The organism is Mycolicibacterium chubuense (genome assembly GCF_001044255.1).
In the GTDB taxonomy this organism is placed as follows: Bacteria; Actinomycetota; Actinomycetes; order Mycobacteriales; family Mycobacteriaceae; genus Mycobacterium; species Mycobacterium chubuense.
In genome coordinates this window covers 1-42,177 of the sequence record NZ_JYNX01000090.1, presented here as the reverse complement: position 1 = coordinate 42,177, position 42,177 = coordinate 1, and the positions used below count along the sequence as shown (strand labels likewise).

Annotated in this window: 31 protein-coding genes, 1 tRNA gene and 2 pseudogenes; 18 read left to right on the top strand and 16 right to left on the bottom strand. The window is 67.7% G+C overall.

The window, feature by feature from the left end; genetic code table 11:
* Nucleotides 1-297, bottom strand: a pseudogene (locus tag MCHUDSM44219_RS29285) (hypothetical protein); the annotation flags it as partial.
* A 146-nt stretch (nt 298-443) separates the two neighbouring features.
* On the opposite strand from MCHUDSM44219_RS29285, the gene adhE reads away from it, so the two are divergent.
* The gene (adhE, locus tag MCHUDSM44219_RS27245; RefSeq protein WP_048421399.1) at nt 444-3,044 is read left to right on the top strand and encodes a bifunctional acetaldehyde-CoA/alcohol dehydrogenase; all 2,601 of its coding nucleotides are present in this window, start codon (nt 444-446) and stop codon (nt 3,042-3,044) included.
* Between the two features lie 5 nt (nt 3,045-3,049).
* Here the strand turns inward: adhE and MCHUDSM44219_RS27240 are convergent, their stop codons facing one another.
* Both MCHUDSM44219_RS27240 and MCHUDSM44219_RS27235 read right to left on the bottom strand, forming a co-directional pair.
* Nucleotides 3,050-3,574, bottom strand: a complete 525-nt coding sequence (locus tag MCHUDSM44219_RS27240; RefSeq protein WP_048421398.1) for a hemerythrin domain-containing protein — start codon at nt 3,572-3,574, stop codon at nt 3,050-3,052.
* Between the two features lie 37 nt (nt 3,575-3,611).
* Nucleotides 3,612-5,204 carry a phospholipase D family protein gene (locus MCHUDSM44219_RS27235; RefSeq protein ID WP_048421406.1) on the bottom strand — a complete coding sequence of 531 codons (1,593 nt, stop codon included), beginning with the start codon at nt 5,202-5,204 and terminating at the stop codon, nt 3,612-3,614.
* Nucleotides 5,205-5,255: 51 nt separating this feature from the next.
* Here MCHUDSM44219_RS27235 and MCHUDSM44219_RS27230 point away from each other — a divergent pair, with 51 nt between their 5' ends.
* The gene (locus MCHUDSM44219_RS27230) at nt 5,256-6,446 is read left to right on the top strand and encodes an NAD(P)/FAD-dependent oxidoreductase (protein ID WP_048421397.1); all 1,191 of its coding nucleotides are present in this window, start codon (nt 5,256-5,258) and stop codon (nt 6,444-6,446) included.
* Nucleotides 6,447-6,461: 15 nt separating this feature from the next.
* On the opposite strand, the gene MCHUDSM44219_RS27225 is transcribed toward MCHUDSM44219_RS27230, so the two are convergent.
* The gene (locus tag MCHUDSM44219_RS27225) at nt 6,462-7,676 is read right to left on the bottom strand and encodes an alpha/beta hydrolase family protein (protein WP_048421396.1); all 1,215 of its coding nucleotides are present in this window, start codon (nt 7,674-7,676) and stop codon (nt 6,462-6,464) included.
* A gap of 142 nt (nt 7,677-7,818) precedes the next feature.
* Here MCHUDSM44219_RS27225 and MCHUDSM44219_RS27220 point away from each other — a divergent pair, with 142 nt between their 5' ends.
* A complete protein-coding gene (locus MCHUDSM44219_RS27220; RefSeq protein ID WP_048421395.1) occupies nt 7,819-9,243 on the top strand; it encodes a wax ester/triacylglycerol synthase family O-acyltransferase in 1,425 nt (474 codons plus the stop codon).
* A complete protein-coding gene (locus MCHUDSM44219_RS27215) occupies nt 9,244-10,116 on the top strand; it encodes an SDR family oxidoreductase (RefSeq protein ID WP_048421394.1) in 873 nt (290 codons plus the stop codon). It begins immediately after the preceding gene.
* On the opposite strand, the gene MCHUDSM44219_RS27210 is transcribed toward MCHUDSM44219_RS27215, so the two are convergent.
* On the bottom strand, nt 10,073-11,923 hold the full coding sequence (locus tag MCHUDSM44219_RS27210) for a lipocalin family protein (RefSeq protein ID WP_048421393.1): 1,851 nt from the start codon (nt 11,921-11,923) through the stop codon (nt 10,073-10,075). The genes MCHUDSM44219_RS27215 and MCHUDSM44219_RS27210 overlap by 44 nt on opposite strands.
* 79 nt (nt 11,924-12,002) lie before the next feature.
* On the opposite strand from MCHUDSM44219_RS27210, the gene MCHUDSM44219_RS29280 reads away from it, so the two are divergent.
* Nucleotides 12,003-12,137 carry a DUF2256 domain-containing protein gene (locus MCHUDSM44219_RS29280; protein WP_082162423.1) on the top strand — a complete coding sequence of 45 codons (135 nt, stop codon included), beginning with the start codon at nt 12,003-12,005 and terminating at the stop codon, nt 12,135-12,137.
* 97 nt (nt 12,138-12,234) lie between these two features.
* Here the strand turns inward: MCHUDSM44219_RS29280 and MCHUDSM44219_RS27205 are convergent, their stop codons facing one another.
* Nucleotides 12,235-13,107: a glycoside hydrolase family 16 protein gene (locus MCHUDSM44219_RS27205; protein WP_048421392.1), complete on the bottom strand. Its 873-nt coding sequence runs from the start codon at nt 13,105-13,107 to the stop codon at nt 12,235-12,237.
* Nucleotides 13,108-13,255: 148 nt separating this feature from the next.
* Between MCHUDSM44219_RS27205 and MCHUDSM44219_RS27200 the strand changes: the two genes are divergently transcribed.
* Nucleotides 13,256-14,164 (top strand): short-chain dehydrogenase/reductase, encoded by a 909-nt coding sequence (locus MCHUDSM44219_RS27200; RefSeq protein WP_236695603.1) that lies wholly within the window; start codon nt 13,256-13,258, stop codon nt 14,162-14,164.
* Between the two features lie 12 nt (nt 14,165-14,176).
* Here MCHUDSM44219_RS27200 and MCHUDSM44219_RS28590 read toward each other — a convergent pair whose 3' ends face one another.
* The 4 genes from MCHUDSM44219_RS28590 to MCHUDSM44219_RS27180 form a co-directional block, all read right to left on the bottom strand.
* On the bottom strand, nt 14,177-15,142 hold the full coding sequence (locus tag MCHUDSM44219_RS28590) for a lipocalin family protein (RefSeq protein ID WP_053081406.1): 966 nt from the start codon (nt 15,140-15,142) through the stop codon (nt 14,177-14,179).
* A 52-nt stretch (nt 15,143-15,194) separates the two neighbouring features.
* Complete coding sequence (locus MCHUDSM44219_RS27190; RefSeq protein WP_048421391.1) at nt 15,195-16,745, bottom strand: GMC family oxidoreductase; 1,551 nt, start codon at nt 16,743-16,745, stop codon at nt 15,195-15,197.
* A 93-nt stretch (nt 16,746-16,838) separates the two neighbouring features.
* The gene (locus tag MCHUDSM44219_RS27185; RefSeq protein WP_048421390.1) at nt 16,839-17,189 is read right to left on the bottom strand and encodes a nuclear transport factor 2 family protein; all 351 of its coding nucleotides are present in this window, start codon (nt 17,187-17,189) and stop codon (nt 16,839-16,841) included.
* 49 nt (nt 17,190-17,238) lie between these two features.
* Nucleotides 17,239-18,990, bottom strand: a complete 1,752-nt coding sequence (locus MCHUDSM44219_RS27180; protein WP_048421389.1) for an alpha/beta hydrolase family protein — start codon at nt 18,988-18,990, stop codon at nt 17,239-17,241.
* A gap of 97 nt (nt 18,991-19,087) precedes the next feature.
* On the opposite strand from MCHUDSM44219_RS27180, the gene MCHUDSM44219_RS27175 reads away from it, so the two are divergent.
* Entirely contained in the window at nt 19,088-19,579 is a 492-nt protein-coding gene (locus tag MCHUDSM44219_RS27175; RefSeq protein WP_048421388.1) for a peroxynitrite isomerase, read from the top strand.
* Between the two features lie 710 nt (nt 19,580-20,289).
* On the top strand, nt 20,290-21,900 hold the full coding sequence (locus MCHUDSM44219_RS28585) for a Calx-beta domain-containing protein (protein ID WP_162232110.1): 1,611 nt from the start codon (nt 20,290-20,292) through the stop codon (nt 21,898-21,900).
* Between the two features lie 35 nt (nt 21,901-21,935).
* Here the strand turns inward: MCHUDSM44219_RS28585 and MCHUDSM44219_RS28580 are convergent, their stop codons facing one another.
* Nucleotides 21,936-24,344, bottom strand: a complete 2,409-nt coding sequence (locus MCHUDSM44219_RS28580) for a cadherin-like domain-containing protein (protein ID WP_131722361.1) — start codon at nt 24,342-24,344, stop codon at nt 21,936-21,938.
* Between the two features lie 471 nt (nt 24,345-24,815).
* Here MCHUDSM44219_RS28580 and MCHUDSM44219_RS27160 point away from each other — a divergent pair, with 471 nt between their 5' ends.
* Nucleotides 24,816-25,250 carry a VOC family protein gene (locus MCHUDSM44219_RS27160; protein WP_048421387.1) on the top strand — a complete coding sequence of 145 codons (435 nt, stop codon included), beginning with the start codon at nt 24,816-24,818 and terminating at the stop codon, nt 25,248-25,250.
* Nucleotides 25,251-25,256: 6 nt separating this feature from the next.
* On the opposite strand, the pseudogene MCHUDSM44219_RS31480 reads toward MCHUDSM44219_RS27160, so the two are convergent.
* A pseudogene (locus tag MCHUDSM44219_RS31480) lies at nt 25,257-25,457 on the bottom strand (metallophosphoesterase); the annotation flags it as partial.
* 147 nt (nt 25,458-25,604) lie between these two features.
* On the opposite strand from MCHUDSM44219_RS31480, the gene MCHUDSM44219_RS27155 reads away from it, so the two are divergent.
* Together MCHUDSM44219_RS27155 and MCHUDSM44219_RS27150 are read left to right on the top strand one after the other, a co-directional pair.
* On the top strand, nt 25,605-26,021 hold the full coding sequence (locus MCHUDSM44219_RS27155) for a hypothetical protein (protein ID WP_048421386.1): 417 nt from the start codon (nt 25,605-25,607) through the stop codon (nt 26,019-26,021).
* 456 nt (nt 26,022-26,477) lie between these two features.
* Nucleotides 26,478-28,433: a fibronectin type III domain-containing protein gene (locus MCHUDSM44219_RS27150; RefSeq protein WP_131722360.1), complete on the top strand. Its 1,956-nt coding sequence runs from the start codon at nt 26,478-26,480 to the stop codon at nt 28,431-28,433.
* A gap of 52 nt (nt 28,434-28,485) precedes the next feature.
* Here MCHUDSM44219_RS27150 and MCHUDSM44219_RS27145 read toward each other — a convergent pair whose 3' ends face one another.
* A complete protein-coding gene (locus tag MCHUDSM44219_RS27145; protein ID WP_330218639.1) occupies nt 28,486-29,940 on the bottom strand; it encodes a PTS transporter subunit EIIC in 1,455 nt (484 codons plus the stop codon).
* A gap of 200 nt (nt 29,941-30,140) precedes the next feature.
* Here MCHUDSM44219_RS27145 and MCHUDSM44219_RS27140 point away from each other — a divergent pair, with 200 nt between their 5' ends.
* From MCHUDSM44219_RS27140 to nagA, 3 genes are read left to right on the top strand one after another with little or no spacing between them, the layout of a single operon-like run.
* Nucleotides 30,141-30,611, top strand: coding sequence for a PTS sugar transporter subunit IIA (locus tag MCHUDSM44219_RS27140; protein WP_048421383.1), 471 nt, complete (start codon nt 30,141-30,143; stop codon nt 30,609-30,611).
* The gene (gene nagB, locus MCHUDSM44219_RS27135; RefSeq protein WP_048421382.1) at nt 30,611-31,396 is read left to right on the top strand and encodes a glucosamine-6-phosphate deaminase; all 786 of its coding nucleotides are present in this window, start codon (nt 30,611-30,613) and stop codon (nt 31,394-31,396) included. The genes MCHUDSM44219_RS27140 and nagB overlap by 1 nt, the downstream gene beginning before the upstream one ends.
* Before the next feature lies 1 nt (nt 31,397).
* The gene (nagA, locus tag MCHUDSM44219_RS27130) at nt 31,398-32,540 is read left to right on the top strand and encodes an N-acetylglucosamine-6-phosphate deacetylase (protein ID WP_048421381.1); all 1,143 of its coding nucleotides are present in this window, start codon (nt 31,398-31,400) and stop codon (nt 32,538-32,540) included.
* Nucleotides 32,541-32,915: 375 nt separating this feature from the next.
* Here the strand turns inward: nagA and MCHUDSM44219_RS31470 are convergent.
* Nucleotides 32,916-33,170, bottom strand: a 255-nt coding sequence (locus tag MCHUDSM44219_RS31470) for a TetR/AcrR family transcriptional regulator (RefSeq protein WP_236695602.1), incomplete at its 3' end; no start/stop codon positions are given.
* Between the two features lie 270 nt (nt 33,171-33,440).
* Here MCHUDSM44219_RS31470 and MCHUDSM44219_RS27120 point away from each other — a divergent pair.
* Genes MCHUDSM44219_RS27120 through glgC form a run of 4 tightly spaced genes read left to right on the top strand, consistent with a single transcriptional unit; the run spans nt 33,441 to nt 38,537 of the window.
* Nucleotides 33,441-33,866: an MmpS family transport accessory protein gene (locus tag MCHUDSM44219_RS27120; protein WP_048421401.1), complete on the top strand. Its 426-nt coding sequence runs from the start codon at nt 33,441-33,443 to the stop codon at nt 33,864-33,866.
* Nucleotides 33,863-36,778, top strand: coding sequence for an MMPL/RND family transporter (locus MCHUDSM44219_RS27115; RefSeq protein WP_048421380.1), 2,916 nt, complete (start codon nt 33,863-33,865; stop codon nt 36,776-36,778). The genes MCHUDSM44219_RS27120 and MCHUDSM44219_RS27115 overlap by 4 nt, the downstream gene beginning before the upstream one ends.
* Complete coding sequence (locus MCHUDSM44219_RS27110) at nt 36,775-37,224, top strand: DUF5078 domain-containing protein (protein WP_109778005.1); 450 nt, start codon at nt 36,775-36,777, stop codon at nt 37,222-37,224. The genes MCHUDSM44219_RS27115 and MCHUDSM44219_RS27110 overlap by 4 nt, the downstream gene beginning before the upstream one ends.
* Before the next feature lie 59 nt (nt 37,225-37,283).
* Nucleotides 37,284-38,537 (top strand): glucose-1-phosphate adenylyltransferase, encoded by a 1,254-nt coding sequence (glgC, locus tag MCHUDSM44219_RS27105; RefSeq protein ID WP_048421379.1) that lies wholly within the window; start codon nt 37,284-37,286, stop codon nt 38,535-38,537.
* Between the two features lie 10 nt (nt 38,538-38,547).
* On the opposite strand, the gene MCHUDSM44219_RS27100 is transcribed toward glgC, so the two are convergent.
* Both MCHUDSM44219_RS27100 and MCHUDSM44219_RS27095 read right to left on the bottom strand, forming a co-directional pair.
* Complete coding sequence (locus MCHUDSM44219_RS27100) at nt 38,548-41,730, bottom strand: adenylate/guanylate cyclase domain-containing protein (RefSeq protein WP_048421378.1); 3,183 nt, start codon at nt 41,728-41,730, stop codon at nt 38,548-38,550.
* Nucleotides 41,731-41,947: 217 nt separating this feature from the next.
* Nucleotides 41,948-42,018 (bottom strand) — tRNA-Gly (locus MCHUDSM44219_RS27095).
* Between the last annotated feature and the right edge of the window lie 159 nt (nt 42,019-42,177).

The window sequence follows — 42,177 nt, the reverse complement described above, 5'->3', positions numbered from 1 at the left end:
CACGCCGCCGGGTCCGCCCGGGATGGCGCCCGCGGCACCGCCCGGTCCGGCCACGCCATAGCCCGGCGCGGGTGGCGGCACGTATCCCGGCGCGTAGCCGGCCGGCGGTGGCGGCGGAGGCGGCGCCCAGTAGCCGGGTGCCGGAGGCGGCGGGGGCGGAGGTGCGGCACAGCCGGTGCCGTAGGGATCGACGCAGCCGGCCGGACCACCTGCGGCGGCGAGCGGAGCCAGAGCGAGTGCCGCCGCCGCGGTGGCGGCGGCGACGACGGGAGGAAGCGTCCAGTGTTTCTGCAGCATGACCGGACCTCTACCCCGCTTCGCGTGACCCAAACCACACCGGGCCCTTGGGCACGGACTTAAGCCTCTAGTCACCTGCGGGCGCGGGGCCGACGATGACACCGGCGTACGAAGCTGCGCGCGCCCTGCACCGAGGAGGTCAGCCGATGCCCCCGAGCACCGCTGTTCATGAGCCGGACATCGACGCCCGCCGCACCGCCGAGATCGACGCGGTGGTGGCCACCGCGGCGGCCGCCGCCACCGAGTTCCGCGCCCTCGACCAGGAGCAGGTCGACCGGATCGTCGAGGCGATGGTCCGCGCGGGGGTGCGGGCGGCGGCCGAACTCGCCGGCGTGGCGATCGAGGAGACCGGCTTCGGCGTCTTCGAAGACAAGGTGGTCAAGAACTACGTCGCCACCGAGTTCCTCCACGACTACCTGCGCGACAAGAAGTCGGTCGGGGTCATCGACACCGACGTCGAGCACAACATCGTCCACGTCGCCGAACCGATCGGGGTGGTGCTGGCCATCACGCCGGTCACCAACCCCACGTCGACGGTGCTCTTCAAAGCCATTGTCGCGGCGAAAACGCGCAACGCCATCGTGTTTCGACCCTCACCGTATGCGGTCAGGTCTTGTCAACGCAGCGTGGAGATCCTGCGGGCGGCCGCCGAGGCGGCGGGTATGCCCGCCGGGGCGCTGCAGGTGATCCCCGACGAGGCCCACGAGATCACCCACTACCTGTTCCGGCACCCGGCGGTCGATTTCATCTGGGTGACGGGCGGACCGAAGATCGTGGCGCTGGCGAGCGCGTCGGGCAAGCCGGGACTGTGCGTCGGGCCGGGCAACGCGCCCATCTACATCCACAAGACCGCCGACCTCAAGGGCGCGGTGGTCGACATCCTGATCTCCAAGACGTTCGACTCGTCGGTGATCTGCCCCGCCGAGCAGACCTGCGTGATCGACGACGAGATCTACGACGCCATGATCGCCGAGTTCGAGCGGATGGGCGCCCGGCTGCTCACCGACGACGAGGCCGCGGCGATCACCCGGTTCGCGTTCGGCTGCGGTGACAAGATCTCACTCGATGCCCTGGGCCAGAAGGCACCGGAACTCGCTGCGCGAGCCGGCTTCTCGGTGCCACCGACGGTCAAGGTGTTGCTCGCCGCGCTGCCTGCGGATCTCGACGAGCTGGCCGCGCACCCGCTGGTCGCCGAGAAGCTGATGCCGGTGCTCGGGGTGGTCCGGGCCCGCGACGTCCGCCACGCGATCGACGTCGCCGTGCTGGTCACCGAGCACGGCGGGCTGGGGCACACCTCGGCGGTGTACGCCCACGACCAGGCCGTGGTCGACGCATACAGCGCGGCGGTGCGCACCGGACGCATCCTCGTCAACGCACCGACCGCCGTCGGCGCACTCGGCGGTGTCTACAACAATCTGACGCCGACGTTCTCGCTGGGCTGCGGAACCTGGGGCGGGTCGAGTACCACGGAGAACGTCAACTACCGCCAGCTGCTGAACATCAAAACCGTTGCGCAGCGGCGCCCCCCGCCGCAGTGGTTCCGCGTCCCCGCCAACACCTACTTCAACGCGGGCGCGCTGGAGAATCTGCGCGACCTCGACTGCGCGACCGTCGTGGTGATCACCGACGCGCTGACCGATGGGCGCGGAGTGGTGGATCTGGTGCGCGGCAAGCTGCGGGCCCGGCACGTGCAGGTCTTCAGCGAGGTGACGCCGGAGCCGGACGAGGAGACGATCCGCCGCGGTGTCGAGCTGCTGCAGCGCGTGCAGCCCGACGCTCTGATCGCCGTGGGCGGCGGGTCGGTGCTGGACGCGGGCAAGGCGATGCGGTTGTTCTACGAACACCCCGAGAAGTCGCTCGACGAGCTCACCATGCCGTTCCTCGATCCCCGTAAACGGGTGGCCGACTATCCGACCGATCGGCACCGGCTCCACCTGGTCGCGGTCCCGACGACGTCGGGAACCGGATCGGAGGTGTCTCCGGCGGCGGTGCTGACCGTGCGCGGCAAGAAGGAGACCCTGGTCGACTACAGCCTGGTGCCCGACCTCGCCATCGTCGACCCGGTGCTGACGTCGTCGATGCCGCCCACGCTGACCGCGGACACCGGCATCGACGCGCTCACCCACGCGCTGGAGGCGGCCGTGTCGATCTTCGCGTCGCCCTACACCGACGCGTTGTGCGCACAGGCGGCGCGACTGATCTTCGACGCGCTGCCGCGGGCCTACCGCGATCCCGACGACCTCGAGGCGCGCACTGACATGTCGAATGCGGCGACGCTGGCCGGGCTGGCCTTCTCGAACGCGTTCGTCGGGACCAATCACGCGCTGGCCCACGCCGTCGGCGCGCGGTTCGGTATCGCCCACGGCCGCGCGAACGCCGTCTTCCTGCCGCATGTACTGCGCTACAACGCCGAACTGCCGAGCAAGTTCATGCCCGCGCCCGGATACTCGGCGTACATCGCGCCCGACAAATACGCCCAGATCGGCCGGCTCATCTTCGGTGGACACGAACCCGAAGACAGCCGGGCCCGGCTGCTCGCGGGGGTCGAGGAGCTGCTGAGCCGGGTCCAGATGCCGCGCTCTCTGAAGATGGCCGGTGTCGACGAGGACGAATTTCTCGCCGCCCTGCCGACATTGGCGATGACGGCGTTCGAGGATCTGAGCAACCGGACCAACCCGCGGATGCCGCTGGTCAGTGAGATCACCGAACTGCTCCGGCGCGGGTACTACGGGTCCGATCAGCCGTAGGGGCGCTAGGAGTGCTCCTCGATGTACTCGTCGGCGTCCTTGTCGGAGGTGTCGATGCCCGTGACGGACTCACGCTCGGCGTAGAACTGCAGCCACTTCGCGCCCAGCTCGTGGCGTAAGTCGTGGGTGGCGCTCTTGATGAAGTCCGGCATCGCCTCGCGCTCCTCCTCGTCGAGGTGCGAACCGTTCTCCTTGCGGGCCGTGTTCACCGCCTCGAACCACTCCTCGCTCCCCGGATCGTGGCGCCGCGACTGCCGGACCGCGTCGCGGATCGCGTTGTGGTCGGTGATCGCGTCCTCGGTCTCGTCCTCGGGGTCACCCTCGGGGTTGCCGGGGTCGTCCCGGCCGCCGTGGGCCAGCAGCGCCGGGTAGAACACCGTCTCCTCGGCGTCGGCGTGCGCGTCGAGCCGGGTGCCGAGCGCCTTCCAGATCGCGGCGAGTTCGTCGGGGGTCCTCGCGTCGTCGAGCCGGAAGAACTGGCGGCGCAGCCAGTCGTGATCGGCGTAGATGAGATCGATGATGTCGGCCATGCCGGGACGGTACCCCCGGGTGCCCCGGCCCAAGCACTCACCACCGGCGGCGCAGGCGATCGCGGTAGGACCGGCCGTCGGGATCGTAGACGGCGCGGTACAACGGTTCGGCCCACATCCGCGTCAGTGTGCCGAGCCGTTCGGGTTCGTGCGGACGCAGCCGGCCCGGCGGTCGCGCACCGCGCCGACCGCCGTCGTGCCACTCCTGGAGCGCCTTCGCCGACGCGGTGACGGCGTCCACCACCGACGCCGGATCCAGCAGCCCGCCGTCGTCGCTGCCGTCGGCGGCGCGGTCGAGATGTTCACGGAGCAGGCGCAATCGGAGATCGCGCGCGAACACCCGCGCGCCGTCCCCCCGACCGGCCGGATCGAGGGGCTCGCGATCATCGCGGGTGCCGTCGAGCACCGCGCAGGACAGCTCGCTGTCGTGCGTCCACGACCGCCGGTTGAAGTTGTCGCTGCCCACACACGCCCAGACGTCGTCGATGACGCACACCTTGGCGTGCACGTACACCGGTGTACCCGCTCGATTCTCGAGATCGAAGATGTGCACCCGGCCGGGGTCGGCGCGCCGGCACGTCTCGATGGCCTGCTGGCGGCCGACCTGGTTGGGCGGCAGCGACAACTTGCCGTCGACGTCGGGATGCCTGGGGACCACCGCGATCAGGTGCAACTCGGGATTGGCCACCAGCGCTTCGGCGAGCAGATGCGAGACCTGTTTGGACCACAGGTACTGGTCCTCCAGATAGATCAGCCGTCGCGCCCGCCGAATCGCCTTGGTGTAGCCGCGCGCGATACTGCGCTCACCGTGCGGCGCGAACGCGTACTCGAAGTGGGCGTCGGGATAGGTGCGCAGCACCTGCACGGCGTGCGGGCCGCACGGCGGCGGATCGGGCGGCTGCGGCGGGAGTTCACCGGCGTCCAGGTCGGCCCGGCGCAGTTTGTCGACCACCCAGGCGATCGGGGAGAGCATGTCCAGAGGTGCGGGATCGGTCCACCGTTCCCGGAACGCATGATCCAGCGCGCCGACGATCGGCCCCTGGATCCGCAGCTGTACGTCGTGCCAGGGCGGTCGGTCCCCGTACTGGCGCGCCATCTGCACCGCCTGCGGATCGCCGTGGTGGTCGGCGTCGTCTCGGCGGGAGTGGCACAGGTCGATGCCGCCGGCGAACGCGACGTCCCGTTCGGGCCGACCGGGCCGCCGCAGCACCACCAGCTTCTGGTGGTGGGAGCCGCCGAAGCGGACCCGCTGATCGAGCAGCACCTCCCCGCCGGCCGCCTCGATGGCCTCCCCGAGGTGCTGGTTCTCCTCCTCGCTGTAGGCGAACGCGTCCAGGTGCGAGCGCCACACCAGACCCTTCACCACGACGCCGCGCTCGGCGGCGCGGGAGAACAGTTCGGCGAACTTGGGGCCGCCGTCGCGCACCCGCTCGTCCGGGTCGCCGCGCCAGTCGGTGAAGAACAGGTGATCGCCGGGACCCAGGCTGTCCACCTCGGTCGCGAGCCGGTCGAAGTAGGTGGCACCGTGGATCAGGGGCTCGACCCGGTTCCCGTCGCGCCAGTCGGGGATCGAGGAGGCGCCGTTGCCGCGCTCCCTCCCGGTGAGGAACCAGTCCGTGGTGACCGACACGGGGTACGCATACCCGGGTTTCCGGCCGCGGAACCGGGGTACGACGCCGGGATGAGCCATGGCGGAGACCAGCACTTCGACGTCCTGGTCATCGGCGGCGGCAACGCCGGGCTGAGCGCCGCAGCCCGCTTGCTCCGCAGGGGTTTCGGACACGTCGCGGTGATCGAGCCGCAAACCGTGCACACCTACCGCCCGCTGCTGTCCTACGTCGGGGGTGGCGAGGCGAGCCTGCGTCGCGCGGAACGGACGCAACGGTCGGTGACGCCGCCCGGTTGTACATGGATCCGCGACACGGTGGTCGCCGTCGACGCGGCCGCGGCCATGGTCGAGTGCGCCTCCGGGCGCCGGTACCGCTACGAAGACCTCGTGATCGGAACGGGTCTGGTGCCCGACGACGACGAACTGCCCGGTATCGCGGCGGCGCTGCGGACCCCGGCGGTGGCGAGCAACTATCTCGACCACGCCGAGAAGACCTGGGATCTGGTGAGCGCGATGCGGCCCGGGGGACACGCCGTGTTCACGGTGCCCCGCCCGCCGGTGAGCTGCACCGGAACCACGATCAAGCCGCTGTTCCTGGCCGCCGGCCATTGGCGGCGCAGCGGACTGCTGCCCGGGGTGAGCATCACCCTCGTCATCGACCGGCCGCACCTGCTCGGTGTCCCCGCCATCGACGCTCGTCTCTCAGAAAGCCTGCAGGAGTTGGATGTTCGCGTCCTGCACGGCACCCGGGTGACCTCTCTGGAGCCAGGGTCACGGTCGATCACCGTCGGGACCGGGGAACGGCTGACCTACGACCTGCTTCATCTGGTCCCGCCGTACCGAGGCCCGCGGTGGCTGCAGACCTCGGGGCTGACCGGCGCTCAGCCGCACGGGCTCGTCGACATCGACCCCGCCACTTTCGCCCACCGTGATCATCCGAACATCTGGGCCGCCGGCGACGGCGCCGCCGTCGACACCGATCCGTCCGGCGGGGCGTTGCGCCGCCAGATCGCGATCCTGGTCGACAATCTCGCCGCCGCGCGCCGCGGAGAGGAGATGACGGCTTACGACGGGTACACGGTCGCGCCGATCACCACGGACCGACACCGGCTGATCGCCGGCGAGTTCGACCGCACCGGCGAGATCACGTCGTCGCTGCCGTCGTTCATCGACACCACCAAGCCGCGTCGCTCAGCGTGGGCGTTCGATCGCTACGTTCTGCCTGCGGTGTACTGGCACCGCATCCTCAAGGGCCGGCTCTGAGCCGCAGCACCCGGGTCAGGACGCGACGAGACCGGCCTGCACGAGCGCGGCGTCCACGAACCGCTGCACCGGCCGGGATTGGAAGAAGCCGGTGTGGCCGCCGCGGTACCAGACGATCTCGGGTCTGCCCCAGTGTTCCCAGAGGCGGACCACCTGTTCGCGCGGGTGCACCAGCTGGTCCGCGATCCCGGCATAGATGAAGCGGCCTTGCAGCGGTATGCGGGGAGTCAGCGACAGCGGTGAGAGCATCCGGCCGAGCGGCTGCGCCAGCGCGATGGTTTCGCGGCGCGGATCGGTGCGGCTGATCCCGGCGTGTCGTCCGAGCAGCTCCGTCAGATCGGAGACCGGGACACCGAGGATCGCGCAGCGCAGACCATCCTCGAGGCTGGCCACCAACGACGCGATGTAGCCGCCCAGGGAAATGCTGTTCAGACCGAGAGGTGGGTCGGGCTGCTGCCCGCGAATCCAGGAGAGCAACCGGCGCACATCCCACACCGCTTGAGCCGTCGCATGCACGTCGTCCAGAACGTCCTCGCCGGGGAACACCGCACCGCGGGGCAGGCCGCGCGCGCGTGGTCCGTGCATGGGCAGCACGGGCAGCACCACGTTCAGCCCGAGATCCTCGTGCAGGTGCCAGGCGCGAAACAGCGTGAGGTCGAGCAGCCCGCGGCCCATCACTGCACCGTGGACGCATACCAGCCAGGGTCTGGGTTGCCGGTGCCGAAGCAGCAGCGCGTATTCGCGTCGGTTCGCCGCGTACCCGAGCCATCGGTCGCGCCCGGGCTCACCGTCGTGCGGCTGATACCCGCTGTCGAAGACCAACCGCTCATAGCGGCGTCCCCCGGCTTCGACCGGGCGGACCGTCACCTCGCTCAGCGGCGGAGGGACGGCGAAGAAGCTCTCGGGTTTGTCCAGATAGCCCTGGTCGGAATAGAACTCGACTGCTGCGCGCACCTCGGCGTTGATGCGGTCGAAGACGGAGATGTCGCTGAGGGGGCGGAACAAGCGGAAGCCGGTGAGAACGATCTCGTCGCGGAAAGCCTGGGCGGCGAGCGCGGGAGTCGGTAGCGCGACGGGGATCTCATCACCTCGACGATCCACGAAATCCCGCCATGATCGGGCGTAGAAGCGGCCGGTCCGTTGGAAGGGCCGGACGAAGTGGTCGAGAGCACGGGAACCGCGAGGAGCCTTGCCCGGTACCTGCGGTTCACCGCCTCCAGGTGCCGCCATGCCGCCGAACGCTAGTGCTGCGCGTGACCGGAACCTAGGGACCAAGGTCCTGCCCGTGCCGTCTGCTGGGCACTTGTGGGCGTCGGCGTGCCGGGGTGACGATGTTGCCAGACCGATCAGTGCAAGGAGTTGGGTCTGGCCGATGGACCCGTTGGAGCCGTTGGACGCGGCCATGATGACCGCGGAGTTGCTCTCCGACCCGCTGCACACCGCAGCGCTGCTGATCCTGTCGCCACCCCCGGACGCCGGCCCCGGGTATGTCGACGCCCTGTACCGGGACGCGTTGACCGCGACGGCGGAGTTGGATCCGCGTTTTCGGCGACACCCCCATGTCGGATTGGACACGGCGGGGCTGTGGATGTGGCGCTCGGACCACAGCGTCGACATGCGCGATCATCTGCAACGAAGAACGCTCTCCTCGCGCGCTGACCGAGAAGCGTTGTGGGAGTTGATCAGCACGCTGCACAGCGAGCGGCTCGACCGGTCACGACCGATGTGGATGGCGTACGTGATCGACGGCCTGCCCGACGGCGGGTTCGCCTTCTACATCAAGGTGCACCACACCGTGGTCGACGGTGTCGCCGGGTTGAAATTGATCGCCGACGCGTTCTCCACCGATCCTGCGAGCCGGTCGATGCAACCTCTCTACGCCGCCGCTCCGGCACCGACCGCCCGGGATGACGGCGGGTCACGCGGGCCGCTGCCCAATCCGCTGTCGCTCCTGCGCGCGACGACCAACGGCCTCGCGTCCGGAGTGGGCATCGCGGGGCGAGTGGTACTCGGCGGGCTGGCAATGGCGATCGGCCGCCTCGCGGACGGAACCACGGTGCTGCCCATCGATGCGCCCTACACCCGATTCAACGGCCGGCTCGGCCGAGAGCGTACGTTCGCGGGAGCCACTTTTCCGAAATCCCGCATCCGCGCCATCCAGAACGCGGCCGCCGTGACCGCCAACGACGTGCTGATGACCGTCGTGTCCGGGGCACTCCGAGAGTGGCTGGGCGCGCGCGACGAACTGCCCGACAGCACGCTGGTGGCGATCTGCCCGGTCACCGTCCGTGCTCGTGACCACGTGACCGAGGAAGACCGGCAAGCGAATCTGTTCGGTCTGCAGTTGTGCCCCTTGGCCACCGACGTGGCGAGCCCGGCCGAGCGGCTGGCCCGCGTCCATCGCTCGATGGCGTGGGCCAAGCACCAGGTGAGCGTTCACGGTCCGAACACCACGATGCTTCTGCTCGCACCGAGCATCGCGGCCACGGTGCTGCCGCCGATCGTGCCCTTTTCGCCGCGGGCGCGCCGCGGGTACAACGTGTCGATCTCCAACGTTCCCGGTCCACCGAGCCGGTTGTATTGGAACGGAGCGCTTCTCGAGGAGATCTATCCGGTGTCGACGGCGATCGACGGTCAGGCACTGAACGTGACGATGTGTTCCTACGCCGATCGGGTGACGTTCGGCTACGTCTCGGGTCGTCGCGTGATACCGGATGTGGGGTCGTTGATCCCGCTGACCGAGCAAGCCCTCGCCGAGTTGGAGACTGCCGTGGGCACCACTGCAGAGGAGACGTGAATGAGTGTCTACGCCGTCACCGGTTCCGCCTCGGGAATGGGCCTCGAGACGGCGGTCAGGCTGCGCCAGGCCGGCCACACCGTGATCGGAGTGGATCTCGACAGCGCCGACATCGTGGCCGATCTGTCGACGTCCGCGGGCCGCCGGACAGCCGCCGACGGTGTGCTCGCGGCGAGCGACGGCCGGCTGAACGGCGCCGTGCTGGCCGCCGGCGTCGGTCCCGGCCCCGGACCCGCCCGGCTGAGGTCGATCACACAGGTCAACGTCTTCGGCGTCATCGACCTGCTGGACGCCTGGCGTCCCGCCTTGGCCGCCACCGGAAGTGCGAAAGTCGTTGTTTTCGGCAGTAATTCGACAACCACCACACCACTGGTCCCGGCCCGAGCGGTGCGGGCGCTCCTCGCCTCGGATCCCGACAAGGCGATCCGCTCGGTCCGTTTCTTCGGCAAGAACGCCTCAGCGCTGCTGTACGCCGCGTCGAAGATCGCCGTGAGCCGTTGGGTGCGGCGCAACGCGGTCAGCACGGAGTGGGCCGGTGCGGGTGTTCGGATGAACGTGCTGGCGCCGGGAGCCATCATGACCCCACTGCTGGAGGAACAGCTGTCCTCGCCGGACCGGGCGAGGTACGTACGGTCTTTCCCCGTCCCGACCGGCGGGTTCGGCGCCGCCGGACAGCTCGCGGACTGGGCTGTCTTCATGCTGTCCGATGCAGCCGAGTTCCTGTGCGGCAGCATCGTAGTCGTCGACGGCGGAACGGACGCATACTTCCGTGCCGACGACTGGCCGAGCCCGGTGCCCCTGTCCGGCCTGGTGCGCTACTTCAGACGCTTCAGACCGTGGTCGACTCCGCGCTCGGCTGGCGGGTCGGGGTGATCCGGCCACGCACGCCGTACACCGACGCGCGGTCGAGAAGTTCCTGATAGAACGCGTCGCTGACGGTCTGCTCGCGGGTGAGCAGGAATCCGGTCAGTCCGGTGGGATCGCTGACGATGGCCCACTGGTAGTCCGGATCCAGGTCGACGATCCAGTAGTTGCCCGGCGGGTTGGCCTTCGGCTTGCCGAAGAACGTGACGTTCAGCTTGTTGTTCGACGGATCCACCGGAAGCGCGGCGCCTTCGATCGTCGACTGCGGCCCGTTGTTGAAGAAGTAGTTGCCGGAGTTCTCCACCTTGATGGACCCGTCCGGGTTGGGGCTGTAGACCGCCTTGGTGTTGACCAACCCGATCGAGAAGAACTGTTTGACGCTGCCGACCTCGAACCAGCTGCCGAGGTAGGAGTCGAGGTCCACCACCGGCGGCGGGGAGAGCACCACGGCAGCGGTGTCACCCATGACGATGTACTGGTCGGGGGCACCGTAGATGCCGTTGCCGTCGACCGGCCCCAGCCCGGCGTACAGATCGTTGATCCATCCGTTGGCCAGCGTGTAGACCGCCGCGGTGTTGCCGGGCGGGGAGAACCGTGTGACCAGTTGGGAGAAGAAGTCGACGAGCGGGTTACCGCCGATCAGTGAGTCGACATGCGAACCGTTCGCGAGGGTCACTCCGACGAACCGGTCGGGGCGCGCCGCGACGAGTTCCTGGGTCGCGGCCCCGAAGAGGTTGCCCAGCTGCGGCGGCGCCGCGATCTGGTAGACGGGGATGTACGGCTTGTCGAGGCGCTGCAGCGCGTCGGGGATGACGCCGTTGAACGCGAAACCGTCGAACATCACGACGCCCCGTAACGTGCCGCCCTTGTCCGGGTCGTCCGCGTAGTAGCCGGCGGCCGCGGCGGCCAGTCCGCCACCGGCGGAGTGCCCGGTGAGCACGAAGTCCGCCGGCAGGACTCCGGCGAACCCGGCCGCGGCGGCGCTCGCCTTCAGTTCCTCCTCGTCGCCTTGGAACAGCGCGGCGACGCCCTGCTGGGTCGGCACCCCGTTGATCCAGCAGCCCCCGCAGCGCAGGGACGGGAACGACGGCAGGTTGGGGGCGACGACGATGCTGTTGGTCTGCTGCGACAGGTTCTTGGCCAGCGCGGAGTAGAAGAACTTGCGGCCCATGAAGCCGTGCTGCAGGTAGATCACGCCCGTCGCGGCCACCGAACCGTCGGCCCGCGTGGGGAAGTACCAGTCGGCACCCGTGGTGAGCCCCTTGTCGCCGATCGGGATGTCGAGTGTGGCGCGACCGGTCTTGACGCCGGTGACGACGTCGGCGGCGGGGGCCGACAGCGTCTGTACCGGCGGGGTGTCGACGGGGTCGGGCCGTTCGGGCTTGGCCAGCGACGACATCGCATTGATCGCGAGGGTGGCCAGCGGGCCCGGGGTGCGCCGGTGGTCGGCTCCGGTGGTCTTCTTCGGTGCCGGGTCCTCGACGGTGTCAGATGCCGCGCTGTCCTCGGCGGAGTGCCGGAGCGTGAACAGTTTGTGGCGGGGCGTGCGGGGGGCCTGCGCCTCGGTGTCGTCGGGCTCGTCGTCGTGTCCGCGGGTCGAGGTGGGGGCGGTCGCGGGGTCGGTGTCCCGCGTGGTGCTCTCGTCGGCCCCGGCGTCCCGGGTCGGGCGCGCCGTGTCGGTGTCGGCCGACCGGCTCGCGGAGTCGTCACCGCCGGCGTCCGGCTCGGCGGCGGCGACACCGTGTCCGGCGCCGAGCGCGATGCACGCGCCCGCACCCGCGGCAAAGAACCAGTAACCCCACTGTCTTGACGTCACATGCGGAATCTAACCGTGCGGGGACGAACCGCGAAGCGAATTGTCGGCAACGTCAGCGGCACGTCACGTAAAAAGGGGAATGCCTGATCAGCGCGAGGTGAAGATCTGCCCGGTCTGTGGCAGGCCCTTCCACAACCGCAAGAAGTGGAAGTCGCGCGGACAGTGGGACCAGATCGTGTACTGCTCCCGGCGCTGCCGGGGCGCGGCCCGCTGATCCTGCCGTCACCCGGCCTGTCCCACGAGCCTTACCCCGCGACGTTCTGCACGCCGCTCCTCGCACTTCGTGTGCAGAACGTGCAGAGGTGGGGCGGTCAGAACACCCGGATCCAGTCGATGAGCATCTGCGCCGGATACGTCCCGCCCGCGGGCTCGCGACCGCCCGAGCCGCCGACGGCGATGTTGAACACCGGCGCCAGGGTGTAGCCCGGGTCGTTGAACGGCCAGTCGTCAATCGAGTTCGCAGGCACGGTGAAGAACGGCTCCATCCCCGGCTGGTAGTCCTTCCAGAAGTACATACCGGTCGGCAGCCACGTCATCCGCCATGTGTGCCAGGCGTTGTCGATGGGATGACGATCGGTGGCGAAGGACGTGCCGTCCAGACGGGCATGCACCGTGGTGCCGGACGGCCAGTCGTTGTTGCCGTACCACTCGATGAGGTCGACCTCACCGCCGCGCACCGGGTTGTCGTTGAGCAGCCAGAACGCGGGCCAGGCGCCGTCGGTGAGGCAGTCGAGCTTGACCCTGGCCTCCCAGGTGGTGCCGATCCCGCCGCGCCAGTTGCCGATGATCTTGGCGCTGGCGTATTTCTCCTGGATCGTGGTGCCGGGCCCGCGGGTGGCCCGGATGACGAGGTTGCCTTTGCCGTCCTGGAACACGTGCTCCTGATCGGTGACGTAGCGGCCCATGTTGTAGGGCTTGTCCCACTCGACCGGGTTCTTGATGGTCTCGCGTTCGGGGACGATGAACCACCACGCCGGGTCCGGGGGTGCGCCGGCGGGACCGTTGAACTCTTCCTGGAACAGGAACACCGGGCCGGTGTCGGCCGTCGGAGGCGCGGGCGCTCCCGGAGGTGCCGGAACCGGGGGGATGTCGCCGGGCACCGGTTGGGCATGGGCCGTCGCGGCGGGCAGCGCAGCAGCCGCTGCGCCCAAACCGAACATGAACATCAGGTGGCGACGATCCATTTCTGGCACGGCACGACGATAAATGATGCCGGCCGGGGGCGGTCGCCCTTCCTGCCATCCGGCCGGGTGCGGCGTGTCGCGCCGGGCTGTGGGTTCTCGGTCGGCGATACCGGTTTCGCGCCCGTCCCGAACGGCTACCTTCGGACCCGTGCTCCTCGACGACGCCGTGCGGTTGGCCGGCCGGACCGCTGCCCGCGTGGTGACGCGGCCACCGCGGATGGATCTCGACGGCAAGGTGCTGTTCATCACCGGTGCCGCGCGGGGACTCGGCGCCGAGACGGCGCGCCGCGCTCACGCTCGCGGCGCCCGAGTGGCGCTGGTCGGACGGACCTTGGCGACGCTGCAGGTGCTCGCTGACGAACTCGGTTCCGGCGCAGCTGCGTTCGAGGCGGACGTGACCTCGGCGGAAAAGCTTCGACGCGCCGCCGACGATGCGATCGCCACGTTCGGTGGCATCGACGTGATCGTCGCCAACGCCGGGATCGCCCCGCCGTCACACACCGTGGCCACCATCGCCCCGGATGCCTTCGAGCACACCGTCGAGGTCGACCTCCTCGGGCAGTGGCGGACCGTACGCGCCGCGCTGCCCGGCGTGCTCGAGCGCCGCGGCCACGTGCTGCTCGTCGGCTCGATCTACGCGTTCTTCAACGGCGTGCTGGCCGCGCCGTACGCGGTGAGCAAGGCCGGGGTGGAACAGTTGGCGCGGGCGCTACGGGTCGAGCTGGCGCCGCACGGCGTGACGGCCGGGATCGCCTACCTCGGCTTCATCGACACCGATCTGGCCAACGACGCGTTCGCCGACGAGGCCGCCGATGCGGTGCGTCGAGCGGTGCCCGGCATCTTCACCAAGGAGATGACGGTCGGCGCGGCAGCCGATGCCGTGCTCGACGCGATCGAGCGGCGCGCGGCACGGGTCAGTGCCCCCGCCTGGGTGCGCCCGCTGCTGGCCGTGCGGTCCCTGACGACGGCGGTGATGGACGACGTGCTGCTGCACAACCGCGGCGTGCAGGCGGCGATCACCAGGGCCGAAACGGCTGCGCGGCAAGGAGATTCCTAGCGCGGGACCCGATCAGGCCGGCGCTGCGCTCCTGGCGCCGGGCTGCCGGGTGGGCGTGATCCAGCCGCGCACGCCGCCGGCCTTCGCCTGCGCCACCAGCGCCCTGTACTGCTCGTTGGTCACGCCGGGCGTCCGGCTGAGGATGAACCCGCTCCGTCCGGTCGGATCGGTGACGATCGCGTAGTCGTAGTCGGACCCGAGGTCGACGATCCAGTAGTTGCCGGGCGGCGTCGCCGAGGGCTGCCGCCCGAAGAACGCGACGTTGAGCTTGGCGTTGGTGTCGTCGACCGGCAGCGCGGCGCCGGTGATCCGGGACGCCGGGCCCCGGTTGAAGAAATAGTTGCCGGAGTTGACCACCTTGATCGATCCGTCGGGGTTCAGGCTGTACTCGGCCTTGGTGTTGACGAGCCCGAGGGAGAAGAACTGCTTGACGCTGCCCAACTCGTACCAGGTGCCCTGATAGCGGTCCACATCGACCGACGGCACCGTGACCGGAGGTTGCGGGGCCGCTGCGGGCCGCGCTGCACCGCTGAGGGTGGACAGCGCGCTGAGCATCGCCGTCGCCACCGGGCCGGGCCGACGGTCGCGTGTCGACGCCGTCGCCCGCACCGGTGTCGCTTCGTCGGTTGCTTCGGACGTCGCTGTGGTCCTGGTCTTCCAGCGCCACAGGGGCTTCTGTGTGGTCGCGGACTTCCTTTCGGGCTTTGCGTCCGGCTTCTCCGATTCCCGCCTTTCGGCGCGCGGACGGAACAGCGGCGTGCGTTCCGCGGCGTCCGATGACTTCCTGACCGACCGTTGGGGGCGCGCCGGCGCCTCACGTGTCGTCGACGCGGGGCCGCGCTCGGCGGCCTGACTCGACGACGCACCCTCGCCGGACGCGGCGGTATCGGCCGCCGCGGTGCCGGCGCCGACACCCAACGCGAGACATGCGCCCGCAACGCAGGTGACCAGCGAGAAGTGCCAGCGCTTCATGATCATGCCCGGGGGCGTTGCCGTCGGCGCGGCGCGCCAAACACCTATGACGAGGACGTCAGAATTGTCGGCGCACCGTCTGTTCCGCGTCCGGCCGCCGCAGCAGGTCGGCGGCCTTCTCGCCGATCATGATGGCCGCCGCATTCGTGTTGACCGGCAGGATCCGGGGCATGATCGACGCATCGGCCACCCGCACACCGGTCAGCCCGTGGACCCGCAGATCCGGTCCGACCACCGCGTCCGGGCCCGTGCCCATCGCGCACGTGCCGACCGGGTGGTAGTAGGTGCCCGTGCCGCGGGCCAGGAACGCCCGCAGCGCGGCCTCGTCGGTGGCGTCGGGTCCGGGAAGCACCTCCCGCGCCCGCCAGGGCGTGAAGGGCGCGGCGGCGGCGATCTCGCGCGCGACCTCGAGCTCGTGGAGCATGCGCCGGACGTCGGACTCCACGCCGAGGTAGTTCGGATCGATCAGCGGTGGTGTCGCAGGATCCGGTCCGGCGAGCCGCAGGGATCCGCGCGCGTCCGGCACCGTCGCGACCGCCAGGGTGAAGCTGTTCGGCGGCGCGGTCAGGTGCGGCGGGTGGAACGGCACGTGGATGAACATGAGCTGCATGTCGGGGCCGGGGAGGGTGACGTCGCTGCGCCACAGCAGCGACGTTTCGGCGTGGTTGGTCTTCCCGGCCGGAATGGCCTGTGCCGCTTGGTAGACGACGCCGCAGAGCGGATGGTCGTGCAGATTGCGACCGACCCCGGGAAGGTCGTGGATGACGCCGACGCCGACGCCGAACAGTTCGGCGGCGGGCCCGACGCCCGAGAGCAACAGCAACCGCGGCGAATCGACGGCGCCGGCCGAGACCACCACTTCGGCATCGGCGTACGCGGTCATGCGACACCCGTGCTGCACGTAATCGACGCCGACACAATGGCTGCCGATGAACCGCAGGCGATGGGCGCGGGCCTCGGTCATGACCGTCAGGTTCGCTCTACTGCGCGCGGGGCGCAGATAGGCGGCCGCAGTGCTCTGCCGGGCTCCGCCGGTGATCGACAGATCATGCCAGCCGGCACCTTCGGCGTGGGCTCCGTTGAAGTCGTCGGTCAGAGGGAAACCGGCATCTCGTGCGGCCTCGAGGAACACCTGGGACAGCGGATTGGCCACCTCCTCAGCGGCGGGTGCGGGACGCAGCGGGCCGTCGACACCCCGGAATCGAGGATCCGCGCCTCGTACGGTCTCCATGCGGCGGAAACAGGGCAGCACCGATTCGTGATCCCACCCGGCGCAACCCGCTTCAGCCCATCGGTCGTAGTCGCTGGGGTGGCCGCGCAGATAGACCATGGCGTTGATGCTGCTGCTGCCGCCGAGTGTGTGCCCGCGGGGCCAGTTGTGGGTGAGCCCGGCGGTGCCCGGTTGCGGGACGGTGTCGTACGCGTAGTCGATGTCGGTGCCCCACAAAGTCGGCCAGGCGGGCGGCGCGGCGATGTCTGGCCTGGTGTCGGCCGGTCCGGACTCCAGGAGCAGCACCCGGACTGCGGGATCTTCGGACAGCCGGGCGGCGATCACGCACCCGGCTGATCCGGCGCCGACCACCACGTAGTCGTACTCACTGATTCTCATTGTTCTCCAGTCACTTTCGGCGTCAGCACGAAGTCGTACCGCGCACGCAGCCAGGGCAGGTCGCAGATGCCTCCGTCGGGGGTGGCGTTGTCCTCAGGGTTCGATGATGAGTCCGCTGATGCGCTCCCCGGCCAGCGTGAACCGGTAGTGCAGATCGGCCACTCCGCCCGGGAAATCGCCCTTCAGACGCTGTGCGACATCGACGTGACGGGGGTCGGAGACGGTGGCGCCGGTGAATGTGGTGGTGAAGGTGTATTCGCTGCCCGCGTTGTTCAGCCACGCGCCGATGGCGTCGCGCCCCCGCACGGTGTGGCCCTCGTCGGTGACGGCGGCGTCGGCGGTGAAGGTGCTGAGCGCTGCCGCGACGTCGCGGGATTTATGCGCGGTGAGGTAGGTGGTGACGACGGCGGGCAACGCGTTCCACATGGTGTCGGTGTCAGTCATACCGCCACCCTGGAGGTTCCCCCAGGGGGAAGGTCAAGCGCTCCGATCGTCAGGCGGCGGCGGCCGAGCGGTGCAGGCTGCCGGCATCCGAGGCGGCCATCAGCAACTCGGGGATCGTGAGATCGCCCCAGCCGGTGTTCACCGGCCCGCGTGCGGTACCCAGCCACGGCACCACGCCGGGATCCGGGGTGACACCGAGGTGGTAGGCCTGGATACCGGGCAGGTGGTACTGGAAGAAGTTGCCGAGGAAATCGACGAAGAAGACGAAATTTCGGATCGGGCCGGTGCGCCACAGCGTGACCGCGTTCAGCAGCGGCGTCATCGCCGCGGGGTCACCGATCATCACGATGTGTCCGTAGTGCGGCTTGATGCCGCCACCGGGCACGTAGGGCGGCATGAAGGGCTGCAGCCCCGGCAGATCGGTGGCCATGAACGGGGCTGGGTCACCGTAGGTTTCGACGTTGACGAACAGCGAGTCCGCGCCGTTGCCGGGGACCGTGCTGCTCATGCCGGGACTCTCGAAGCCGATGCCGGCGAGGCCGATCTGCTGGGCGACGTACTGGGCTTCCCACCCGCCGAGCGAATGCCCCGTGACGAAGATGTCGTCGGTGCCGTAGCCCTGCAGAGCCGCGGCGGCCTGCACCCGTTCGGCGAAGCGCAGCGCGTCGTGGAAGGCCCACGGTGTGGTCTGGGTGTAGATCACCTGGAGGTCGGTCAGGATCTGCGCGACCGCGATGAACGGGTTGAACAGGAGGTTCGTCCCGCCCGTGGTGCCCTGGTAGGAGATGACGATCTGATTGTCGGGGGTCACCCACACCCGGGCCGCCATACCCGAGATGATGTTGGCCGACGCCATCTGAAAACCGTTGACGGTGAACGGAACCAGTCCGCCGGGCGTGGTTCCGAGGCCGTACGCGGCCGCCGAGGCGTTGAGGAACTGGGCCACCGTCGGGGTTTTCGCGGTGGTGGGGCCGGTGTAGGTCAGCGTCGGGAACGGCGGCTGCGGCGGGGGAGTGCGGTCGAGTCCGATCCACTTCTCCACTTCGCGGAACGCGGCGAACAGCAGGTCGTTGATCGGCGGCGCGATCTTGATCGGCGCGGTCGGGCCCTGGGAGGACCGGGTGATATCGAAGAATTGCAGCACCGTGTTGACGAGGTGGCCGGGCAGCTGCAGGAGCTTGCCCAGCGGCGAGAGCGGTTGCGGACCCGGCGGTGCCACGGTGGTGACCGGGATGTCGACCGTGGCGACATGCGGGGCCACGGCAGCTACCGGTGGGGTGGCATCCTCGGTGCGGACGACGGTCAGGTGCCGGGTCGGCGGCGCGGCTTCGGCGCTGTCCTCGTCGTCCGGCGTCCGGTCGATTCTCGCCCGGAGCCGGTCCAGAAGCGGCGTGCGGCGCTCCGGCTTCGTGGGCTGTTCGATCTCGGTGTGCCGCGAAGGCCGTTGTGCCACAAAGTGTTCGGTGCCGTCAGATTCGTCGGTGCTGTCGGCGGTGTTGTCGGTACCGATGTCTGTGCCGCGGTCGGGGATCTCGGTTTCCGCCCCGTCCTTCGGGGCGTCGTCCTTCGACTCCGTGGGCGAGGTGTCGGCCTTCGTGTCCTGACCGCCGATGGACGGAGAGGGGGAGTCTGAGTCCGCTGCGCCGGTGGTGTGGGCGGTCGTGCTCGAGGACGAGTCCGACCCCGCGGGCTCGGCCCACGCCACGGCCGGCGCCGGCGCGCCGGCGATCCCGGCGCAGAGCGCCACGGCGACCAGGGCGTACCGAATCGTCGCGCGTCTGCGCGCCCGCTCCACGTCCATCACCGCAAACGACTCCGTCCTGACACCGGCCAACTGTGACAACCTACGTTGTCCTGTGAGCGTAGTCACATCGGGGGGTGCGACGTAGGCTGATCCCATGGCCGTTTCCGCTGCTGAGCTGCATCCTGGCATCGCCGTGCTGGCGCCTCTGCTCGGAATGTGGACCGGCGACGGAACGGGGGAGTATCCGACGATCGCGCCGTTCAGCTACGTCGAAGAGGTCACCTTCGGCCACGTCGGCAAGCCGTTCCTGACCTACGTCCAACGCACCCGCGCCACGGAAGACGGTCGGCCGCTGCACGCCGAGACGGGCTATCTGCGCGCCCCGGCGCCGGACCGGGTCGAGTGGATCCTCGCCCATCCCACGGGTATCACCGAGATCCAGGAGGGGCGCCTCACGGCGGACGGCGAGGGGTTGCGGATGGATCTGGTGTCGAGCGAGATCGGCCGCGCCGAGTCGGCCAAAGAGGTGATGGCCGTGTGCCGGTCGATCGAGGTCCGCGCGGACACCCTCACGTACAGCCTGCGGATGGCCGCCGTCGGGCAGCCGCTGCAGCACCACCTGTCGGCGGTGCTGCGGCGACCGTAGGCAAACGCGGTTGCCAACCTGGCCGCGGTGATTGCCCAGCTTTGGCCGCCTGCAGGGCGCGGGAGAGCTAAGCTCCAGAGAGCGCGTCGGCGAGCGTCCAGGCAGGTCGTCGGGACCGCGGTTGCGCACGTTCGGGGGTGATCGTGACAACGACTCGGCGACTGTCTGTCGGCGACGGACTGATCGGACGCGTGGGAGCGCTTGCTGTCGCGCTGGGTATCGGTGCGGCGATCGCGTCCCTGCCCGCGGTGGCCGTCGCTGATCCCGCGAGCTCAGATGACTCGCACCACTCCGCGGTGTCGAGGCCGTCGTCGTCGACGGATTCGGCTGACCCAGGACAGACGCACGAAGAGGCAGAGCCGCAGTCCGGTCCGAGTGGCGGGGCGTCGGTAGACGATGCGACACAAGACTCCGACAAGGCCGACGAGGACGCGCCCGCCGAGCCCGATGCGCCGGCGAGCGATGTCGCCGATCCCGGCGACGACGACACCGTCGGTCCCGCCACTGCTGAACGCTCCGGCCGACCTCGAGCGCATGCGGGTGTGAGGGACGGGCGTTCCCGCAGTCGGGCCCTCGAGCAAGCCGCCGAGCCGGAGCCGATGGATGCATCGGTGACCGAGTCGGCGCCCGCCACAGACGACACCCCTCGCTCGAGCACGGACGAGTCCGGTACATCCCGGCCGCTTCCCACACGTGCCGACACAGTGACCGTGGATGCTCCGGCGTCGCGCCCCGCGGCGCCTGCACGGGCGACACCGGTGCGCACGTGGCTCGCGACGTGGCTGGGCGCGAACGGGCGGCTGTCCGGCCCAGGCGATCCGGTCTCTCCTGCCGTGGTGCCGTTGATGTGGGGCGCCGCCCTGGCCGCGCGTCGCGACGAACGGACCGAGCGGCTCCAGTCGTTGCGCAGCAGCGTCGAGACGTTCAGCCTGCGGCTCGCCGGTGCCAGAACGAGCGGCGGCACGTCCACGACGATCACCGTCGGGTTCCCGCAGAGCGTCGCCTACCTCGCCGAAGGGGACAGCGGATCACGGATCCAGCTGTTGACGGTGCGGCTGTCAGGTGCATCGAAAACCACGGTGACCGTCCAGTACGCGGTTTCCGTCTATCCCGGAAGTGGCTACAAAGCAACGGCGGGAGAAGATTTCAACCCGGCGACTGGTTCGGTGGTGTTCACGCCCGGCCAGACGTCCGCCACGATTCCGGTGACCATCCTCGGTGACACCGCCTACGAGCCGGACGAGGCCTTCCGCGTCCAATTGACCAGCGCCGTAGGGGCTTTGATCGTGCGCACCGCGGGTCAACTCATCGGTCAGACCGACGTCATCCTCACCAACGACGATGCGGTCTCGGGCATCGGCATGACACTGCATTTGCGAGGGGCCGATGCGGCGACCGTCAAGAAGGAATTCGACCTGATGTCGGATATGGGTGTCACGTGGGTGCGCATCGACATCGATTGGTCGGCAGTCCAACCGAAGCGGCGCACCCTGTACTGGGCGCCCACGGACCTGCTCGTCAACGAGGCGGTGGCGCATCAGATGAATGTTCTCGTGACCATCGCGTACACGCCGGAGTGGGCGCGATCGACGGCGTCGCGACTGCTTCCGGATCCGACTCATGCCAGGCCCACCAATCTGTCCGACCTCGCGAACTTCGCCAGCCTCGCCGCGCAGCGCTATGCGCCGCTGGGAGTGCACTGCTGGGAGGTGTGGAATGAACCGAACACCGCCAAGTTCTGGCCGACACGACCCGATGCCGACGAATACGGTCAGCTGTTCCGCGCGGTCGCGACCGCGATACGCGGAGTCGATTCCCGCGCAACGCTTTTGATCGGCGGTATCAGCCCGCAGTACGACGGGTCGGCCGCCGAAGTCCCTCCCGCGGTCTATCTGGAACAGCTCTATGCCAACGGCACAGCCCAACTCGCCGACGGGATCGCCGTTCACCCGTACAGCTATCCGAATCTCCCGATGGACCCGGCGCAGCGGCAGGTCGGAGGATTCGTCGACCTACCCGCGCTGCAGACGGTGATGACGAACCACGGCGACGACGCCAAGAAGATCTGGATCACCGAGTTCGGTGCACCGACGGGAACCAGCGTGAACGCCGTGTCGGAGCAAGACCAGGCAACGATCCTGTTGCAAGCCCAGCAACAGGTCGCGCAGTGGAACTGGGCCGGACCGCTGATGTACTACGAACTCGTCGACGGGGGAACGGATCTCACGGACGGTGAACAGAACTTCGGGGTGCTGCGCGCGGACCTCTCGCTGAAGGCCGCCGCGCAGGCGTTGGTGGACGCCGCCCGCGCCCGCCTGTGACGGCGAGGCCGTAGCTTGGAGGCACATCCAACCGGTCAGCCGATCTGGAGCACCGATACCCGACTCGTACTGGTTGTGAAAGAGGTCGCGACGGTGGTGGTCACCATGGCGCGATCACCGTTGATGATGGGTCCAGGGTAGCCGACTGGGTTGCCGATGAGACTGGCTGCAGAGCCGCTCTGTTCACCGGTGACGGTGTCTATCAACACGACGTTGGTCTTCGACTCACTCGACGCACCGATGACCAGCATGGCGTTGCGACCGTCCGGGCCGACCGCAACCGTAGTGCTGAGGTACCCACCGAAGGTCAGAGTGGACCCGGTTTGCGTTCCCGTGACCATGTCGTAGACCGCCGCCTGAGTGATGTGCGTGTTGTCATCGTTGGTCGTGATGAACATGTGTCGCCCGTCAGAACTGAACCGCGTCGACGCGAAACCACGAAGGGCCAGTGTGGTGCCGATCTGCGTGCCCGTTTGGGTATCCAATACGAGCATCCGACTGTTTGCGGTGTGGCCGAATGAGTCGTAAGCATTGACGGTGATCAGTACTTGTTTCCCATCAGTGCTGAAAAGCGTTGCACCGTAGGGCATATCATCTCCGGGTAAGGTGACGGTGGTACCTGAGGTCGTTCCCGTCGTGGTATTGCCGACGAGCAACCGAATGGTCGCCGACGTCGTAGTCGGAGAGTAGTGACTGATACCGATGAGGACACTGCTTCCGTCGGTATTGAGGGTCGTGATGACCGAGTTACCTCCCGACAAGGTACTCAGCGGTCGACCGCTGAACGAGATCGGTCTACCGGTTGTCGCACCGGTGCCGGTCGACATCGTCGAAATGACCGTTGACTCCGCGTGCCGGTCGTATGTGGTGATCAAGACGTGCGTGCTGTCGTCGCTGAATTGCGCGGCCAGCGCGCCGTTGGCGTTCACGACGTCACCGATCAGCAGACCTGTGGTGCTGTCGATCAACGCCAGCTGGGAGGTGTTGACATAGCCGTAGCCTTGACCCCAGTCGGAAACCGAGGCGGTGAAGAGGATGTACTTCCCGTCGTTGCTGAAAACCGGCCCATCACCGGCTCCGGTGAGGGATACCGAGGTACCGACCTGCTTTCCGGTGGCGGTGTCCATGACGGCGATGCGGCTGGTGTAGGTGCTGGTGTCGTAGAGGTCGCTGTAGTCCTGAGTGACGGTAACGGCGCGGGCACCGTCGGGGCTCACGATCGGCGAGGTTGAAGCCGCAGCGGGCTCGGGTACCACCATTGCACCGTCGGGATCTGGGACCATGGAGCTCATCGCAGCGCCCGGAAGATCGACAGTGGTGCCGATCTGGGCGCCCGTCACCGCGTCGACAACTGTTTGGCGGAAGGTGTACATCCCGGTCGTGGTGTTGAGATCCCTGGTGGTGACGAGTACGCGAGTGCCATCCGCACTGAAGACGGGCGATCGGCCGGCGCCGGCGAGCGTCAGGGTGGTGCCGGCCTGTGTGCCCGTTGCGGGATCGAAGACAACGACATGCGTGACGGCGGCGAGTGTTCGGGGGTCGGTCAGCGGGGTGACGAGCACGCCCCGAGCACCGTTCGCGCTCACCACTGGCGACGCGGGTGGATTGTCACCTTCGACTGCGACACTTCCCAGCACGGTCACCGCACCTGTTACAGCCGTCGGCGCGATCGCCACCTTTAATGTCTTGGTCACGGTGCCGCCGTGGCCATCGCTCACGACCACCGCGAACGTGTCGGATTTGACCGCTGCGGTGGCACCCGGACTCGCGGCGGCCCGGCGTGCGGCCGCGGTCGGTACATAGGTGAAGGCGCCTCCCGAGCCGAACACGATGCTGCCTTTCTTGGGGGCGGCGATGAAAGCCAGCAGGTCGCGATCGGCGTCGCGCGCGTTCAGAGTGCCGGTGACCGCGCCGGTGGCGGGGTCGGGGGAGTCGACCTTCGGCGTCCACGCCACCCTCGGGCGGGTGTTCGTTGGCAGGACGGGCACGGTGACCGTCGTGGCTGCGGTGCCGCCCACGCCGTCCAAGACGGTGAAGGTCATCGAGTCGTTGGCTGCCCCTGGTACCGCCGCGGCGTGGCGCACTGCCGCGGTCGGCGTGTAGGTGAAGGCACCGGTACTCGAGTTGATCGTGACTGCGGCGCCTCTGGTACTGACGGCCGGGACGCTGAAGCTCAGCTCGTCGTGCTCCGGATCCGAGGCACTGACCCTGCCGTTCACACGCCCGGAGAAGGGGCTCGGCCGACCTACCGTCACGGTGGCGATGACCGGTGGCTGATTCCCCGCTGCCGCGTTGCGCAAGACGGCCGCGTCGGCGGTATGGCCGAATTCGCGGCGTACGGCCGCGGCGACGACCCATGTGGCCGGTGTTCCGGCCGGGTTACCGGGATCGTCGCTTCCCGACGCTGACCGCTTAGCTGCCCGCGGTGCAACAACGATCCTCACAGGTATCGACGACGCAGGATTGTCGATCGACGCAGTGCCATTCGAGCGTGTGCCGCGTCGGTCCGCAGTCCGAGTTCGTGCCGCGCCCAGGGGCGCATGACGACCGGAATTCCGGAGCGGCCGTGACTCGGACTTTTGGGTCGAAGCTGATGGCGAGGAATCAGATGTCCCGCCGCCGGTCTGATCGGCCCGGGCAGCTGGAGCGGCGACTGCCACGGCAGCACCGATTCCCAACGCGACGGCAAGCCCACCGACTCGCCCAATCATCAGACCAGCTCTCATGGCGTCCTCGTCAGCGATGTCGCGGAAGGTTCTCTGTACGCGCCTCATCATGATCAGTGGCCGCTGTGAAAGGTGCAGTAGTGCGCTACTGCACCTTCACCTCGGGTTCCCCCGTTGGGAACCGCTCGCGGGTACGTCATCCCGTCGTCTTGCCTCGTCGACGCCTGGTGATGGCGTAAGACGGAATCCATGCCAGACCACAGCGCTCCCGCGATCGCGGGGATCCACCACATCTCCTTCACCGTGCGCGATTTGGAAGCCAGCCTGAGCTGGTATGAGCGGGTGTTCCACGCGCAACGGTTACCGATGACGTTTCCGCATTACGGTTGCGAGGACACTGGGTACGCCGTGCTGCTCATCGAACCCCGCTCGGGGCTGGCGATCGGGCTCCACAAGAACACCGGCAACGGCGGTGACCTCTTCGACGAGGCTCAGACCGGGCTGGACCACATCGGATTCGCGGTGACATCCCGCGAGGAATTGGACGCGTGGGCCAGTTGGCTTGACGCACTGGAGATTCCGCACTCCGGTGTCAGGACCGGCGATCAGCCGGTCGCGTTCGCCACCCTTGTGTTCCGGGACCCCGACAACATCCAGCTGGAGCTGTTCGCTACGGCGGGCTGAACGGAATCACGGGCAGCGCAGCGTCAGAAGGGTGATCTCGCTCGGTGCGAAGACCCGGAAGGGAGGACCCCAGAACCCGGTCCCGCGACTGGTGTACAGCGCGGTGCGCTCACCGTGACGACTCAGACCGCTCACGACCGGCTGCTCGAGTCGGACCAGCACATGGAACGGCCAGATCTGCCCGCCGTGGGTGTGTCCGGAGATTCTGTCACGACTCGACGCTACCCATCGTCGATCACGCGCGGCCGACCCCGCGTCCCAGATCTCGGTTCGGCGACACGACGGACACGACCGAGGATCAGACCGCCTGCCTGCGACGATCCGGGCTGACGAACCCGTACCCTGCGAATCACTATGGCAAAGGTCCTTCGCGCTCTCGCCGCCGTCACTGCGTCGGTGATCGCGGCCGTCGCCCTCGCCGGCGCCGCGGCCGCCGATCCGCCACTGCTCAACGGCACCTACGGATCCGCCGACGGCGATCCGTACAACGTGCTGACCATCACGACGAGTTGCGGCCCCACGGGATGCGCCGGGACCGTCAGCAGCAACCAGGGCTGGAGCACTCCCACGACCTTCACCGACGGCCGGTGGGTGTTCACGGTGACGAAGCCGGGCGGACTCACCTGCGACGACGGACACTACGAACCGGCCGTGGTGTCGATGTCGGTCGACCCGGTGACGCTGAGCGGCGTGGTGTCCTCGGACTCGAACTACGGATGCGCGGGCGGCATCGTCACCCAGAGCCCGTTCCAGCTCCAGAAGGTCGGCTGATCGCGAGCGGTCAAGCGCGTTGAGCACTTCCACGTGGACGCACTCACTCTACGAGCATAGATTTGCTGGTCTCGCACCCCAGCGTGCCGAATGCGGATGGGCTCGAGCTGTAGTCCTTGCTGCGCGGCGACGCACCGCGTTTCACCAGCGCTGCGGTCGTGCATGCTCACCACGAACCTGAGCTAATTTGCGTGTGCGCAGCGCAGCAAAGGTGCCGCCGCAGCGAGACCGGGATGTGCAGGCAATATGGGCCGCGTGGTCCCTGAAGTGCTGAATTTTCTGCCATCGGGCGGGCGCGGAGTGGCTCACCGGTCCACCATCGAGGTGAAGAACTCTATGAGTTCGCAACAATGCGGCCGCCAGGTGATTGCTCGTTCGCTGCGCGTGTGTTCTCATTCGTTCTGACGCGTCACAGGAATTTGCCAGGATCGCGTCGATCGACGAAACGGGGGGATCATGGCAGGTAATCACGCGCGCAAAAATTCGCAACGGGGCATTCGGGAGCGCCGGACGCCGTACGCATGGCTCGGTACCGGTGCGGTCGGCCTCGGCCTCGGAGCCGCTGTGATCTGCGGGGCCGGGGCGGCCCATGCCGAGGACGGTGCCGACACCTCCGCCGGCCCGAGTCGCGCCAGCAGTCAGGACGCGACAGGGGATCGGCAGGAAGCGCGTCCGTCGCTACGGCAGACCCTGGTGGAGAAGCGGCAGCAATCCAGTTCTCGACGCGGTGAGCAGGCGAGGGGCGATGACGATGCATCCGAGGCTCCGGCCAGGGTGACGCGCAACACCCCGTTCCGGAACCGCAAGGATTCGACAGATACCGTCGACGGCAGCGTCACACCGAAGCGGCATGGACTGTTCGACGCCCCCGCAACACCGGTGCGTATCCCGTTCTGGCAGCGCAGGGCGGTGAAAGACGACGACCGCAAACCTGTCCAGACGATCCAGGCGGGTCCGGCCGATACGAGCCCATCCATCGATCCGGCGCCGACCACACTGCTGCTCTCGACCATGGCACTGGCGACCCCGCACCAGGAGTCAGTCTCGGATGACCGTGCCGCGAAGACTGTCGCCGCGCTGAAGACCACCGTGGCCGCCACGAATCAGATCGAAGTCCAGCCCGAGTTCGACAATCTCGACGGAATGAACGGCTTGGCAACGGAATACAACCGGACGTGGGTGTTGAACGTACCTTCGTGGTCGACATTGGACACCAGTGATCCTGAGTACGTGCCGGGCAAGGTCTTCACCTACACCGTCGCGCGACCGGCGGGCGACACCCTCAGTGGCGCCGACATTCCCGCCAATCTCAAGGGTAAGGACATCCCCGACAATCTCTACGTCGTCGAGTTCGTATCCGTCACCGGCACGTCCAACCCCAACCCGTACACGACGCTGGTGAAATCCATTCAACGTATCGACAGCACCCAGAGTGCGGACGTGGTCGAGAAGTACATCTACGACACCAATACCACGCACTACAGCCAGATCTGGGCATTCGAATTCGACCCGTTTGCCGGTGAGGACGCGGCACCGAAACCGCCGACGATCAAGAACGTCACTGCCACTCAGGAGGTTTACACCTCGATCGATCTCCTCGTATCGGGCGGCACGGACGACAACGGGATTGTGGCCTACCAGATCCTCAAGGGTGGGCAGCTCCTCACGACGGTCGACCCCGGCGAGAAGTACACGGAATACGGTCTGCAATCCGGCGTCACGTATACCTACACGGCACGGTCGGTCGATACGATCGGTCAGGTCAGCGCCGACAGCGCCCCCCTGATCATCACGACAGTAGACGTCGTCAAACCCACAGCGCCCACCATCGTGTCGTCCAGCGTCAACTCACACTCCGCCACGCTGACGGCCTTCGGTGGAACCGACAACGTCGGCGTCGTCGGCTACAACATCTACCGCGACGGGGAGCGCATCAATGTCGCACCGGTGCTCGCCTATCAGCCGGTTATCGACGAGGATCTCGACTTCGACGTCGAGTACGAGTACACGGCGCGGGCCCTCGATGCGGCCTTCAACGAGAGCGAGGACAGCCGCTCGGTCAAAGTGGTCACACTCACCCCGGAGGAAGACCCCGGCATCTTGGAGCAACTCGCCAACCGTCTTCGGGATCACTACATTCCGGATGAGGACGAGAACAATTCTCCACTCGAGGTATTTTTCGAATCGACGATGAATGTGTTCTCGGTGATCCCAGGCGTCAATCTTCTGGTGGCTGCGATCAAAACCCCTGTCGACCTTGTCCAGTTGATATTCGGACCAAAAGCCGGCCGGGCAGACGAATGGAAAGATCTCAGAGACGACTTCCTGACAGCAGCAACCGCCAAGCAGACTCGCCAACTATTGCAGGAGTTGCGGTGGGCTTACGAGGCCCAGAAGGCCACCCGGGTCTGACCGCAGAGCGAGTGTCCAAGCCAGGTGACCTCACCTGGCTTGGACACTATCCTCACAGCACGTCGCGGATGTCGTTCTTCAGCGCCTCGGACTGCGTGCCGAACACCGCCTGGACGCTGTTGCCCACCTCGAGGACGCCGGCGGCGCCGAGTGCCTTGAGCTGAGCCTGATCCACCTTGGACTTGTCGGCGACCTCCATGCGCAGCCGGGTGATGCAGGCGTCGACGTTGACCAGATTGTCGCGGCCGCCGAATGCGGCGATGAGTTGCTCGGCCTTCGTCTGAGCCGGCGCGGCGACCGCCGTCGTCGTCGCTCCTGACGCGCCCGCCTCCAGGTTCGCCTGCTCCTCGGCCTCGAACTCGTCCTCCGGTTCGCGCCCGGGGGTGCGCATGTTGAATTTCGTGATCGCGAACCGGAACAGCAGGTAGTACACGGCGAAGAACACCACACCCATCCCGATCAGCAGCGGGATGTTCTTCGCGGCCGGAGCCGTCCCGTAGAGCAGCAGGTCGATCAGGCCGGCGGAGAACGAGAAGCCCAGATGGATGTCGAGCAGGTAGGCGATCGCCAGGGACAGTCCGGTCAGCACCGCGTGGATGACGTACAGCGGGAACGCCACGAACATGAATGCGAACTCCAGCGGTTCGGTGATGCCGGTCAGGAACGCAGTGAGCGCCGCGGCCGACAGGATGCCGACCGCGACCTTGCGCTGCTTCTTGTTCGCCGCGTGGATCATCGCCAGGGCGGCGGCGGGCAGGCCGAACATCAGGATCGGATAGAAGCCGGCGGTCAGATGACCGCCGGTCGGGTCGCCGGCCGCGAACCGGGTGAGTTCGCCGGTGACCGTCTCGCCCGAGGGTGTCTGGTAGTCGCCGTAGAGGAACCAGATGTAGGAGTTCGGAATGTGGTGCAGGCCCAGCGGAATCAGCATGCGGTTGGCGAATCCGTAGACGAACGCCCCGATTGCCCCCGACGCGCCGATGAACTCACCGAGGCCGGTCAGCCCGGCGTCGAAGATGGGATAGAAGTAGCTCATCGCGAACGCGAGGAACAGACTCGCGAGCGAGACGACGATCGGGACGAACCGTCGGCCGCCGAAGAATCCGAGATAGGACGGCAACACGATGTCGTGGTAGCGGTCGAAAAGCCACGCCGTGAGCAAGCCGACGAGGATGCCTGCGAAGACGCTGTAGTTGATCTGCGCCTGCTCGCCCGCCTTGTCGACCTGACCGGCCAGCACGATCGGCGACATCGTCTTGAACACCGCCTGGACCACCAGATAGCCGACCACCGCGGACAGCGCGGTCGATCCGTCGGCCTTCCTGGCGAAACCGATGGCGACGCCGACGGCGAAGAGCAGCGGCAGATTCGTGAACAGTGCGTCTCCGGCGGCGCTCATCGCCTTGAAGAACGCCCCGATGACCGGCACCTCGATCCGGCCCAGCAGGTCCGGCTGCCCCAATCGCAGCAGAATGCCCGCAGCAGGCAGCACCGCGATCGGCAGCATGAGGCTCTTGCCCAGCCGCTGCAGCTGGGCGAATCCCGGTATCCGCAAGCCCGACTTGCTCTGCGCTTCTTGTGGTTTCGCAGAATCACTGGTCACAGGTCAGCCTTCTCTCTCGCCCGTTTCGTGCCCTTTCGCAAGTGGAGCAAGCCTATTCTGGGTGGGATCGGCTTTCATCCGATCGGCCAAAAGGAGTAGCGCCAATGAGCAATACGTCCGTCCTCGCCCCGGTCGCCGGGCGCGCGGTCCCGCTGTCCGATGTCCCCGACCCGGTGTTCTCCGCGGGCATGGTGGGCTACGGCGCGGCAGTGGATCCGCCGCGGGAAGTCATCGACGCGGTGGCGCCGGTAGCCGGCAAGGTCCTCAAGCTGATGCCGCACGCCTATGTGATCATGACGCCCGACAACGTCGGTGTGCTGGTTCATCTCGGCCTCGACACCGTCGCGCTCGACGGCGAGGGGTTCACCACCCACGTCAGCCAGGGCGACGACGTCGCCGCGGGGCAGAAGGTGATCACCTACGACGTCCCTGCCATCGAGGCCAAGGGCCTGAATCCCATTGTCCCCGTTGTGGTGATGGACCAGCGCGACGCCGACGCCATCACGCCTGCCGAGGCCGTGCTCGAGGGCGCGGTGATCGCCCACGGCGACGGACTCTTCATCGCGGCCACCTGATGGAAGTCGTCATCCTCGAAGACCGCGCGGAGATCGGCAGAATCGGCGCCGACGCGGTCGCGGCGTTGCTGAAACGCACACCGGACGCGGTGCTCGGGCTGGCCACCGGTTCGTCCCCGTTGACCATCTACGACGAACTGGCGGCGCGATACGACGCGGGGGAGTTGTCCTTTCGCCAGGCCCGCGGCTTCACCCTCGACGAGTACGTCGGACTGCCGGCCGATCACCCGGAGCGCTACCGCAACGTCATCGACCAGGTGTTCGTGTCGCGGGTCGACTTTCCTGACGGGGCGGTGCAGGGCCCTGACGGTCTGGCCGCCGACATCCCCGCCTCGTGCGCGGCCTACGAGGCGGAGATCCGCGACGCGGGCGGGGTGGACCTCCAGATCCTCGGCATCGGAACCGACGGGCACATCGCGTTCAACGAGCCCGGGTCGTCGCTGGCCTCGCGGACCCGCATCAAGACCCTCACCCGGCAGACGCGCATCGACAACGCCCGGTTCTTCGGCGACGACGTCGATGCGGTGCCGACGCACTGCCTGACCCAGGGGTTGGGCACCATCCTGGAGGCGCGGCACATCGTCCTGGTCGCGACCGGCCGCGGCAAGGCCGAGGCGGTGCACCATCTCGTCGAGGGCGCCGTGAGCGCCATGTGGCCGGCGACCGTGCTGCAGCACCACCCGCACGTCACCGTGCTGCTCGACGACGCCGCCGCCCGCCGGCTCCAACTCGTCGACTACTACCGCGAGACCTACCGCTGTAAACCGGACTGGCAGGGCATCTGAGGTGCTCCTGCGCGCCGACACCGTGCTGACCGGGCGGGACCTGCTGCGCCCGGGCTGGCTGGAGATCGCCGACGGCGTGATCCGCCGGGTCGGCGCGGGCGACCCGCCCGCGCCACCAGATACGGATCTCGGCGCTGCGACGGTGGTTCCGGGATTCGTCGACACCCATCTGCACGGCGGTGGTGGCGCCAACTTCTCGGCTGCCGAATCCGAGGAGACGGCCACCGCGGCGGAGTTGCACCGCAGGCACGGCTCCACCACCCTGGTCGCCTCGCTCGTCACCGCCGGTCCCGCCGACCTGCTGCGGCAGGTCGCAGCGCTGGCGCGCGATGTGCGCGCCGGTGTGATCGACGGGATCCACCTGGAGGGCCCGTGGCTGTCACCTCTGCGCTGTGGTGCTCATCAGCCCGCACTGATGCGGGACCCGGAACCCGCCGAGATCGACGCGGTGCTGCGCGCGGGCGACGGTGCGATCCGCATGGTCACCATCGCACCGGAGTGCGCCGGAGCCGTCGCCGCGATCGAGCAGCTCACCGCGGCGGGCGTGGTGGTGGCGGTCGGTCACACCGAGGCCACCTATGACCAGGCGCGTGCGGCCATCGACGCGGGCGCGACGGTCGGCACGCACCTGTTCAACGCGATGCGACCGATCGACCGGCGGGAGCCCGGGCCCATCGTGGCGCTGATGGAAGACCCCCGCGTCACGGTCGAACTCATCACCGACGGGGTGCACATCGATCCGGCGATCTACCGGTTCGTCAGCAAAGCCGTTGGCCCTGAGCGGATCTCATTGATCACCGACGCCATGGCCGCGACCGGGATGTCCGACGGCCGCTACCTGCTCGGTCCGTTGGCGGTGGACGTCGCCGCCGGGGTGGCCCGGGTGGCGGGGACCGACACCATCGCCGGCAGCACCGCGACCATGGACCGGGTGCTCCGGTTCGCCGTCACCCACAGCGCAGCGCCGCAGGACGAGGCGTTGCAGGCCGCGGTGGCCCAGGCGTCGGTCATCCCCGCCCGCGCCCTCGGGTTGCCCGGTGCCGCAATGACCGTCGGCTCGGCCGCCGACCTGGTGATGCTCGACGATGACCTGTCGGTCACCGGGGTCATGCGCAAAGGCACCTGGGTGGTCAACCCGGCGTGACCTGCCAGGTACTCATCGCACCCTGCAGCTCGTCCTGGGTCAGCGCGTCGACCGGCAATCGGTCCAGACCCGGCTGGCACCGCATGCCCTGGAGGAGAAGGGCGACGTAGCGGCGCCACAGCTCCGTCGACACCCCGTCGGAGTACTCGCCGACCGTGCCCGCCATCAGGCCGAGCAGCGGCATGTCGGTCGACGACACCTCGGGCCGCAGGTATCCGTCCCGCTTCGCCCGCTTCACCAGCTTGGAGATGACGGGGTCGAGAAGGGTGCGGCCCGCGTCCACCCTGCCCCCGCAGTAGGCCCTGCTGAACGCGACCTCGCGCAGAGCCATGACCGACCATGACAAAGTTGCGGCACGACGCGAGATCGCCGACNCGGCTGACCGGACGCGTCCTGGATCACGCGGACCACGTTGATGCCGTCGAGGAAGATCGCCTCGAAGAGCGCCTCCTTGGTCGGGAACCGCCGGTACACGGTGCCCACCCCCAGCTTCGCGTGGTGAGCGACCTCGTTCAGCGTCGCCTCCAGCCCACGCGTGGCGCAGAGCTCGCGCGCGGCCTCGATGATGCGGCGCCGGTTGCGCTCGGCATCCTTGCGCAGGCTCGCCGCCTGCGGATCCCCAGCGTTCATGACGCAGAGTCTACGACGCGCAGGCACCCGCTCCATTTGGTCGCAGCGCGCCACATCACCATGAGCCCAATCTAGTGACACGCCTTACAAAAACGCAACAACCGGATTGACTCTATCCACTTGTCGGCTTAAGTTCCTACAAGATCACACGCCGGCTGGTGGCTCGCGGCGTCCCTCACCGAAAGGCACGACCTTGCCTGTAGTTGTCGCGCGCGCTCAGCCAGGGGCGAAACCGTTGTGCAACAGCAGCACTCGAACGCGACGGCCGCGATGATCACGATCGTCAAGCGGGTCTGGCTACCCGTGCTGGTCATCGTCGCCATCGCGGTCGGCGGGCTGGCGGTGGCGAACCTGCGCTCGGTTTTCGGCTCCGACAAGGCCATCGTGACGCCGGTCGACGCCGACACCGCGGAGAACTTCAACCCCAAGGTCGTCACCTACGAGATCTTCGGAACGGGATCGTCGGCGACCATCAACTACGCCGACCTCGACGGCAAGCCGCAGCGCACCGGCGAGGTGAGTCTGCCCTGGTCACTGACCCTGCAGACGACGCTGCCGTCGGTGATGCCGAACATCATGGCCCAGGGCGACGGCCAATCCATCACGTGCCGCGTCACCGTCGACGACGAGGTCAAAGACGAGAGGACGGCACAGGGCGTGAACGCCGCCACCTACTGCCTGGTGAAGGCAGCATGATCACGTCCCTCAAGGGCCGGCCCGGCGACAACGCCGACGACGCGCCGACCGACGCGATACCGGCCGCGCGGCACGCCGCCACGGCCCGCCCGAAGCTCCCCCGCTTCATCCGGATGTTCGCCGTCCCGATCGTGCTGGTGTGGATCGCGATCGTGGCGCTGCTGAATACGGTTGTGCCGCAACTCGAAGAAGTCGGGAAGCTACGCGCCGTCTCGATGAGCCCCAACGACGCGCCCGCGTTGATCGCGACCAAGCACGTGGGCGCGAAGTTCCAGGAGTACGACACCAGCAGTTCAGTGATGATCGTCGTCGAAGGCGACCAACCCCTGGGGCCGGAAGCGCACACCTACTACGACGAGATCGTCCGCGACCTCAATGCCGACACCAGACACGTTCAGCACGTGCAGGACTTCTGGGGTGACACGCTGACGGCGGCCGGTGCCCAGAGCATCGACGGCAAGGCCGCCTACGTGCAGGTCTACATCGCCGGTGACCAGGGTGAGGCGCTGGCCAACGAATCGGTGGAGACGGTGCGTGACATCGTCGACAGCAAGGCGGCGCCGCCAGGCGTCAAGGCGTATGTCACCGGGCCCGCGGCGCTGACCACCGACCAGAACATCGTCGGCGACGCCAGCATGAAGACCATCGAGTTCGTGACGATCGGGATCATCATCGTGATGCTGCTGATCGTCTACCGGTCGGTCACCACGATGCTCGCGGTGATGTCGATGGTGTTCGTCGGACTGCTGTCGGCGCGCGGCATCGTGTCCTTCCTCGGCTTCTACCAGGTCTTCGGTCTCACCACCTTCGCGACGAGCATGGTGGTGACCCTGGCGATCGCCGCCGCCACCGACTACGCGATCTTCCTGATCGGCCGCTATCAGGAAGCCCGACGGTCGGGTATGGACCGAGAGTCCGCGTACTACGACATGTTTCACGGTACGGCCCACGTCGTGCTGGCCTCGGGCATGACCATCGCGGGCGCCACGCTGTGCCTGCACTTCACCCGGCTGCCGTACTTCCAGAGCATGGGTATCCCGCTGGCGGTCGGCATGACCATCGTCGTGGCGGCGGCGCTGACGCTCGGCCCCGCGCTGGTGTCGATCGTGACCCGATTCGGAAAGGTGCTGGAGCCCAAAGGCAAAGGCCGTGCCCGCGGTTGGCGCCGGCTGGGATCGGCCACCGTGCGGTGGCCGGGGGCGATCCTCGTCATGGCGACGGTGCTGTGCCTGGTCGGTCTGCTGACCCTGCCCGGTTATCACACGACATACAACGATCGGATCTACCTGCCCGGCGACGTCCCTGCCAACATCGGATACGCCGCGGCGGACCGGCACTTCTCCGACGCCAAGATGAACCCCGACCTGCTGATGGTCGAATCCGACCATGACATGCGCAATCCCGCCGACTTTCTGGTGATCGAGAAGATCGCCAAGGCGCTGGTGCGGGTGCACGGCATCGCGTCGGTCACCACGATCACCCGTCCCGACGGCAAACCGATCAAGCATGCATCGCTGGCGTACACGGTGAGCCAGAGCGGCAACGGACAGATCATGAACAACGACTTCCAGCAGACCGTGCTGGACAACACGCTCAAGCAGGCCAACGACATGCAGGTGACCATCGACTCGATGGAGAAGATGCAGGGCATCACCCTTCAGATGGCCGACGTCACCCGCCGGATGGCCGACAAGATGAAGGACACCTCGGGCCACATCGGCGATGTTCGTGATCATCTGGCCGATTTCGACGACCAGTTCCGGCCGCTGCGCAACTACTTCTACTGGGAGCCGCACTGCTTCGACATCCCGATGTGTTGGGCCTTGCGGTCGATCTTCGACAGCCTCGACGGGATCGGCACCTTGTCCGACGACTTCAGCCAGTTGGTTCCCGACATCGAGCAGTTGGCGCAGTTGACGCCGCAGATGGCAGCGCTGATGCCGGCGATGATCCAGACGATGAAGAACCAGAAGCAGATGATGCTGAATCAGTATCAGGCGCAGAAGATGCAGCAGGACCAGAACATCGCCATGCAGGAGGACACGACGGCGATGGGGGAGGCGTACGACACCGCCCGCAACGACGACACCTTCTATCTACCGCCGGAAGCGTTCCAGACGGCCGATTTCCAGCGCGGCATGAAGCTCATGATGTCGCCGGACGGAAAGGCGGTGCGCTTCACCGTCTTCCACCAGGGCGACCCGCTGACCGAGGACGGCACCGAGCGAATCGACCCGATGCGCATCGCCGCCGCGGACGCGATCAAGGGCACCCCACTCGAGGGATCGACGATCTACGTCGGTGGTAGCGCCGCGATGTACAAGGACATGCAGCAGGGCGCGGACTACGACCTGCTCATCGCGGCCGTGGCATCGTTAATCCTGATCTTCCTGATCATGGTGATCCTGACCCGGGCCGTGGCGGCGGCGGCCGTCATCGTCGGCACGGTGGTGCTCAGTCTCGGGACATCGTTCGGATTGTCGGTCCTGGTGTGGCAGCACATCATCGGCATCCCGCTGAGCTGGATGGTGCTGCCCATGTCGGTCATCGTGCTGCTCGCCGTCGGCGCCGACTACAACCTGCTGCTGGTGTCGCGGATGAAGGAGGAGATCCACGCCGGGATCAAGACCGGGATCATCCGGTCGATGGCCGGTACCGGATCCGTCGTCACCGCAGCAGGATTCGTGTTCGCATTCACGATGATCGGCATGATCGTCAGCGACATGATCACCATCGGGCAGGTGGGCACGACCATCGGCCTGGGACTGCTCTTCGACACGCTGATCGTGCGCTCGTTGATGACACCGTCCATCGCGGCGCTGATGGGCCGGTGGTTCTGGTGGCCGACCCACGTGCGGCCGCGACCCAAACCGAAACCGTGGCCGCGAGTCGCCCAGGAGGTGACCGCGTGAGACGGTCGCTGACGCTCGTGCTGGCGGCGTTGGCGGCGGGCCTGGTGGGAGCGCCACCGGCTGTCGCGGACTCGACCGATGACTACCCGATCCCGCGCAGGCAGATCGAGACGTCCTGCGACGCCGAGCAGTACCTGGCAGCGGTGCGGGACACCAGCCCGGTCTACTTCGAGCGGTACATGCTGGACAAGAGCAACCGCCCGCCCGACGTCCAGCAGATGGCGGTGGACCGCATCCACTGGTTCTACTCGCTGGACGCCGCGGCGCGTCGCCAATACTCCGAGGACACCGCCACCAACGTGTACTACGAGCAGGTGGCGACCCGGTGGGGCAACTGGGCGAAGGTCTTCTTCAACAACAAGGGCGTGGTGGCGCACGCGACGGATGTCTGCATGACCTATCCGCGCGGCGACCTGTCGGTGTGGAGCTGGCCGGTCGCCCGCTGAGTGGGCGGGCTTGTCGCCAATGCGCGGCCTTGTGGCCCGCGTCACACTAGATTGAGGCGATGACTGTTTCCCCGGGCCGCAAAAAGGTAATCGCGATCGTCCTGGCGGGAGGCGAGGGAAAACGTCTCATGCCGTTGACCGCCGACCGGGCGAAGCCGGCTGTGCCTTTCGGTGGCATCTACCGCCTCATTGATTTCGCCCTGAGTAACGTCGTCAACTCCGGTTACCTCAAAGTGGTTGTGCTGACGCAGTACAAGAGCCACAGCCTGGACCGCCATGTCACCACGACGTGGCGGATGTCGACGCTGCTGGGCAACTACGTGACGCCGGTGCCGGCCCAGCAACGGGTCGGCAAGCGGTGGTATCTCGGCAGCGCGGACGCGATCTACCAGTCACTGAATCTGCTCAACGATGAGGATCCGGACATCGTGGTCGTCGTGGGCGCCGATCACGTGTATCGGATGGACTTCGCTCAGATGGTGCAGCAGCACATCGAGAGCGGAGCCGGTTGCACGGTGGCCGCCATCCGGCAGCGAATCGAACTGGCCGACCAGTTCGGTGTCATCGACGTCGACCCCGAGTCGCCGCAGAACATCAGGGCCTTCCTGGAAAAGCCGACCGATCCGGTGGGGCTCCCCGACGCACCGCACGAAGTACTGGCCTCGATGGGCAACTATGTGTTCAGTGCGGACGCACTGCGCGACGCCGTCACCCGCGATGCGACCTTCGACGCCTCCAAGCACGACATGGGTGGGGACATCGTGCCGTGGTTCGTCGACCGTTCGGAGTCGGCCGTCTACGACTTCAAGAACAATGATGTGCCGGGGTCTTACGAGCGTGACCGAGACTACTGGCGGGACGTCGGGACGATGAAGTCCTACTTCGACGCCCACATGGATCTCGTGGCGCCGCTGCCGGAGTTCAACCTGTACAACTCCGCGTGGCCGATCTTCACCAGCTACGGAGCCCTGCCGCCGGCCAAGCTGGTCGAGGGCGAACTCGGAACGCCGACGATGACCCACAACTCGATCCTGTCACCGGGCGTGGTGATCACCGGCGGCACAGTGAGTAAATCCGTGCTCTCCCCGTCGTGTCGGGTCGGTTCGGGTGCGGAGGTCTCCGACTCCGTGCTCCTCAACGGCGTCGAGGTCGGCGCGGGGGCGGTCGTCCGCAACGCGATCATCGACAAGAACGTCGTGGTGCCACCCGGCGCGGAGATCGGCGTCGATCCTGAGGCCGACGAGGCTCGTGGCTTCATCGTCCAGGACGGCCTCACGGTGCTCTCGAAGAATCAGGTGGTGCCGGCCCCCTGAAGGACCGTCGTCAGGTCATCGCCTCGGCCCAGGCGATGTGTCCTTCGAAGCCGAGTGATTCCGCCCTGGCACGGTAGCGATCCCGATAGTCGCGGTAGGAGGCTTCGTCTCCCTTGGCGCGGGCCAACAAGGCACGCAGACGAAGTAGCCAGACATCGCGGATGACCAGTCCGTCGTCGGCAGGCGGCGCGGCGGCCAGCCGCTCGATCGCGGCCTCGGCTCGGGCCACGTCCGCCGTGCCGCCGCTGTCGAGCAGGGTTTCCACCAGAACACTCGTCGCAGGAACCGCGTAGCCCCACGCCAGCAGGTGCCCCTCGCGAGCGGGGTGGTCCACGGCGGCGAACATGAGTGGTGTCGCCTCGTCGTGGTGTCCACGTCGACTCCGCTCGCGCGCCAGGTACACGTGGACGAGCGGTAGTTCGGACAGGGAGTGGCCCCGGCGTAGGAACAGGTCGCCGACCTCGGCGAGCAACATCTCTCCGCGGGAACGCTCCGCATCCGCCTCGCGATGCACCAGCGCGAGGCCCAGCGCCGATCGGGCCCAGACCACCGCCATGTCATCACCGGACTGTTCGGCGATCCGGAGCGCATCCTCGATCTCGTGCAGCGCCTGATCGTGAGGGGCCAGCACGCCGAACGTCGTTCCCGGCCAGTAGGCGTAGGTGATGACGGTGGCGTACGACAACGGGTCGGCGCTGCGCGCCATGGCCACGCCGTGGCGAAGGTCTTCGCGCCATCCGGAACGACCCAGCCACCACCGGCCGATAGCCCGTGTCGTGAACGCGAGCGCCAACGGAGACCCGAACATGAAGTCCCCCTTCGACGGATCACCCTCCGCAAGGTCGATGGTTCGTTGCGACCACCGCAGCAGGTCACCCCACTCGCCACTTTGCCCCTTGGCGTAGATGACCGGAAAAGACAGCCCGACCGTCAATGTCGGATCGCCGATCGACTCGACGAGGGCCCAGGCTTCCGATGCCAGCTGCGACGCCTCGCGGATCCGACCCCGGAACGCGCGCTCCAACACCAGGCCGGCCATCCCGATCGCCAGGGACGCCTGGTCCCCGGCCGCGGCGCACAACTGCCGCAATTCCTCGAAACGGTCGCCGGCCACGGTCTCCTGGACTCGCCAGGCGATACCGCACAGCATGGTGCGCGGCGCAATGCGCATCGCTGTCCGATCGGGGTCGTCGGCAGGCACCGCGTCGGCGATCGTTCGAGCGCGCTCCCAACTGCGACGCGCGGCGGCGATGTCGCGATAGGTCGCCCACATCGCGGCGCGCATGTGCCAGCTGTACGCGGTGTGCAGATCACCCGCCGCCTCGGCGTGTCCGGCGATCAAGGCGGCATTCTCATCAGCTGCTGCGGGGGCCACAGATTCGATGGCGGCCGCGACGCGCCGGTGCAGCGCGGCGCGATCGACTCTGAGCTGCGATTCGTAGGCCACCGTGCGAATCAGCGGGTGGCGGAAGGCGTATTCCGGGCTCGGGGTGTCTTGCACCTGATCGAGCAGCTCGGCGGCCAGCAGTTCGACGAGCACCGCATCGATGCCCAACGCGGCCAGAAGATCCGCCTCGAAGCGGACGCCGATCACCGACGCCGCATTCAACGTCCGCTTCGCCGGGGTACTCAGCCGGTCGATGCGCGCTTCGATCGCCGCCTGCACGGTGGCCGGCACCGTGACCTCGGTGGCGTCCTCTTCACAGACGTAGCGGCCGCGGTCACCTTTCAGCACGCCCCGCTGGGCCAACTCGCGCACCATCTCCTCGGCGAAGAACGGAATGCCGGCGGCCCGTTCGCCGATGATCGTCGCCAGCGCCGTGACCGACGGATCCGGCCCCAGCAGCTCGCCGATCAGCGCCGCGGTGTCTGAATCACATAGGGGGGCAAGCGCAATCGTCTGAGCTCCGGGCACGCGCGTCAGCGCTCCGTCGTATTCGGGACGGTAGGTGATCAGCACCATCGAGGGTGTTTGGGGAATCACCGCGAGCAGGTCGGTCACCAGCGACTCGCTGACGTCGTCGATCCAGTGCGCGTCCTCGATGACGTAGAGCGCCGGCTCGGTGCGAGCCAGCGTCACGGAATCCAACAGCGCGGTCAACCGCCGCCGCCGCGCATCCGGATCAATACGGGGCAGTGGCACATCCCGGTCGCCGATGCCGAGCAGATCATCGAGTAGGAGCAGGTCCTGCGGGTCGGCGTCCGGGACTTGTGCATGGGCATGACGACGGGCCGCGTCGTCGTCCAGGTCGGCGATCCCGCTGGCCGTCCGCAGCAGCCTCGTCACCACGTCGAAGGCGATGTCACGGGCGTGAGATTCGCAGTGCGTCCAATAGACGTCGGCACCTCGAGCCGCCGCCAGCGTTGCAGCCTCCCGAGCCACGCGCGACTTGCCGATACCGGCCGGTCCCACCACATTCACGATGACACCGCTCCCGCTGACCGTGCGGTCCACCAGGGCTTCGAGGGCGGCCATCTCCCAGCGCCGGCCGACCAGGCTCGCCTCGGTGCGCCCGATCCGCGCGGTGCGCGGCCGGATCGCCAGAAGCCGGCGCGCCGAAACCGGCGCGTCCCTGCCCTTGATCGAAACCGACTCGACGTCTCCGAGCACCGCGGCATGCTCGACCAGGTGAGCGGTGGGCGCGCTGAGCATGACGCCGTCCGGCGGGGCCACCGATTCCATGCGTTGCGCCAACCCCACCTGCTCGCCGATCGCGGCGTAACCCGAGACACCCGAACCGATGTCACCGGCGACGACCTGGCCCGAATTCAGGCCCACCCGCAGCCGCAGCGCAACACCGTCACGGCGGGCGACCGCACCGGCCAATCGGTGCGTCTCCTCCTGGATGGCCAGCGCGGCCAGGCACGCCCGATACGCATGGTCCTCCAGAGCTGCGGGCGCCCCGAAGAGCGCCATCAGTCCGTCACCGGTGAACTTCTCCATCGTGCCGCCGTAGCGCCGCACCACGGCCGCGCCGCGGCTGACCAGTTCGGCCATGATCTCGCGCAGGCGTTCGGCACCCACCGCCGCCGCGATGTCCATCGAACCCACGACATCCGCGAACAGCGCGGTGACCTGCTTGTACTCCGCACGGGTGGTCGAACCGACCAGTGGTGACCCACATCGATAACAGAACCGGGCATTCGGCACGGTTCCGCCGCCACACGTAGGACATGCCGTCACGGCCGTCATCCGAGCACCACCGGTCCTGGGGGGTTCGACCACCTACGACAAGAGGCTAGAGCGTTCGGCGACGGAGACCGGCGCTATTGACCCCGGTACCGAGGCCGCGGCCCACTGTGCTGAGGATCGAACGGCGCCGTCGCCGCGTCGTCTCGAGCGCACCGACACAAGCGCGGCCGACGCTGAGGCGTACCCACGAGAGAGGTCGCTTGCCTGGATTCTTGGGAGCCGATGACGGGAATCGAACCCGCGTATTCAGCTTGGGAAGCTGATGTTCTGCCATTGAACTACATCGGCATGTTTCGAACGAGAAGGCTAACACGGTCCACAAGCGCCCCGAGTGTGCACTCAGGGCGGAAATACGGTCTTGAGTTCAAGGGGTCGATGCAACAGTTGGCGGTTTTGACAGTAGTTCGTTGAGGGCTTCGGCTGGGGTTTTCCAGTCGAGGGTTTTGC

Coding starts and splice junctions, on each gene's coding strand:
- MCHUDSM44219_RS27225 (WP_048421396.1), bottom strand. CDS start 7,676: ATGGCGGCACCTGGAGGCGGTGAACCGCAGGTACCGGGCAAGGCTCCT.
- nagB (WP_048421382.1), top strand. CDS start 30,611: ATGGAAGTCGTCATCCTCGAAGACCGCGCGGAGATCGGCAGAATCGGC.
- MCHUDSM44219_RS29280 (WP_082162423.1), top strand. CDS start 12,003: ATGCCTGATCAGCGCGAGGTGAAGATCTGCCCGGTCTGTGGCAGGCCC.
- MCHUDSM44219_RS27175 (WP_048421388.1), top strand. CDS start 19,088: ATGGCCGTTTCCGCTGCTGAGCTGCATCCTGGCATCGCCGTGCTGGCG.
- glgC (WP_048421379.1), top strand. CDS start 37,284: ATGACTGTTTCCCCGGGCCGCAAAAAGGTAATCGCGATCGTCCTGGCG.
- MCHUDSM44219_RS27205 (WP_048421392.1), bottom strand. CDS start 13,107: ATGGATCGTCGCCACCTGATGTTCATGTTCGGTTTGGGCGCAGCGGCT.
- MCHUDSM44219_RS27185 (WP_048421390.1), bottom strand. CDS start 17,189: ATGACTGACACCGACACCATGTGGAACGCGTTGCCCGCCGTCGTCACC.
- MCHUDSM44219_RS27140 (WP_048421383.1), top strand. CDS start 30,141: ATGAGCAATACGTCCGTCCTCGCCCCGGTCGCCGGGCGCGCGGTCCCG.
- MCHUDSM44219_RS27155 (WP_048421386.1), top strand. CDS start 25,605: ATGGCAAAGGTCCTTCGCGCTCTCGCCGCCGTCACTGCGTCGGTGATC.
- adhE (WP_048421399.1), top strand. CDS start 444: ATGCCCCCGAGCACCGCTGTTCATGAGCCGGACATCGACGCCCGCCGC.
- MCHUDSM44219_RS27145 (WP_330218639.1), bottom strand. CDS start 29,940: ATGCTGCCGATCGCGGTGCTGCCTGCTGCGGGCATTCTGCTGCGATTG.
- MCHUDSM44219_RS27230 (WP_048421397.1), top strand. CDS start 5,256: ATGAGCCATGGCGGAGACCAGCACTTCGACGTCCTGGTCATCGGCGGC.
- MCHUDSM44219_RS27220 (WP_048421395.1), top strand. CDS start 7,819: ATGGACCCGTTGGAGCCGTTGGACGCGGCCATGATGACCGCGGAGTTG.
- MCHUDSM44219_RS27215 (WP_048421394.1), top strand. CDS start 9,244: ATGAGTGTCTACGCCGTCACCGGTTCCGCCTCGGGAATGGGCCTCGAG.
- MCHUDSM44219_RS27190 (WP_048421391.1), bottom strand. CDS start 16,745: ATGAGAATCAGTGAGTACGACTACGTGGTGGTCGGCGCCGGATCAGCC.
- MCHUDSM44219_RS27115 (WP_048421380.1), top strand. CDS start 33,863: ATGATCACGTCCCTCAAGGGCCGGCCCGGCGACAACGCCGACGACGCG.
- MCHUDSM44219_RS27180 (WP_048421389.1), bottom strand. CDS start 18,990: ATGGACGTGGAGCGGGCGCGCAGACGCGCGACGATTCGGTACGCCCTG.
- MCHUDSM44219_RS27160 (WP_048421387.1), top strand. CDS start 24,816: ATGCCAGACCACAGCGCTCCCGCGATCGCGGGGATCCACCACATCTCC.
- MCHUDSM44219_RS27120 (WP_048421401.1), top strand. CDS start 33,441: ATGATCACGATCGTCAAGCGGGTCTGGCTACCCGTGCTGGTCATCGTC.
- MCHUDSM44219_RS27100 (WP_048421378.1), bottom strand. CDS start 41,730: ATGACGGCCGTGACGGCATGTCCTACGTGTGGCGGCGGAACCGTGCCG.
- MCHUDSM44219_RS27150 (WP_131722360.1), top strand. CDS start 26,478: ATGGCAGGTAATCACGCGCGCAAAAATTCGCAACGGGGCATTCGGGAG.
- MCHUDSM44219_RS28590 (WP_053081406.1), bottom strand. CDS start 15,142: ATGATCATGAAGCGCTGGCACTTCTCGCTGGTCACCTGCGTTGCGGGC.
- MCHUDSM44219_RS27240 (WP_048421398.1), bottom strand. CDS start 3,574: ATGGCCGACATCATCGATCTCATCTACGCCGATCACGACTGGCTGCGC.